The organism is Bacteroides sp. AF34-31BH (genome assembly GCF_003602795.1).
GTDB lineage: Bacteria > Bacteroidota > Bacteroidia > Bacteroidales > Bacteroidaceae > Bacteroides > Bacteroides uniformis.
In genome coordinates, this window is the sequence record NZ_QTLV01000002.1 from 576,714 (window position 1) to 622,924 (window position 46,211).

Genomic DNA, 46,211 nt, shown 5'->3' on the forward strand with positions numbered 1-46,211 from the left:
AACCTCCATCCTTCCCTGCCCCATGTCCTATCTTTGTATCAACGAAACGGAGCAGAGGCCATCGCCGCGGAGACACCGCTGTCCACTTCGGAAATGAACAATTCTAAATTTAAAATTAATCAACATGTCAACAGCATTGGTAGTGCGCACACAGCGCCACAAGAAAATCGGGGACAGCAACTCCCCTATGGTCCACACCCTGAAACGCAAGCCCCAAGATGCCAAAATCTTCGACCTTGCCCGTATAGCACAAGACATTGAAGCACTGGGCGCCATGTCGGCCGAAGACGTGGAGCACGTAGGCAAGGCCATCGTACGGCAGATGCGCCAGACGCTTACGGACGGCAACAGTGTCCGTCTGGACGGTTTCGGCATCTTCCACACCACCTTCAAATGCCGTGCCACCGAAGTGGCCAAAGACTGTACCGTAAAGAACATCGAGCGCGTCAACATCCGCTTCAAGGTGGCCAACACCCTCCGGCTGGTGAACGACAGCAACGCCACCACCAAAGGCGGAGCCAACAACCTCGTCTTTGAGCTTGTATCCGAAGACAAGAACAGCTCCGGAGGCGGTTCCGGCAACAACACCCCCGGTAGTGGAGGTTCGGACGGAGACCAGGGGGAGAATCCGTTGGGATAAAAAAGAGGGAGTAAGAATTAGGAATTAAGGATTAAACATTAAACATCATGAGTACAAAATCATCAGCCTGGGACAAAATTCTGAAAGTAATCATTGCTGTAGCTTCGGCACTTTTGGGCGCATTCAGCGCACACGCCATGAACAGTGGTGGTTCCCTTTAGCGAACAGCCCCCAAAGGCAAACAGTAGAAAAAAATGAGAAAAATCGACTTGATTGTGATACATTGCAGCGCCACGTGCGAGGACCGTCCCTTTACCGGGCAGGCTCTGGAAGCCGCGCACCGCCGACGTGGATTTGACGGCACGGGCTATCATTTCTACATCCGCCGTGACGGACAAATCCTGACCACACGCCCGGTCGAGAGGGCCGGCGCCCACGCCCGCGGCTACAATGCCCACTCTATCGGAATCGCCTACGAAGGCGGATTGGACCACTATGGAAATCCCAAAGACACGCGCACCGAATGGCAACGGCATTCACTCCGCGTACTGGTCCGCGCTTTACTGATGGACTATCCAGAAGCAAAAGTGGCGGGACATCGCGACCTCAGCCCCGACCTGAACAACAACGGAGAGGTGGAACCGATGGAATGGACGAAACAATGCCCGTGTTTTGAAGTAAAAAAAGAGAAGTGGTAACCAAGAAAAGAGAGGGTATACACCCTCTCTTTTAATAAAATATAGTATCTTTGCTATCAAATGTGTTTCATACCTAATATATGGCAAAAATAAGAATAAAGAATTTCGGCCCCATCAGGCAAGGCTGTCCGGATGATGACGGTTGGATAGACATAAAGAAAGTTTCTGTATTCATCGGGAATCAAGGAAGCGGTAAAAGTTGTGTCGCCAAATTGATTTCCACTTTCACTTGGATAGAGAAGGCATTGGTCAGAGGCGATTATGCAATAAGTGACTTTTCCGCAGTAAAGTTCAGAAAGACCTATTGCGGATACCACCGTATAGCAAATTACTTTTTTAACAATGCCCACAGCGATGCTGCCGAAATAGAATATGAAGGTGAGGCTTATTCAATGAAATATCAGAAAGGTGACTTTCAGATATCCGAAAAGCAGTCTCGGAAGTATTTCCTGCCACAGATAATGTACGTGCCTGCCGAGAGAAATTTTATCAGTATCATAAAAGAAGCCAAGTCGTTCAAGTCTTTGCCGGATTCGCTGCTGGAATATATTACAGAGTTCAATAATGCTAAGGATGAAATCAAGGATGGCCTGTCTCTGCCGATTAATGATGCAGAAATAAAATATGACAAGCAGCATGACGTGATAAATGTGACCGGAAACGATTATCAGGTGGAACTGTCGGAAGCATCGAGTGGATTCCAGTCACTGGTTCCTCTCTATCTGGTTTCCTACTATCTGGCCAATGCTGTAAGAAGACAGGTTGAGAATCCGCAAAAAATGAGCCATAATGAATCCCAACGCTTTAATGATGCCGTCAAATCCATTTGGGCTGATACGACTCTGACCGACGAGCAGAGAAGGATTGCTCTGTCGGCAGTATCTTCACAGTTCAATAAAACGGCTTTTATCAATATCGTTGAAGAGCCGGAACAAAATCTGTTTCCGGTTTCACAGCGGAATATGTTGTATAGCTTATTGGAGTTCAATAATTATTCAGCAGAAAACAAGCTGGTTATAACCACCCACAGCCCGTACATCATAAATGATTTGTCATTGGCTGTCAAGGCTAAACAAGTTGACACAACGATGGGAGTTGCCGGAACAGAAAGCGATTTGAAGGAATTGGACAGAATCGTCCCGATAAAATCTCTTTTATCTCCGGATGACCTGGTAATATACGAGATAAATAATCGGGGAACTGTATCCAAATTGGCAGATTACTGTGGACTTCCTTCTGATGAGAACTATCTGAATGAACTTCTGGCAGAAAGCGGCTATTTGTTTACGGAACTATTGCAACTTGAAGATAAATATGGAAAATAACGGAAGAAGTGTTTCCAATAAAGAGCTATTCGGGCTATGTGATGATACTCCACCGGCGAGGAATCCCGCTTATATTGACGAGACAGATAAATCCAAATGGATAGGAATTGTCGATAATCCTAATTCAAAACCAATAGGTTTCTATGGAATAGACCATTGCTTGGTCCTGAAAACCGGGAAAGAGGAAGAAACCCAACAGGTGTGTGACGGGTTGCTCCATTATGACGATGAGCTGATTTTTGTAGAATTGAAGGACAGACAATATAGAGGTTGGGTAAAGACAGGCTGTGAACAACTGGCTGCAACCGTAGAACATATAAGTAGAACCTCTTCATTCAAGAATTTTTGTTCCGTAAAGGCCTATATATGTAATAGGCAACGGCCATTTTTCAGTGCAAATTATAACTGCCATATACAGGATTTCAAAAACAGAACAGGACTGGAATTGAAGATTATGAGAAAAATCGCCCTATAAGGACAAAAGCTTTACCACCTCATTTTTTATTCATACATTTGTTTTAATTAAGCAAAATGCCCATCAAACAAAATTCAGCCGTATGAAGTACCCTATTGGGATACAGAGTTTTGAGAAAATCCGTCTTGGTGAGTACACCTATGTAGACAAAACTGCATTGATTCACCAATTGGTCAATACAAGTAACTACTACTTCTTGAGCCGCCCACGGAGATTCGGAAAGAGTCTGCTCATCAGCACACTGCAAGCCTACTTCAACGGGCAGCAGGAACTGTTCAAGGGACTGGAAATGGAACGGCTTGAAAAAGAATGGACGAAATATCCGGTACTGCATTTGGATTTGAACACAAGCAAATACGATGAAAAGAACAGCCTTATCAATGTATTGAACGATACCCTCTGCCAATGGGAAAACATCTACGGAACCGTCTCCAGCGAAGTCAACCCCGAACTGCGCTTCAAGGGAATCATCCGCCGCGCCTACGAGCAGACCGGCCAGCGCGTGGTCATCCTCGTAGAAGAATACGACAAACCCATGCTCCAGGCCATTGGTGACGAAGAACTGCAAAACGAATACCGCAACACGCTCAAAGCCTTCTACTCCGTAATGAAGACGCAGGACCGATATATCCGCTTCGGATTTCTGACGGGAGTGACAAAATTCGGAAAAGTCAGCGTGTTCAACGACCTGAACAACCTGATAGACCTCTCTATGGACCGACAGTTCCAGACCCTCTGCGGCATGACGGACAAGGAGATACATACCTATTTTGAGGAACCGCTACACCGGATAGCCGAAAATTACGACATCACCTACGACGAAGCCTGCCGGCGATTGAAAGAACGGTACGACGGCTACCGTTTCCGCCAGAACGGAACCAACCTGTATAATCCCTTCAGCCTGCTGAATACGTTCCGCTCCCTGGAGTTCGGCAGCTACTGGTTTGAGACCCCACCTACCTTGTGAAACTGCTGAAGGAAGACAACTTCTGCCTGCCCGACCTGACGAGCGAAGGGGTGACTGCAGAGACACTGACATACGTGGAGTCGTTCAAGGATAATCCCATTGCCGTTATTTACCAAAGTGGCTACCTCACGATAAAGGAATATGATGAAGAATTCAACATCTATCGGCTGGGATTCCCCAACAAAGAAGTGGCCGAAGGATTCATCAAATACTTGATTCCCTACTATATGCCCTACCGTTTGCAATAGGTAGTACCGCATGGGGATGAACCTCTCGTTGGAGAAAAAGAGTATAGTCGAGGGAAGATTGAATAAAAATGAACTCTATTTTTTTTTCAAGCACAAAAATAAACCAGAAAGAATTCCTGTACAACCAGCTTTTGCCAAATCTAATCTTTTCTTTATTAAATATAAAAAAGCTCTTTTAGGTACTACTAAAAATAATTGATACCCACAAGCCAAATATTTATCAATGCCCTGACAATTACGCCAAGCATAAATTAGCCGTGAACGGGTCAAATAGTATTCACGAAATGGGGTTTCTTTAGGAATACTCATACTTTCTTTATGGTATACAACTGAAGTAGGTTCGTAAAATAACTTATAACCGACTTCACGCATACGGCGACTCCAATCAAACTCCTCATAAAAGAGAAAATAGACCTCGGTCATCGTCCCAACCTCCTCTATCACTTCACGACGTACCATCATGGCTCCTCCATGTAATACCTCAGTTTCATGCGGAAACATAAAATCCCCACGACGGGAAGGATCAAAGCTCTCCGTTGTATGCTTTAATGTTATGGGCGTCATTTCACAATATCCATAATATTGGATTATATCTGGCTTATATAAGAATACAATACAAGGTGACACCCCTGCAAATGATTTATTTTTCAAGCGATTAACCATATTCTCCAATATTGGTGTTTTTATCACCATATCATTATTTAAGAAGAAAATATAGTCACCTTTTGCGTACTGATATCCTAAATTATTGCCTCCGGCAAAGCCTAAATTCTTATCACTGCTAACAACTATTGCATCTGGACATGTTGCTTTTATCAATTTCACATCATCACCTTTTGATGCATTATCCACAACAATTATTTCGTAAGGATACTCCTCAAATTGATTTAAAGATGCTATCAGCTCGCAAGTATCTTTCCATCCATTATAATTGATTGTTATAATTGATACCATAATCTTCTGTCTAAAAGTGAAACCAACGATGCAATATACTTCGCAAATCAACTCTTACTATACTTTTTACCAATCCTTTTTTCACCATCATCGGCAAAGCATAAAAAGTTAGTAATGGCAATAGTTTATATGTGTTTTTGCTCATAAAATTCCAATGTCTGGGCGATAAAAAACGAATTTCCAAGAAGCTTTGTAGAAAATATTCCTTTTCACTTTCTGCTATTTTAGATGATGCACACACTCTATAAAGATGATAAAGACTCATTTTCAATAAATCCACCAGAGCTCCTGGATAAAAAGGCTGTTCTGCCAATGAATATATATAATCAGCTTTTAACCTCTGAGTTCCCAAATACTGTTCTCCAAGAAATGTCGTATATCCATCTTGTTCTTTGACACTTGTTACAGATAAAGGATTGTATGTAAAAAATAGAGTACAATCAGATATTAGACGACAAGAACGTGCTCTTATAATAACCTGATATGTAAACCAAGGGTCATCAATCAAGTAATGGGGTACACAACATATTTTATTTTTACGTAAAAAATCAGTCCGATAGAGCTTATTCCAAGTTGCGACAAATATATTTTTTCCTTGCCCATAACGATATTGAGCAACAGCATAATCTCCTTCTTCAACTAAAACATCGTCATATTGACATCCACCCGGATATATATTCCCTTGTACATCTTTACGGACAAATGATGCTGCTACAAAATCAACTGGGTGTTCCACCATTTTCCGATAAAGTATCTCAATGCAATCAGGTATAATCACATCATCACAGTCCATTGTAAAAAGATATTTCCCCGTAGCATACGTAACAATGGCATTACGCGCAGCACCAGTCCCTTGATTATGTTTTTGATCTATAATACGTACAGCATTTCTTCTGGGATGCTCTGCTATTATCCGACGAACAATATCCATACTATTACCTTTATCATCTACAAAAATAAATTCAATATTCGGATACGTCTGATTAAGAGCAGACAGCAATGTCCGTTCCACAAGATTTGCAGCATTATATATGGGAATCCCCAATGTTACTTTATCCATACAAAATATCTACTCTTTTTATATTGTGAGTTCTTCAAATAATTGTACCCATCTCGGAACAATCCTTTCAATATCGTATCTATGAACATTTACAGAGGCTTGGTATCCCATAGTTTTACGAATTTCCTCATTTTCAATTACATAAGATATTTTACAGGCTAGTTCCTTGATATTTTGAGGCTCTACTAAAAAACCATCCACTCCATCAACTATAATTTCTTTTGGTCCACACGGACAAGCAAATGACACAACTGGCAATCCATATGCCATAGCTTCTACAATGACAAGCCCCCACCCTTCGAAACGAGAACTTAAAACAAACAATGAACTTGTTTTAAAACATTCGCCTATCTGCAAAGTATGATGTTCTAAAAAGCATGAGTCTTCTAATCCTAAAGAAATCAGCTGTTTCTGCAAATTTTCTCTCAATATCCCCTCTCCATATATATGCATTGTCCAGTCCTTATGCGTATTAGCCACCTCCTTCCAAGCTTTCAACAGCAAATCGAACCCTTTTTGATGCTCATACCTTCCCACCGCAATCACCCGTTTATTCTCGCATCGTGATACCCCATCAGGAATGATAGTTAGTGGATTAGGAATAACCGCCAAATTATGCAGTTCCGTCCAAGCTTTTTCATCTTCATGAGTCAACAGAATAAACTTATCAAGCTTACTTAATGAAGCGATAATATTTTCCCGGTATCTACGTTTTAACCACATCGGCAGGAATTTCGACAAATGTGGATTCATCGAATCCATATAACGGCTCTTATCAACATGATTTTCTGCAATCTTCACACTTCCATCAGTCATACTTGCAATGAATCCGACTTCCCTACGAGTCATAATCACCGTAATATCCGGTTTAATCTGATTCAGACATCTATTCAAACGTTTCTTATGTAGGTAACGTTTATGGAAGAACTCCCAAACACGTCTACAAGGAGAAAAATAATCATCATAGTTAATATTCAACTGATGTACTTTGACAGAAGGATGTAAAGTGAAAAAAGGAGGATATTTCCCTCCATCAGTTGTGACAATATGTATCTCATAGCCCAATTTTTCAGCAAAATAATTTGCTTTGACTGTGAGAACACGCTCCCCACCCCCTGAAACATGAAGTGCAGGATTACAATATACTATTTTTAATATCCTATCCATTGAATCTTATTCAGAGCAAAGATAAAAAAAGTTGTTCATCTTTCTACATACAAACCATTTTATTGTTATTTTTGCTCAATAATACAAGAAAAGATATGCCACATGAATCACGCGTAAAGAAATCATTGCTTAATGCTCGGGTTAATATGATATTCTATTTTCTAAATCTTGCACTATCCTTCTTCTCCAGAAAAATTTTTTTAGATACACTTGGTGCTGATTTTATGGGATTAACCGGTACTCTACTTAATCTTTTAGGATTTCTGAATCTCGCAGAACTGGGCATCGGCATGGCTATAGGATATGTATTATACAAACCCTTATATCAACATGATGAAAATAAAATCAATGAAATAATTTCTGTCTTCGGATACATCTACCGTTGGATTGGACTAAGTATATTAGGAGCTGGATGCCTACTTGCATGTTTTTTGCCATTAATATTTTCAAATACAGAGTTTCAACTATCAGTTATCTATTTTGCCTATTTTTCATATTTAACAACTTCACTTATCGGATATTTTGCTAATTACAAACAAACTTTATTAGGCGCCGACCAAAGAAATTATGTAGTGACTGCATACTATCAAAGTGCTGTATTGCTAAAAACCCTAATACAAATGACTCTAACTTACTATACAGGAAATTACTATCTTTGGATTAGCATGGAGTTAATATTAGGCATAACTTATACTTTTATTCTAAACTGGAGAATAAAAAAAACATACCCATGGCTCCATAGCGAAGTCAAACAAGGAAAATCACTACTCAAAAAATATCCTGAAATCATCAAATACACCAAACAGTTATTCATACATAAGATAGCATGTTTTGTACAATTTCAAACAACCCCTTTCCTCATATATGCATTTGTATCACTGAAAACTGTAGCCTATTATAATAACTATACACTCATTATTGATAAGATAGCCCAACTCATCAATAATCTGCTCAGTAGTACCAGCGCCGGAGTAGGCAACCTTATTGCTGAAGGAAATACCAAACACATTCAAATCGTTTTCTGGGAGCTCTTAAGTTTTCGTTTTCTTATTGCCGGCACAATTTCTTTCTGCCTATATCAACTGACAGAAGCTTTTATTTCACTATGGTTAGGAGCTGAATATATTATGCCTAATCATATTCTATTCTTGATTATTTTCAACTCATTCGTTGGATATACAAGAGGAGCAACTGACCAATTTTTACAAGGATACGGTTTATTTCATGACATATGGGCACCTATTGCAGAGGTCGTAATTAATTTGACTGTAGCAATTATTGGGGGGTATTTATGGGGACTCCCAGGAATATTGATGGGAAATATCACAAGCCTTATCTTAATTGTAGGTATTTGGAAACCTTACTTCCTTTATAGTAAAGGATTTAAAATTTCAGTTATCCATTACTGGGTGAGATATATAAAATATATGATATTAATTATATTACCAGCAATAGTTTGTATATATTTATGGCCAGCACAAGATTTTTCACCTGAAGTTTCTTTCAACAATTGGATTCTATATGCAACTATTTCATGCATAACTTACCTTTTGTTCGCTGTTATACTGTTCTTCTTATTTACACGAAGTATACGTACATTTATTAGACGGATATTACATAAATAACTTCTACTAAAATGCACCAGGTGGACAAAACATTTTCCTTACTTTCAATTTAAACAGTGTAATAAAGAACATATCATACAGAAAAACATTATGGGTCATCAGTAAAAAACGTCCAATTTTATCTATTAAATAATCAGGAACATAATATTTTACAAGGTAGTCCATATTACTTTTAATCAAGCAGCGCAAATGTTTTCTTCGAGTGGTTCCAGAAATAGTATCCAAATAATGATAATCAGATTTCAATGTACGGCAAAACAGTAAATGAATGCACTTAAATATACCTTGTTGTTGCACTGATGTCAGTTTCACATTTGCTATATATTGATTTATAACAGTTTTACATGAAAAAAAAGTTGTATATTCAGATACAAACGGAGTCACTATTTTCGACATAGTGCCTTCATAACTTATATAATTATAATCAGCTTTATTCCCGACCGAAATATAATCACAACATGACATACATTCCAATACAAATAACACATCTTCAGAGAAACGAAGAGCAGTATTAAAACGCAAATGATATTTATTCAAAAAACAACAATCAAATAATTTTGCACAAGCACTAAACATATTGTAAATCTCACTCCCAATAAATAAAGAAGGAATGTCCGCCTGAGTATAAACATGAGAAAAGAAATTAAAAGACTTTATTGCCTTCCCATTTTCTTGACACCTTTTATATCCCTGAACTGTAAATCCTAAACCAATCTGAGAATCAGGAAGTAAGCGATAAAGGTTTATCAAGTAATCAATATCGACATAGTCATCCGAATCAATAAATACCGCATAGCGACCTATTGCATTATCTAATCCCTTATTACGCGCAGCGCTTAAACCTGCATTCTTCTGATGAAAAACACGAATCCGTCGATCTTTTTTAGCCCAATTATCACTGATTACTCCACAATCATCAGGACTACCATCGTCTATTAACAACAGTTCAAAATCTGTAAAGCTTTGTTTTAATATACTTTCTATACAATATGATAAGTACTTTTCTACTTTATATATAGGTACTATTACTGATATTAATGGTTTTTGTTCCATATTTTTCTTATTTACATTCTTATCCATTCTTCCGGTACAACATCATCCGTCTCAAAATAATACCACCAGCGTTTTGGTGCAATAACAATTTTATTGTCATGGGAATTAAGAAAAGCACTCCACCAACTAAATGTAGAATTAGCTATAATATTATGATTGCATGAACTCATTAGAAACATATCTTGCCAAGAATCATTCCCCCTATTACCATCAATATAGAAAGCGTCTTCCAACTTTATATTTTCCTTCACATAATCCATATCATCAGAAAAGACATAGAAAACCGGGGTATCCATATGCTCTTTCATATATTGAATTGCCCTTTCAAAATAATCGTTAGGACAACATTTACTCAATCCTTCAAAATCTGGTTTCAAATAATCACCGCGACGTACATGCAAACTTACACTGTTAGGAGTCTTTTCTATTTGGTTTAAAACATCTCTTGTATAAGAAGAAATCATTCTTTTGTCAAATCGAAATGTATCCAATATCTCTTGCTTGGCATGAACAAAATACAAAGGACTCTGCCAAGTTCCTTTAAAATAGCAATTTTCATGTGGATGTTGAAATACCTCATCATAATATATAAAATTTTCTTTAACACTTACCTCTTTAAAGAAAAGGCTGATTAATTTAAAATAAGGTAATTCCATAGCCCCCAAGAACTCTACTAAACGTATATATATCCTTTGGAAAATATTAAGTCCTTTATAAGGATGTACTTTAAACAATTTATCAAGCTCATATCCATTATGTTCAAAACGTAATTTTTTATGTAATAAGAAACAACAAGCTTCTCTTCCTCTAAAACGCAGTTCACATAAAAATGCGTACTGAAACATAACATTTCCTAATCCCCAACATGGCAATACTATTTTCATAATTTATTTCCTTTTTGAACCAAACATATATACAAATTGTATTTTCAACAAGCCTCTCATCCATAAATCAAAAAACAGATAACAACGATTCAACAACAAAAATCGAGCAATCCGATCTGACAAGTAGTCAGGACGAAAACAATATTTTATCCAATCGGAATATGTCAGTACCAATGATTTCAAAAAAGTTTTTCGTAACTTATAAGATTCTTTTGGTAAACTAACATATAAAGACAGCAAAATACGATGAAAAAATATTTTCAGTTCCTTCCAAACCAATTGTAAATCATCTGCTTTTAGATTATATTCTTGCTGATACAAAATCACTCTATAATAATAATTCTGGAATATCTCACATTCCTCTTTCAACGACTTATTACAAACAGATAACGCCGTATCAGAATATTCTACTCTATATATATAATTGGAAATATTACGTATCAAAATAAAATCAGCATATTGAATATAATCCAATAAAAAGAAAAAATCTTCCAGCAAAGATATTGATGACAAAAATGAAAGACTATACTTTTTTATAATATCTCTACTATATATCTTACTATGAGGATAACCTATATTCTTATCTACTAAGTCTGTCAACACGCGAAATCTGTCCTCTGAAGAAAAATCTAAATTCGGGAAAACAGATGGTTGCATAACTCCATTAGGATATAGTTTTATGACTGATTCTATTACAACCCCACTTCCTTTATGTTCAGACAATTCATTATATAGATCTTCCAGATATGCAGGTAAGATATAATCATCCGAATCTACAAAAACAATATATTTTCCATATGCCTCAGCCAATCCTTTATTTCGTGCAGTACTGACCCCCGCATTTTCTTGATGGAAGACTCTTATTCTCTCATCCTTTTGAGCATACTCTTCGCACATTTCCCCACAACGGTCAGGACTTCCGTCGTCTACCAGCAACAATTCAAAGTTTGTAAATGTCTGTACGAGAATACTGTCAATACACTGTGACAAATATTCTTCTACTTTATAGACGGGTACTATAATGGATATTTCCGGGACATTACTCATATTCGCTCATTTTACACGCAACACAGCCTTCATTTTTATAGAAATCACCAGCAAATAATAGGCTGACTTCACAAAAGCCTTAAAATACAAATAGCCGGCATATGTAGGAAGCGCATAATGGATGTTCTGCAACATCAGCTTCCATACGGGCCGTAACCCCACCATTTTAAACAAAGATGCATACTTTTTGCTCCGAAAGACCAAATAACTTTGATAATAAAAAGATTTATCTTTCGTGAAATACAGAATACGGTCAAAATATTTAGCCTTCAAGTTTTCAAAGAATATGTATATCTGCCGGTTATCCTGCAAGCACCGGGAAGACCGGATAAAATCATAGATATATCCAAGCACCAGCACACGACATTCCAAATTACGCATAGACGGCGCCCGCATGATGGAATCCGGCTGCATAGAATAATAGTAAGTGGTCTCATCAACAACATACATACTTTGAGCCATACATGCCAGCTTGAATGACCATAAATCATCTTCGTGTACGATGCCCTCCTGAAAATAGAGTTGATGCTGCAAAACGAAAGGACGACTCACCAGTTTGTTCCATGCCATGACATACCATTTTTCCTGCACATAATTGGAAAGTACAAGAGCATTCCCTTCATAAAGCCCGGTACCTAATGATAAAGGAGGAGCCCAACGTCTGGCGCCGGTCACCTCATAATTGCCTATCACAAAATTCGTTTGCTTCTGCCTCGCTGCCTCTGCCAAAAGCTCTATTGCATTCGCAGGAATATAATCATCGCTATCCAAGAAGTACAGATAATCGCCCACAGACACTGAAATACCGGTGTTTCTTGCAGCAGAAAGTCCCTTGTTCTTTTCATGCTCCAGGCACCTCACCACTGCTCCGCGCGGATGCGATGATATAAGTTTTTTTACTATCTGCATAGAGCCGTCCGGAGTGCAATCATTCACCAAAATTACTTCCAAATCCTGCCAAGTCTGGTTCAGAACAGACAACAAACATCGCTCTATATACTTGGCAACATTGTAAACGGGAATGATGACAGATACTTTCATAATGCCGAATAAATACAAATTCCCACCCTATCGATATGTTCTTTCAATGCTATATTCTTGATATGGTCATAAACCACTATATCAACAAAATAAGGCAATACCGTTTCATCGAAAGCAACAAGAAGCGCTGACAAGACATCTTTAGAAACCGTTCCCTTTACTGCAATATCAATATCCGAGCCCTGCCTATAATTGCCCTTGGCACGGGAACCAAACAATACAGCTTCTTGCACCTCTGAAAAACGGGAAAAAACGTCCATAATACGTTTCCCATTTATTTCACTCAATCCATATTGCTGCCATAAGACTCTATTCATCTGTCTTTGCTTTAAAAGAAACGTAAAAGTCCTGAAGAAGGAAGAAGTAACGTTCAAAAATATCATTCAATACCCGAATGATTATTTCATCATCATAAATATGAGTATCTTGATTACTAAAATCTTCCATTTCCATGCTTTTCTTACAAAGATAGAAAATATAATTATTGTGGGTACAATACTAAACGTATTTTTCAGAATTTCACCTCCCGTTCCTCCACAAACTCTTCCCACCACACAACAAGCGTCAACAGATTGAAGTATTGCAAAGCCTTGTTCTGCCTATACCAGAACCAACCTCCTGCCTGATCTGCAACTTGTTCATAATCTGCAAGAAACTTCTCCACCGCATCCCGGCGCAGATAATCGCCCATAATGCCGGAAGAAAGGATAAATTCCTTGAAGCGGGCACGCCGTGCCTTGTCGCGGAAGAACAACGGCATGGGTGCAAAACCGCCCTGCTTCTTTTTCGACGTAATGGCTTCGGGAAGCAAAGGTTTATAATGATATTTCAGCAAATACTTGGAAACGGAACGACCGCGTGCTATGTCGAGCACACTGTCCCCCTTGCACTTCAGGCTGACTGGTAACTCCTGCAGGAAACGGAAAAGTTCCATATCCATAAAAGGAAACACCAGATTATTGCCGAACATCCGCGCCATGCGGGAGGCTTTGAATAGAATAACCCGGTTGATGGTGGTCTCCAAATCAGCAAGCTTGGCATTGGTATCATCTGGGGTTACCTGCAAGGTGTCCCGATTATACAAAGTTCCGAAAAAGAAAAGCCTCAGATTATAACTCTCAAAAGAAGATTCCGGCTCTTCCCCCTCTACGCAGGCTGTACGCCAATCTTCTAAAGTGATTTTTCCGTATATCATTTGTTTGCTTATAGACTTATTTGTTTCACGTAAATGCACCTCTTCTATTTTTCGACCACCCCATGCTTTGTATGTATAAAGCTCTTGTTTGCCCCCCGCAGCTTAAAGATATTTCCCGCCATCAGCAGGAAAGTGTAAGGTATCTTTTGCAGGGCCATTGCCAGGCGGCTGGTACAGAATCTTTTGGGAACGGCAACGAGCAATGCCACAGCAAGCAGAACCAGAAGCAGCCACCACTTCAGTCCCCACGTCCAGCGATAAATCGTAAATAGTACGGAAAAAAAGAACGTGAAACCCATCAGCAGCAGACGGGGAATGGAAAGCTGCTGGAAAAGCTTATCGCAGAAGTCCCAGTTGCGTGCAGCAAGTGCTTTCCATAGGAATTTGGCAAAGGTCTGGCAGTAGTGCCATTGTGCCGACAGCCAGCGGCGGCGCTGACGGGAGAAATCACCGGTGTTCTGTATCTTCTCATCGAACACAAAGGTTTCGGGCAGATAATAAAAACGCTTGCCGCGATAGAGCAGGGTCAGCTCCAATTCACGGTCGAAACCGCCCACAGCCTTGATGTCAGCCATCGTATCACGAAACAAGTCATAACGAAACGCCATACCGGAACCGATAAGGGCAGCCGACAAGCCCAGCTTGGCATGCCCCAGACGGAAAATGGTATTGTTGATTTCCTCACTGATGGCATCGAGCAGGGCCATGTCATTGTTCAGGTTCTTGGCACTCCGGTGGGTCTGCACAATCTCGACTTCCGGATTGGCGAAGAGGTCGTTAATATCACTCAGATAATCGTAAGGGATGACATTGTCCGCATCGAGCACCAAAGCGATGTCATAGTCATTGCCGATGGCAGCCATGGCGGCATTCAGAGATTTGGACTTGGTGCTTTTCTCAAAATGCACTTCAACCAGGCGGACAGGAAGCACAGCGAGGGAAGCGTTGGTTTCGGGCTGCATACGGTCCGAAATGACAACCGTATCAAAACAGTCGGCGGGATAATCCTGCTCCAGACATGAATGGACGCACTCGTGTATCACGGCATCTTCGCGGTAGGCAGGAATCAGTATGGCAAAACGCTTGTGTTCCTTGGCTGGAGGGGGCAGAGGCAGGTCACGCCGGCGTGACGCCAGACTGTAAACCAATAGATACAGTATGTTTATTGCAAACCATATGTATAAAAGCCAATCGAATATATTCAATATATGTTCCAAATTCAGAGCTATTTAAGCTTTAGAGTTGCTGCTTGTTTTTAATGGGTATCCGACACAAAGATACAAAAAAGAAGTAGAGTCCGGACAAAATATACAAAAAATGCGAAGAATATAGGAATAAAAAAACGAGCAAGCTCTCACGAACCCCTCGCCCCTGTAAGAAAAGCCTTAAAGGCTTTTCTTTTAAACTGCGTCAATGTTACCTAAAAATCAATCTTTCTCTTTACCTGAAAAATAAAACTTCAATTACCTATTCTGAAAACTTCAAAATCCAATTTTTACCTTTACCTAATTTACCTATTTATTCAAAACATTTAGCTTATGAAAAAAATCTATTTTCAATCCTTTTACCTAACAACTAATATCCTTTATTGAAAACTGTTTTTATTATTTATCAAATCCAAATGCAGTTTCCCAACTGCACTGCAAAGGTAAGTGTTTTATCCGCACGCGCAAAACGCCGGCATATTTTTCGCGCGTTTTATAACATTGTTTTAGAGTTTAAGGGTACAGTTTACACTTATAAACATTTTATTGTTCATCGGGAGTATACTTTCCAGTAAAAAACAAACCACCGAAGCGCCGAAACGCTTCGATGGCTGTCCCCTTTAAACACCTTTAAACAAAATGAATTTCTTCTTTATTTTCTTGCTTCGGCAATATAACCTAACGCTTCTTTACATTTTTCCGTAACATAAGTCCAGTCTTCAGCAGCGACCTTATCCTTCGGGAAGAGTTTGGAACCCATACCTACGCAGAACACACCCGCCTTAATCCAGGAGGTCAGGTTTTCCTGAGTCGGCTCCACTCCACCGGTCACCATCAGCTTGGACCAGGGCATCGGAGCCAGCAAACCTTTCACGAGTTTGACACCAAGCACGTCGCCCGGAAATATCTTGCAGAGGTCGCAACCTGCTTCTTGCGCGAAACCTACCTCTGAAACGCTGCCGCACCCCGGAGTATAAGCTACCAGACGACGGTTACAAATCTTAGCAATCTCCGGGTTGAACAACGGGCCTACAACGAAACATGCACCCAACTGCAAATACAGCGCCGCAGTAGCAGGGTCAACGATGGAACCTACACCCATAGCCATCTCCGGGCACTCTTTTGCCGCAAACTTCACAACTTCCGCAAACACCTCGTGGGCAAAGTCACCACGGTTCGTGAACTCGAACGCACGAACACCTCCATCGTAACAAGCCTTTACAACTTTCTTTGCAACTTCTGCATCCTTATGATAAAAGACGGGCACCATTCCGGTAGAACCAATCTTATTCAATACTGAGATTTTATCAAATTTACTCATCTTTTTATTTACGATTTGACGATTTACGATTTACGATTTACGATTAATATTACTTTACTTTATATCTATTCTTTTTATTTACGATTTGACGATTCAAACTTCCTTTGCTAACCGATTTCTTGTAGTGACAATAGAACTCACTATTATTTTATACAATTCATGCGCCTCTTGTTGCAACCCAAGCAGTTTATTAGCAGGAATCATCTCACTTTCAGCAATAATTTCCAACCAGTGTATAGTTTCATCCAGTTCTTCCTCTACCATTTTCAGTTTATTCAGAAAATCCTTATCAGACTTTCCCAAACAAGCTGCCCTATAATTGGCAGCAGGTGAAGTCCCTGAACGTACTATTTGTTTAGCTATAGCCATTGACGAAATCCGATTAGGCATACAATCTACCATCTTGATTATTCTCAAAGAGAACACCTTCAATCGTATTTTCAATTCCTCCGAGTTCACTGTAGAAGTAATTTCAATCGTACATCGTAAATCGTCAAATCGTAAATGAGCTTAGCGTTGTACTCGTCCGCTTGCATCCCCTCCTGCCAGCGCTTCTACCTCTTCGGTAGAAACAAGGTTGAAGTCACCGTTGATAGTGTGCTTCAAGGCGGAAGCGGCTACTGCAAATTCGAGGGCGGCACCCTGGTTGGGTTTTGTCAGCAGGCCGTGGATGATACCACCTGAGAAAGAGTCGCCGCCACCTACGCGGTCGACGATAGGATTGATGTCGTAACGCTTTGACTCGTAGAATTCCTCGCCGTTGTAAATCATTGCTTTCCAGCCGTTGTGGGTAGCGGAGAAAGACTCGCGCAACGTAGAGATTACGTATTTGAAGCCGAATTCCTTCGCCATCGCCTTGAAGATTCCCTTGTAGCCTTCAGCGTCCGTCTTGCCGCCTTCCACGTCTGCATCGGGCTTGAAGCCCAGACAGAGTTCAGCATCCTCTTCATTGCCGATGCAGACATCCACATACTGCATCAAAGGCTTCATGATGGACTGGGCTTTTTCTTTGGTCCAGAGTTTTTTACGGAAATTGAGGTCTACCGACACCGTAACGCCGTGACGTTTGGCAGCCTCGCAAGCCAGGCGGGTCAACTCGGCGGCCTTGTCGGAGATGGCGGGAGTGATACCTGACCAGTGGAACCAGTCTGCACCTTCCATGATGGCATCGAAATCAAAGTCCGCCGCATCTGCCTCGGCAATGGCAGAGTGTGCACGGTCATAGATTACCTTACTGGGACGCATGGAAGCACCGGTCTCAAGATAGTAGATACCTACACGGTCACCACCACGCGCAATGAAATCCGTCTTTACGCCATACTTGCGCAATGCGTTGACAGCCGACTGGCCTATTTCATGTTTCGGCAACTTGGTTACAAAATAAGCATCATGTCCGTAGTTGGCACAGCTGACAGCCACGTTGGCCTCGCCGCCGCCATATACCACATCAAAAGAGTCGGACTGCACAAAACGGGTGTTTCCCGGAGTAGACAGCCTCAGCATGATTTCACCTAATGTAACTACTTTCTTTCCCATAATCTTTCTATGTTTTATTTTAATATGAAATTAATTTGTTTCCTTTCAATTTATCATTTCGAGGTATAAACAGAACTTAAACACCTGAAACTATGGAGAGTAAATCAAAATAACATTCGTTCTTCACAGTCTTCGTGTACGGGCACAAAGATACAACAATTTTTGAAATACAAAAAATTATCATATATTTGTATCGAAAATATTAAGATTATAATTGTGTGCGAGCACAAGAAGATGTACGATGGGACGATTTACGATTAGACGATTGAGATTACATTGTAGAATCGTAGCCAAAGCAACATCAATCGTACATCGTAAATCGTTAAATCGTAAATATACAGATGGAAAGAGTCAGAATAAAGGATATCGCCAAGATGGCCGATGTATCCGTGGGAACCGTCGACCGTGTGATTCACGGGCGTAGCGGTGTGTCCGAGTCCAGCCGGAAGCGGGTGGAAGAAATCCTGAAACAACTGGATTACCAGCCCAATATGTATGCCAGCGCACTGGCTTCGAACAAGAAGTACGCATTTGCCTGCCTGCTGCCACTGCACGAGAAAGGCGAATACTGGACAGACGTGGAGACGGGCATACACAACGCCGTAGAGACTTACTCTGACTTCAACGTGGCCGTGCACCTCTCCTACTATGACCCGTATGACTATCATTCATTCGCGGAAGCCTCCGGACAGATTCTGGCACTGGAGCCGGACGGAGTGATGTTTGCCCCCACCGTTCCGCAATACACCAAGCCCTTCACGGATGAGCTGACGCAACATAATATACCTTATATATATATAGACTCCAACATAAAGGAAGAGCCCGCCCTCTCCTTCTACGGGCAGAACTCGCACCAGAGCGGATATTTTGCCGCCCGCATGCTGATGCTGCTTGCCGGAGAAGACGCGCAGGAAATCGTCATCTTCCGCAAGATAAATGAAGGCATCGTGGGGTCGAACCAGCAGGAACGCCGCGAAATAGGTTTCCGCGAATACATGCAGGAGCATCATCCCGCCTGCCGCATCTGGGAACTGGACCTGCATGCCAAGCGCGACAGCGAGGACACACTGATGCTGGACGAGTTCTTCCAAGAGCATCCTACCGTAAAGAACGGAATCACCTTCAACTCCAAAGCATACATCATCGGGGAATACCTGCTGAAGAAGCAGAAAAAAGACTTCAACCTGATGGGCTATGACTTGCTGCAACGCAACGTAGACTGCCTGAAACAAGGAAGCATCTTCTTCCTCATAGCACAGCAGCCCACCCTGCAAGGATTCGACGGCATCAAGGCCTTGTGCGAATACCTGATTCTGAAAAAGGAAATCACAAGGGAGAACTTCATGCCGATTGACTTGCTGACGAAGGAGAATATAGAATTCTATTACAATAAATAATAAGGATGTACGATTGGACGATTTACGATGTACGATTGAAAATGCCATGCCCGCAAGAAAAAGCAACTATCGCAACCGTAAAACAAAGCAAACTTCAATCGTACATCGTAAATAGCTAAATCGTAAATAACATGATGGAGGCAAAGTACCTGAAAATCAACCCTGCCGACAATGTTGCAGTGGCTATCACAGCACTCCCGGCCGGTGAAAAACTCACGGTGGACGGAAAGGAAATCACCTTGAATGAGGATGTTCCTGCCGGACACAAATTTGCACTGAAAGATTTTGCGGAAGGCGAAAACGTCATTAAATACGGATATCCCATCGGCCACGCCCGGAAAGCGCAGAAGCAGGGGGATTGGATGAATGAAAACAATATCAAGACCAACTTGTCCGGGTTGCTGGAATACACTTACAACCCCGTCAACGTAGACCTCAATACTACAACTCTAAACCTCAATACCGGCGCGCCAAACCTGACCTTTAGAGGGTACAAACGTAAGAACGGCGACGTAGGTGTGCGCAACGAGATATGGATTATTCCGACAGTGGGCTGCGTGAACGGAATCATCAACCAGCTTGCCGAAGGCCTGCGCCGCGAAACGGGCGGAAAGGGCGTGGATGCCATCATGGCTTATCCCCATAACTACGGCTGCTCCCAGTTGGGCGACGACCACGAGAATACAAAGAAAATCCTCCGCGACATGGTGCTGCATCCCAATGCGGGAGCCGTACTCGTGGTAGGCTTGGGGTGCGAGAATAATCAGCCGGATGTATTCCGCGAGTTCCTGGGAGACTATGACCAGGAGCGCGTAAAGTTTATGGTGACCCAGAAAGTGGGTGATGAATACGAAGAAGGAATGGAACTGCTGCGCGAACTTTATGCCAAAGCCATCCAGGACCAGCGCGAGGATATTCCCTTAAGCGAACTGCGCGTAGGCCTGAAGTGTGGCGGTTCGGACGGTTTCTCCGGTATCACCGCCAATCCGCTACTGGGCATGTTCTCCGACTTCCTCGTAGCACAAGGCGGTACCAGCGTACTGACGGAAGTGCCGGAAATGTTCGGTGCAGAAACCATCCTGATGAACCGCTGCCGCACCAAAGAGCTGTTTGAGGACACGGTGAAGCTGATTAATGACTTCAAGGAATATTTCCTTTCACACGGTGAACCGGTAGGTGAAAACCCGTCTCCGGGAAATAAGGCGGGAGGCATCTCGACATTGGAGGACAAAGCCTTGGGATGCACACAGAAATGTGGCACGAGCTACGTGGAAGGGGTACTTCCGTATGGCGAACGCCTGAAAGTAAAGGGACTGAACCTGCTGTCTGCTCCGGGAAACGACCTTGTAGCCGCCACTGCCCTTGCCTCTTGCGGATGCCACATGGTGCTGTTCACCACAGGACGCGGAACGCCCTTCGGAACCTATGTGCCGACCATGAAGATTTCCACCAACTCCACTCTGGCAAAGAACAAGCCGGGCTGGATAGACTTCAACGCCGGAGTTATCGTCGAGAACGAACCGATGAAGAAAACCTGCGAACGCTTCATCGAGTATATCATCAAAGTAGCAAGCGGTGAATTCGTGAACAACGAAAAGAAAGGCTACAAGGAAATAGCCATCTTCAAGACCGGAGTAACTTTGTAAGGTGAAAATTGAAAGGTGAAAGGTGAAAATTAAAGGCTGATATATGGAGGGCGGGACAAAACCATTTTGTCCCGCCCTTTGTTTTTTATACCTTTGCAGCAAAATTGGCTTATATATTTACGATTTGACGATTTACGATGTACGATTGAAGTTTGTATTGTACAACAACCATTCTACGATTTCAAGAGTTATATCAATCGTACATCGTAAATCGTCAAATCGTAAATCCCCAATCGTAAATCGTAAATTATGTCAGCAACAACCGATACAATCTCCAAACCCAAAGGCGGCTGGTGGGCACTCAGCCCGTTGGCGGTGTTCCTTTGCCTCTATCTAGTGACTTCGCTCCTGGTGAACGACTTCTATAAAGTCCCCATCACGGTAGCCTTCCTCGCCTCGTCCTGCTATGCCATCGCCATCACGCGCGGCCTGAATCTGGAACAGCGCATCTATCAGTTTTCCGTAGGCGCCAGCAACAAGAACATCATGCTGATGGTATGGATATTCATCCTTGCAGGAGCATTCGCCCAAAGCGCCAAGCAGATGGGCGCCATTGATGCGACCGTAAATCTGACCCTACATATACTGCCGGACAACCTGCTGCTGGCGGGCATCTTCATTGCCGCCTGCTTCATCTCCCTCTCGATAGGAACAAGCGTAGGAACTATCGTCGCACTGACTCCCGTAGCCGTGGGACTGGCGGAAAAGACGGGCATCGACCTGCCCTACATGGTCGCCATCGTGGTGGGAGGCTCGTTCTTCGGAGACAATCTTTCCTTCATATCCGACACCACCATTGCATCGACCAAGACGCAGGACTGCGTGATGAGGGACAAGTTCCGCGTCAACTTCATGATTGTAGTCCCCGCAGCGCTTGTCGTGCTGGGCATCTACATCTTTCAAGGACTGTCCGTCTCCGCCCCGCCCCAAGTGCAGACCATCGAGTGGATAAAGGTAATCCCCTACCTCATCGTGCTGGGCACGGCCGTAGCAGGTGTCAACGTCATGCTGGTACTGCTGCTGGGCATCCTCTCTACTGGAATTATCGGTATCTATACCGGTACCGCCTTTTTCGACTGGTTCGGAGCCATGGGAACGGGCATCACCGGCATGGGCGAGCTCATCATCATCACCCTGCTGGCCGGAGGCATGCTCGAGACCATCCGCTACAACGGCGGCATCGACTTCATCATCTCCCGGCTGACCCGCCACGTCAGCGGCAAGCGGGGAGCCGAATTCAGCATCGCCGCCCTGGTCGGCATCGCCAATCTGTGTACCGCCAACAACACCATTGCCATCATCACCACCGGCCCCATAGCCAAGGACATCGCCCTCCGCTTCCACCTGGACCGCCGGAAAACAGCCAGCATACTGGACACCTTCTCATGCCTCGTGCAAGGCATCATCCCCTACGGAGCGCAAATGCTGATAGCCTCCGGACTTGCCGGCATTTCACCCATCAGCATCATCGGAAACCTGTATTACCCCTTCTGCATGGGAACATGCGCCATACTCGCCATTCTGCTGAGATACCCCAGGAAATACTCGGGAGAAGGATGAGTGACAAGTGATGAGTTATGGGTGACGTTGTGTGAACATTTAAAAAAACACCCCTCGTGCCAACAAATAACTCATAACTCATAACTCAAAACTCAAAATCTTTTCTTACCTTTGCACTCGCTATTACGAGATAGTAGCATAATTCAAATCATTAACTAAAAACATTTTAATTAAATGGCAACAAAAATCAGATTGCAAAGACATGGACGTAAGAGCTACGCTTTCTACTCTATCGTTATTGCAGACGTAAGAGCACCACGTGATGGTAAATTTATTGAGAAGATTGGTACTTACAATCCTAACACCAATCCTGCCACAGTAGATTTGAAGTTCGACCGCGCACTTGACTGGGTGTTGAAGGGTGCACAACCTACTGACACAGTTCGTAACATCCTCTCTCGCGAAGGTGTTTACATGAAGAAGCACTTGCTGGGCGGTGTAGCGAAAGGCGCATTTGGCGAAGCAGAAGCTGACGCTAAGTTCGAAGCTTGGAAGAACAACAAACAAAGCGGTTTGGCTGCTCTGAAGGCTAAGGAAGACGAAGCTAAGAAAGCTGAAGCAAAAGCACGTCTGGAAGCTGAAAAGAAGATAAACGAAGAAAAGGCAAAAGCATTGGCTGAAAAGAAAGCCGCTGAAGCTGCCGCAAAAGCCGCTGCCGAAGCACCGGCTGAAGAGGCTCCTGCTGAAGAAGCCCCTGCTGCTGAAGAAGCTGCTGCCGAATAATAGTAAGCACAGCGTTATCGCTAAAAATGGGATTAAAACTATAAAAATCCTCTCCGGTTCATATCGGAGGGGATTTTTTATTACTATATTTGCAGCTATAATCATTCATTAAAAAAACAAACAATGAAAAAGTTTACTTATCTGCTCGCTGTAGCCGCTGTATTTACAGCTTGTAACAGTGGAAACAACGGTTACACCGTAACCGGAACTGTAGAGGGTGCAGCCGACGGCGACACCGTATATCTGGAAACCGTGGAAGGACGCCAATTCGTAAAATTGGACTCTGCTGTCATCAAAGATGGAACATTTACCTTCAAGGGTACACAAGATACTGCTGTCAACCGCTACATCTCCTACAAAGCCGAAGGAAAAGACGGCGCAGCCATCGACTTCTTCCTGGAAAACGGCAAGATTAAAATCAACTTGTCGCAGGAAAACAACTCTGCCACCGGTACTGCCAACAATGATGCCTACCAGGAAATCAGAGCCCAAATCAACGGTCTGAACAAACAAATGATGAGCATCTACGAATCCATGTCGGACACCACACTGACCGACGAACAACGCGAGGCTAAAGGCAAAGAGATGGAAAATCTGGAAAACAGCATGATAACCGCCATCAAAGCCGGCATCAACAAGAACATCACCAACCCGGTGGGTGTACTCCTGCTGAAGCAGAACTACTACTACATGGATGTGGCAGACCTCGACCCGCTGATGCCCCAAATCCCTGCAGCTTACGACAACGACGAAGCCATTGTCAAGATAAAGAGCAACGTTGAGAAGATGAAAGCCACTGCCGTAGGCCAGAAGTTTACAGACTTTGAGATGCAGACGCCGGAAGGAAAAACCGTGAAACTGTCCGACTACGTAGGCAAGGGCAAAGTTGTCCTCGTTGACTTCTGGGCAAGCTGGTGCGGCCCCTGCCGTCGCGAGATGCCCAACCTGGTGGAAGCTTACGCCAAATATAAGAACAAGAACTTCGAGATTGTAGGCGTATCTCTGGACCAGAGTGCCGACGCATGGAAAGAAGCCATCAAGAAGCTGAACATCACTTGGCCGCAAATGTCCGACCTGAAATACTGGAACTGCGAAGGCGCACAGCTTTATGCCGTAAGCAGCATCCCCCACACTGTGTTGATTGACGGTGAAGGAACTATCCTTGCACGCGGACTGCACGGTGACGAGCTTCAGGAAAAGATAGCCGAAGCTGTCAAATAATAAAACCGGACACACCGGAAACTAAAAAAGGAGTGCCACACTTCGTCAATCGAAATGCCACACTTCACGAGGCCCAATCAATGGCATTTGCCTCTGTGAAATGTGGCATTTTCCTTGCTGAAGTGTGGCATTCGGAATGATGGAATGCGGCGTTTTTCAAGAGAAGATACGCGCAGCCATTTCCATCCCCAACCTTACGGTTTCCCACTGTTTCTCCTCATCGGCCTCCGAAGGCGAAAGAAGCGCATTGGCATCCGGCAGACATAAAGTGAAACGTTTCAAAGGAATATAGTTCAATACACTTTCGGTTTTCGCCTGCAATTCATCCAATTCGTCTTCCTGAGGATAATGGGACAGCACGAAACCGAACACCGCTTCCTTCTCGTGTATGAACCAGAGCAGACGGTTACGGTCGCACGCGCCACAGTCGTAATTCAGGAAATAAGCATCGGCCCCATGCAGTTGCACCAGCATGTCCGTCGGTGCATGGAATGCAACATACATCCCTGCAGGACGCTCACGCAAAACCCGGTTGTTGAGCCGGATGGTATCTTCCATTATCACCGAATGTACCCCGTCGAACTGGACGTAGCGGCAGCCTGCATCATAAAGTTTGGTAAGCAAAAATTTGTAGCAGGAAGCAATATCATCCGTCAAAAGCCGGATGTCGGAGTAAACGGTTTCTATCTGAGTCCGCTCCACACGTTGAATAATCTGGGTCATAACCTCTGCCGGCGAAGGGATATGCTGTTTTTTCATCACCCCTCCGTCCACAATGGAATCAAGAAATGCGAATTCTTCCAGAATAGGATGCCGTAGCAAACTGAGCCGTCCTGTAATCTCCAAAGGAGAGCCTTCGGAGAAAGGCCGGCCGTCTTTGGAACAAATACCCTCCCAGCTTTCCAAAAAATCGCGACTTCGGAAACCACCATCGGAAACAACCTTCATGCCTCCCAGCTCCAGCCGTTCCACCAGACTGCGCACTTCCGCATCTTCAACAGCCTGCAATATCTGCCGGCTCACCTGCCCGTTCTGATATTGCTCGCGGACATCCTTCAATGCACGAGGTACACAAAAAGCCCCAGCTATATCAATTTTAAACGGAGGAAATACATTTGCCATGTTCATCCTTTCTTTGATTATTATAATAATGATACTTTTGCCCCAATACCATGAGCAGCAAAGCAATACAATCGAATGGCAACAAGAAGTATTATCAAGGACTAAAAACCTTAAATAAACCAATTCGTTGCAAATATAACTAAAAAAATCGAAGATTCACAATCTGCCCAAAAGATTTATCTTCATTTGACACTTCGAAATCAGATGATGCTTATGCATGCAATAATAATCAGTAATGAATAACTTTAAAAGTTATTTTTCATTAGAAGTTTTCCACTTTAAACAATTACATCATTAATAATCAATAGATTAACACTTTTTAAACCACAAAAAGTTTTCCAAAAAGCAAAACCTATCAATAACTATAATATCTTTGTTTCCGCAATTAAACTAAAAAAGACAGTCACATTTAAGCATAAAAGGTTATGATACAGACAGTACTCAAGCGCGACGGGCGCGTCGTCGGATTCAACGAAGAAAAAATAGCAACGGCCATCCGCAAAGCCATGTTGCATACAGACAAGGGGGAAGACCTGCAACTGATACACCAGATTACGGACCGCATCTCTTTCAAGGGAGATTCGCAGATGACGGTGGAAGCCATCCAGGATTTGGTGGAAGTGGAGCTGATGAAGAGCAGCCGCAAGGACGTTGCCCAGAAATACATCGCTTACCGCAACCAGCGAAGCATTGCCCGCAAAGCAAAGACGCGCGACATGTTCCTGGAAATCATTAACATCAAGTCCAACGACATCACACGCGAAAATGCCAACATGAATGCCGATACCCCGGCAGGCATGATGATGAAGTTTGCCAGCGAAACCACCAAGCCTTTTGTGGACGACTATCTGCTGAGTGAAGAAGTGCTGGATGCCGTCACCCAGAACTATCTGCACATCCATGACAAGGATTATTATCCCACCAAGAGCCTGACATGCGTGCAGCATCCGCTGGACCATATTCTGAAATACGGCTTCTCTGCCGGACACGGCGAATCGCGCCCGGCCAAACGCATCGAGACTGCCAGTATCCTGGGATGCATCTCGCTGGAAACAGCCCAGAACGAGATGCACGGCGGACAAGCCATCCCTGCATTCGATTTCTACCTTGCCCCCTACGTGCGCAACAGCTTCATCGAGGAAGTCAAGAACCTGGAAGAACTGAATGGAAAAGACTATTCCCATCTCTATCAGAAGGAACTGGCCGATTATCTGCAGCAGCCGTTGGACGGACTGACAGGCGAGGACCGTATCGTGCAGCATGCGGTCAACAAGACCGTATCGCGCGTACACCAAGCTATGGAGGCATTCATCCATAACATGAACACCATCCACTCACGCGGCGGCAACCAAGTGGTGTTCAGTTCCATCAACTACGGCACAGACACCTCTGCCGAGGGGCGCTGCATCATCCGCGAACTGCTGAAAAGTACCTATCAAGGGGTAGGAAACGGAGAAACCGCCATCTTCCCCATCCAGATATGGAAAAAGAAACGGGGTGTGAGCTACCTGCCTGAAGACCGCAACTACGACCTCTACCAACTGGCCTGCAAGGTGACGGCACGGCGTTTCTTCCCGAACTTCCTGAACCTGGACGCCACCTTCAACCAAAGCGAGGACTGGAAAGCCGATGACCCGAAACGCTACCAGCATGAAGTTGCTACCATGGGATGCCGTACCCGTGTATTCGAAAACCGTTTCGGACCGAAGACCTCCATCGGACGCGGCAACATCTCTTTCTCTACCATCAACATCGTCCGTCTGGGCATTGAGTGCATGAACATCGAAGACAAGGAACAGCGCATCGCCCGGTTCTTTGCCAAGTTGGATAGTATGCTCGAAGTGACCGCACGCCAGCTGCACGAGCGCATGGAGTTTCAAAAGACCGCCTTCGCCAAGCAGTTCCCGCTACTGATGTCTGCCTTGTGGATAGGCAGCGAGAAGCTGAAACCGAACGATACGATTGCTTCCGTCATCAACCAGGGAACACTGGGAATCGGTTTCATCGGGTTGGCAGAATGTCTCGTGGCATTGCTCGGAAAACATCACGGCGAATCTGGCGAAGCCCAGGAGCTGGGACTGAAAATCGTGACCTACATGCGCGACCGTGCCAACCAGTTCTCGGAGCAATACCAGCACAACTACAGCGTGCTTGCCACTCCTGCCGAAGGGCTGTCGGGCAAGTTCACCCGCATAGACCGTAAGAAGTTCGGCACGCTGCCGGGCATTACGGACCGTGACTACTACACCAACTCCAACCACGTGCCCGTATACTACAAATGCAGCGCCCGCCACAAAGCGGAAGTGGAGGCTCCTTATCATGAACTGACCCGCGGCGGACACATCTTCTATGTGGAGATAGACGGTGACGCCACCCACAATCCGGAAGTCATTATGCGTGTAGTGGACATGATGGACCGATACAACATCGGCTACGGTTCGGTAAACCACAACCGTAACCGCTGTCTGGAGTGCGGTCACGAAAACTCCACCCAAAACCTGGAAGAATGCCCGAAGTGCGGCAGCAAGCATATCGACAAGCTGCAACGCATCACCGGCTACCTGGTGGGGACAACCGACCGCTGGAACAATGCCAAGCTGGCAGAGTTGAACGACAGGGTCGTTCATAATTGAAAATTAAAAATTAAAGGGCTGCGCAGTGCAAAGCGGAGCTTCATTTTTAATGGTTGACGTTTAATTTTTAATGATTAATGTTCAGCTTCCTACCTGCGATGTTTAATTTTTAATTTTTAATTATTAATTCCCTACTCATGCTTTCTATTCTCGACATTTTAGAAGATACCACAGTAGACGGTCCGGGCTTCCGGACCGCCATTTATGCTGCCGGATGCCCCAACGGTTGTCCCGGTTGCCACAATCCGGAGTCGTGGGACATCAACCGCGGGCACTGGATGAGTACGGAAGAGATTCTGGAAAAAGTCCTTGCCGACAACTTTGCAGACGTCACCTTCAGTGGTGGAGACCCGATGTTCCAGCCGGAAGGATTCACCCAACTGGCACATGCCATCAAGGAGCGGAGCCGGAAAAACATCTGGTGCTATACGGGCTATACTTTCGAAAAACTACTGCGCAACCCGCGCCAAGCCCAACTGCTGAAGTACATCGACGTACTGGTGGACGGCAAATTCAAGAAAGAACTGAGGGATGAGGAACTCTATTTCCGGGGAAGCCGCAACCAGCGTCTGATTGACGTACAAACATCCCTGCAAAAAGGCGAAACCGTCATTTACCACTATAATCCGAAAAAGGGCATTTAAAAAAGAAGAAAAGTTTTCAAAAATATATGAGCACTTTTATAATGTTATAATATCAGGCGCGAATTACACGGAATAACACGGATTCAATAAACAAAATCCGTGAAATCCGCGTAATCCGCGCCTAAAAGAAAGTGTTAAGAGTTTTTTGACACCCTCCACCTATATCACCATTCTATAAATTTTCCTCTTTCCCTGCGCTTCTGCAGCTCCTCCTGAAGAAAGCGCTGCCTATCCTTGGCAATATACCGGCGGGCAAAGATATTGGGCACCGCCACTCCCAGCGCTATGCAGAGAATAATCAGTGAAGCCGTGATGCCGTTGGAAACAACCGCCGTCACCTCGCCTACCACACCGTGCATATTGATAAGCCCGAAAAGTGCACGATACATCAGCACTCCCGGAATCATCGGGATGACAGAAGGAATCGTCAGTACGTGATTGGGAACATGGAACCAATGCACTGCCTTCACGGCTATCAGGCTGACAACCATGCTGCCCATGAACGAACCTATCACCGGTCCGTAACCCAATTCGAAATTGACAAAGTTACGTGTACAAACGGCAATGATGCCGCCCACCGCAACAACCCACAACAAACGCCGCTGTATGTTGAATATCATGGAAAATCCCATGGCAGCTATCGCCGCCGCAATGGCATACACCAGATAACTGTCATGAGGCACCATACTCAATTCGCTGAACTTCTTGTCAATCACGACATCCTCCACCGTCAGCAGGCGCATGGCTATTACAATGCCGAAGGCCATTGCACAGACCATCAGCACCGTATTCACAGCCCGCACAATGCCCACCTGGATATAATTGTCAATCATATCATCCACAAAGTTTATCAGCGGCACCCCCGGAACGATGAACAGTGCACACGCCAACAACGGATGATAGGGAGTTTCCGAGAGCCCGGCAAACGAAGACACATAGGCCAGACAGGTAGAAATCAATGCGGCAATGGCAATACTCATATAGTGATTGATGCCGAACTCCATGCAACGGGCACGGACGCGGAAGCCGGCAAAAGCGCAGATAGAGGTAAACAGAAACGCCATCCAGTCACCACCGAACAGTTTGCAGAAACCTCCGCAGGCAAAGCCGGCACCGATGGCAACAACGTATGGCACATAGTTCCGCTTCTTGTTTTTGATTCTTTCCAGTTCCTCCTCATACTGGTCGAGGGAATAGTCATTCTCAATAGCCCGCCAGGACAGTTTGCTGATTTCGGAAATGGCAGTCATGTTGATGCCATGCTTTTCGCATTTCTGGAATTTGGAGAACGAATGCAGGCCGTCGCTCACATTCACCACCAGCATGGTATAACTTACGTCGATGTGGAGCTTTTCTTCCGGCAGCCCCAGATAGGCGGCAACACGGTTCAGGTTACGAACAACACGGTTTGTATCAGCCGCACTCTCCACCAGCAGCTGTCCGGTACGAAGCAATAAATCGAGTTTCCTGCGCAGCAGGGCAATCTCTTGTTCAGTCAAAGTCTTATCCATGAATCTTTTTACCTATTTTTTTGGAGGCACAAAGATAGGCAAAATGTAGAAAACGATTTCATTCTTTCGGCAGAAAACTCTACCTTTGCAGCCGTTTTTTTAATGGACACAAATGGAAATATTCTGGAATACTATCGCACAATACAACGAGGCCACCTGGTGGACACAGCTCCTCATCACCGCAGCAGGTATCCTGCTCACCACGCAACTCTACCGGAAACCGACCTTATGGGCAAAACGCTCCATGAAAATCTACATGGTATTTCTGAACGGGTGGATATCCATCGTGTACTACATGATGTATTGCGGAGCGCGCGGACACCACCATATACTCGCCATCTTCTGGGGAGTGATTGCAGTGTTGTGGCTATGGGATTTGTTTACCGGCTACACTCCGTTCGAGCGCAACCCGAAATACAAGGTACTGGTGGGGGTACTCTATGCAATGCCTTTCCTCTACCCGCTCCTTTCGTGGGCACGCGGAATGGAATTTCCCATGATGACCACCACCGTGATGCCCTGCTCGGTAGCAGTTTTCACCATCGGGCTGCTGCTGGCTTTCTCGCGCAGGGTCAACCTGCTCGTCATTCTGTTCCTTTGCCACTGGGCGCTCATCGCCTTTTCCAAAGTCTACATCTACAAGATTCCCGAAGACCTGCTACTGGCAAGCGCCACTGTGCCTGCCATCTATCTGTTCTTCAAGAACTACTTTGAACAGAACTTGCACAAGGAAACCAAGCTGGGCGCACGGCTCATGAACTGGTTCCTTATCCTCATCTGTATAGTGGTCGGGGTACTGCTCAGCATGACGCTGCTCCATGGGATGAGAGGATAAAGAAATAGCGCGCTTCCGCGCGCCAAAATCATTTCTTCTTTCCCTGATTGGCCACAGCCTCCATCAATTTCTTTATCTCCTCGGGGTCACCCAAGAAATAGTCTTTCGTCAAGTTCAGCTCATCGTCAAACTCAAAGACGTAGGGCACCGCCGTAGGCAGGTTCAGATGCACAATTTCATCGTCCGAAATATGCTTCAGATGCTTGATAATACCCCGCAGGCTATTGCCATGAGCCACTACCAGCAATTCGTCGGCCGTCTTCAGATTCGGGAAGATGACACATTTCCAGTAAGGCATGATACGCTCAATCGTATCTTTCAACGACTCCGTACGGGGCAGTTCGGCATCGGGCACTTCTTGATAACGGTCCTCAAAACGCGGATTACGCGGGTCATCCTCGGCCAATGCATGCGGAGCCACATCAAAGCTCCGGCGCCATACCAACACCTGCTCGTCACCGTACTTGGCAGCCGTCTCTGCCTTGTTCAGCCCTTGCAACTGGCCGTAGTGTTTCTCATTCAACCTCCACGATTTCTCCACCGGAATCCAGTCCTGGTCGAGGCGGTCCAGCACACAATCCAGTGTCTTCACGGCACGCTTCAGATAGGAAGTATACGCCTTCTTGAAGCGGAATCCCTTTTCTGCCAGCAGCTCACCCGCCCTTACAGCTTCAGCAACGCCTTTCTCTGTCAAATCAACATCCGTCCACCCCGTGAAGCGGTTTTCCTTATTCCATGCACTCTCGCCGTGGCGAAGCAAAACAATCTTTTTCATATAGTCTCCTTTCAGTTTTACCTATAGAACACCCGGCTACCTCCTCTTGTTCATGCAATAGCGGACCACATATACCAAAAGTATCAGAAACGCCACCCACACCATGCTGATGACCGGCAGGTAGCGGTTATACAAATATTCCCCTTCCTTCGGGACACGGTTGAAAGTACAGATTATGCAATTACAGCACGCATCGAGTGCATCATGCGAGAATACCGAAAAAACAATGATAGCCACCCCCGCAAGAAGCATCATCAAAGTCCCCCACACCAGCCACTTACCAGCCACGGAAGGATGGAATTGCGAATGAGTGGAATGTACGAATCTAACCATAAACACTTGTCTATTATTACCGGTACAAATGTCCTTCATTTTTAACAATCCGGCAATACCTACTTTTCATCAAAAAGAGAGTCTGCCATCCCAATTAGTAGGTAGCCGCGACCTCTATAAACCACGCCACAAGCTAACCCGAAATGGGGAGCGGCACAACACTAAAAGCCCTACATGTAGGTATTTCACGTTCTCCGGCAAAGCCTTTACTTTGCAGCAAACAATTTAATCACTTTATTTACAATGAAAAAGACTGGTGTTTTTTATGGTTCCAGTACCGGAACCTGCGAAGAGTTGGCTAACCAGATAGCCGAAAAGTTGGGAGTTTCCTCCACCGACGTACATAGTGTTGACAAGATGACCGCCGATAAAATCAAGGAATATGAAGTGCTGGTTCTAGGTACCTCCACTTGGGGAGACGGCGAACTGCAGGACGACTGGTATGACGGCGTAAAGGTACTGAAGAGCGCCGACCTTTCCATGAAGTTCGTAGCCTTATTCGGTTGCGGCGACTCCGACTCCTACTGCGACACATTCTGCGACGGCATCGGAGTACTCTACGAGGACCTGAAGGATAGCGGGTGTACCTTCTTGGGCAACAAAGTCAGCACGGACGGGTATTCCTTCTCCTCTTCCATCGCCGTGGTAGACGGTGCATTCGTAGGACTTCCCCTCGACGAAGTGAACGAAAGTAACAAAACCGCCGAACGCATTGACGCCTGGACAGCCGAAATAAAAAGCAAGCTCTAGAAAAGAAACAGACCATCCGTTTACTTTAAACGGATGGTCTGCCTGCATCATGCAGATGATATCTTTTATCTGAACAGATAATGTGTTCCGCCATATCCGCAGGCACATTATCTTTTTTATGCTCTTATACGAACCAGCGAACGTAGCAGAAGTCCTGACGGTGAGGCAGGTCTGCATTCTTCGGGAACATACGGTAAGAAACCTTGAAGCTACCCGCATTTTCCATCTTGTGCTTAGCTTGGAAAGTATAAAGGTTACCTTCTTTCTTCACTACATTGAACGGTTCTACGGAGTAAACATGCTGTTTGCCATCCTGAGCCGTATAAGTAGTCACCAGTTCCAGACCGATAGCATCGTTCAAGCCCTTCTCGTCGATAACGTAAGTAATGGTGTATTCCTTACCGCTCTCGATGGAGCCTTTCACCAGGTCTTCGGTCTTTTCGCAAGACACCACTTCAATGCTGTCCCACTTCTCGGCAACTTCTTCCTTCCAAGCAGCTATTTCCTTAGCCTTGGCACAACCGTCGGCAGCCAGCATCTTGAAACGTTTGGCCTCCTTGATGTAGAACTTGTCGTAATAGTCGTCCAGCTGACGCTTCATTGTATAGTGGGGAGCAATCTGTGCGATGGAGTTCTTGATAGTCTTCACCCAACCTTCAGAATATCCCTTCTTGTTGCGTGCATAGAACAACGGCAGAATTTCTTGCTCAAGAATGCTGTAGATAGTAGCGGCATCGAGCTGGTCCTGATGTTCCTGGTTCTGGTAAGTACGCTTTTCGGTCAATGCCCAACCGGCACCTTCACGATAGCCTTCCAACCACCAGCCGTCGAGTACGGAGAAGTTTACAACACCGTTCATCAACGCCTTTTCGCCGGAAGTACCGGATGCTTCGAGCGGACGTGTCGGAGTGTTCAGCCAGATATCCACACCTGAAACGAGGCGACGTGCCAACTGCATGTCATAATTTTCCAGGAAGATAATCTTGCCCAGGAACTCCGGACGACGGGAAATCTCGATGATTCTCTTAATCAAGCCCTGGCCGGCACCATCGTGCGGGTGAGCCTTACCGGTAAAGAGGAACTGTACCGGATAGTCGGGGTTGTTCACAATCTTGGCCAGACGGTCGAGGTCGGTGAACAGCAAGTGTGCACGCTTGTAGGTAGCGAAACGGCGTCCGAAACCTATCAGCAGAGCGTTCGGATTGATTTTGTCCAGCAGGGAAACGATGCGTGAAGGGTCACCCTGGTTCTTCAACCAAGTTTCACGGTATTGCTTGCGAACATAGTCAATCAGTTTGTTCTTCATCACCATGCGCGTCTTCCAGATTTCTTCGTCGGACACGTTATAGATAGCCTCCCAAATCTTGGGGTTGGACTGGTCGTAGAGGAAGTTCTCATCAAAATGCGCAGCATAGAGATGTTTCCACTCCGTAGCGCTCCAAGTGGGGAAGTGTACACCGTTGGTAACGTAGCCCACATGGCTTTCTTCGGGGAAGTAACCCTTCCAGATGGAAGCGAACATCTCCTGGGAAACCTTTCCGTGCAGCCAGCTCACACCGTTCACCTCCTGAGAAGTGTTGCAAGCGAATACAGACATACAGAAACGTTCACCCTTGTCGCCCGGATTGTTACGTCCGAGGTCCATCAGGTCGTCCCAGCTGATACCCATTCTTGAAGGATAGCCGCCCATGTACTTGCCGAAAAGGCCTTCGTCGAAGTAGTCGTGACCGGCAGGAACCGGAGTATGTACAGTATAGAGAGAAGAAGCACGTACCAGCTCGATAGCCTGGTCGTAAGTCAGACCTTCGGCCACGTAGTCACAGATGCGCTGTACGTTGATTAAAGCAGCATGTCCTTCGTTGCAGTGATAGATATCTTTCTTGATGCCCAGCTTCTTCAGCGTCAGAATACCACCGATACCGAGCAGGATTTCCTGCTTCAAGCGGTTTTCCCAGTCACCGCCATACAGCTGGTGAGTGATGGAACGGTCGAACTCGCTGTTCATTTCATTATCAGTATCAAGCAGATAGAGAGAGATACGTCCAACGTTCACTCTCCACACATAAGCATGCACGTAGTAGTCCAGATAAGGAACATCCACTACCATCTGCTCGCCCTTCTCATCCAATACACGGTCGATGGGCAACTGGCCAAAGTTCTGTGCCTCGTAATTGGCAATCTGCTGGCCGTCCATAGACAATGTTTGTGTAAAGTAACCGTAGCGGTACAGGAAACCGATTGCACACAAGTCGGCGTTGCTATCGGAAGCTTCTTTCAGGTAGTCACCGGCAAGTACACCCAGACCGCCGGAATATATCTTAAGTACATGGCTCAAACCATACTCCATACTGAAATAAGCCACGGACGGGCGCTTGCTGTCAGGCTTCACATCCATGTATGTGCGGAACTTGGAGTATACGTCATCCATTCTGCGCAGAATAACTTTGTCATTTGCGAGTGCCTCGAGTTTAGCATAACTCATACGTTCCAGCAGAAGTACGGGGTTCTGTCCCACTTCTTTCCAGAGAGCAGGGTCAAGGTCTCTGAACAGTTCGGTGGCTTCATAATTCCATGCCCACCAGATGTTATGTGCCAGTTCAGACAGTTTCTCCAGTTCGGCGGGAATGTGCGATTTCACATTCACATCTTTCCAGTTAGGAGTGTTTACATTACTAACTTTAATCTTCATTGTATGATAACTAATTGATTAATAATTCTTTTATTTTAGTTGACGCTTCATGGCATTGCGCAGTGCAATGTCGTAAGCCTCGTAATAATATTGTATAAAGTGCTTCCACAAAGCCTGCTCTGCCACCTGGCCTGCACGCTTGCGTATTTCCTTGATTTCGGCTTCCGTCTTGGTAGAGAACAAGGCTACGGTGTCCTTGATGCCGTCTGCCACTTCGGAATAGTTATAGTCCGAACGGTGCAGCACTTCCACTCCGTCGTTTATGCCATGCTGGTTTTTCAGGCTGTTCACCCAAAGTCCGAAACCGGCAAGGTCGGTGGTGATGGTAGGCACCCGGAAAGCCACGCTCTCCAGCGGGGTATATCCCCACGGTTCATAATAGGACGGATAGACACTGAGGTCCTCGCCTAAAATCAAGTCATAATAATGCTTGTTGAGGATGCCATCGTGACCATCCTGATAGCAAGGTACAAAAATTACTTTCACCTTATCTTCGGGACGATTGCCCATACCGAGGTATTTCAGCATATCCAGCACCTGGTCGTGCGTCATATTGTGCAGCCAGTGGGTGATGAAAGGACACTGCAACGGTTCGGTGAACTTATCTTTGCTCTTCAAGCGCTTCTGCAAGTCCTCGCGGGGGTCTCCCACCCAGCTGGGCACGTTGACAAACGCCAATACTTTCTTCTTTAAATCTTTATCGCGGTTCAGCCGGTTCAATGATTCCAGGAACACATCGATACCCTTATTTTTGAACTCATAGCGTCCGCTGGTACCGATAATCAGCGTATCGTCGCCCAAGTCCTCACCCAGCAGGCAGTTTGCCACACGCAGCATGGTGGAACGGGCACGTTTGCGCTTGCCGGTAAAGGTGGCGCCTTTCGGTACAAAATCATCTTCAAAACCGTTCATCAGCACAACATCCGCAGGCTTGTCAAGCAATTCCCTGCATTCGTTGTTTGTGATTTCGCTCACAGTGGTGAAACAGTCCACATAGTGGGCCGTCTGCTTTTCAATGGAATGTTTGGACTGCATGTTCAGCTCCTCCGCCATCTGGTCGCCGTTGTAGGCGAAAAGATAATCGTAAAGCGGCTTGTTGTTGCCAGCTATGGAGCGGCCGATGGACGTGGCATGGGTGGTGAAGATAGTCCCTATCTCGGGAACGGCAGACTGAAGATAGAGGGCGGCCATGCCGGTCATCCACTCGTGTGCCTGGAACACCACTTTGTCCGTTTCCGTCAAATTATAGCGATAGAAGCTCTCTATCACCTTGCCGGTAGCGAAAGCAAACATGGATGCTTCGTCATAATCACCATATCCATGCAGTGAATCCACCTGATAGCGGTTCCACATTTCTGTATAAATCTCATTTTTTTCTGCAAAGAACGGTTGGAAATCAACCAATATAACAATAGGTTCTCCCGGAATGTTCCAGCGACCTACGCGGACGGAAAGATTGTCTTTCAACGCTGCATGTTTTTTCCACGCTGCACAAAGGTTATCAGACTCAATGAACAAAGGGTTCTCTTTTCCCTGCCAGAAATCCGGCCCTATAAAGAATAATCTATCGCGAAATTTAGTCTGTAAAGTATTTGCCCTTGTAGACAAAACTGTATAGATACCGCCTACTTTATTACACACTTCCCAACTCGCTTCGAAGATGTAATCGGGGGTAAGTAGTTCTTTAGTCATATTATGTTATAATCTCTTTATCTTAATTACGGCTGCAAAAGTACGTATTATTCTTTGAAAAATAGCCTTTTAATCGAAAAAACTGATTAAATATGCATAAACAATCGTTTGCGGAATGTCATAGTTTAGCCACAAAAGCCCCATTGGCTCGCCCATCCATGCATTTTTCGTCTAAAATTCCCGAAGTTTCAAAAAAGAATTCCTGGAGTTTTCAGTTGAAGCCCCAGGAATTTAAACAAAAAACCCCAGGGATTTCAATTGTAAATCCCTGGGGTTTATTTTCTTATAATCCGGATTATACCATCAATGCAGCTACCAGCGCCAAAATAGCGTAGAATTCAGGAAGCGCGGCGTAAATCATTGTATTGGTCTGTACGTCGTGTCCCTGGGAAATACCCACAATACCGCTAGCACAAATCTGTCCCTGACGGATAGCGGAGAACAGGCATACCAGCCCCACACCCAGTCCGATGCCCAGCATCAAAGGGCCGTCCGTAGCAAAATCCCTGCCCATGGACATCAGGAAAGCCACGAAGCCGTAAAGTCCCTGCGTAGCCGGAAGGGCCGACAAAATCATATAACTTGCTGACTTGGAAGGGTCTTTCTTCAACGCACCTTCTGCCGCACTACCGGCGATAGTTGTACCGAAGCAACTGCCAATTCCTGCAAGGGCCAACATCAGGCCCAGACCGAGATAACCTAAAATTTCATTCATAATGTTTCTATTTTTATTTGTTTTTTAATTTGTTTATTTCTTTACTACTGTAAAAGGTTTATAGGCTTCGCCCTTACCTTCGTAACCGGAATTCTTGAAGTATTCCACAAATGTCAGACGGAGCGGGTGTACAAAGGCACTCAGACAAGACATGGCAATGTTCAGCGTATGCCCGAATATCAGTATCAGACCGCAGAACAGCCATCCCAGGGCCGGACCTGCAGCATCGTTCACCATGAAGGCAAGCTGGTTGAACACGCCTCCAAGCATACCGCCTGCCAAGCCGAGGGCATAGAGACGGATGTAGGAAAGTATATCGCCCATCAATCCGGTTGCCATGTTATAGGTATCCCATACTCCGGCACCGATGTTGACAAATACATTCCGGTGGATATTGTTCAGCAGGTAGATACCGATGGCAGAAACACCGCCAATCACGATAAATGCCCACGTAGACACGTCTTCCGAAATTATTTTGAAGAAGGAAAGTCCGCCGGTGCAGATAAATCCCACCACCAGCAACAGCCATCCCCAAGCACTGAGCGACTCCTTGAAGCCGAAACGAACGGTCTGTCCCACGGCCTTCACCGTCATGGCAATGCAGATGTGCACCGCACCGATAATCAACGCCAGCAGCATTTGCTTGTCATAGGTAGTCTCACCTATCTTACCCACAATCATGAATTCCTTCAGTTTGGCGGGTATCTCCAGGTCAAAGAGGCTTACACCGAAGAAGGTTCCCAATATGGCACCGATGACGGACGTAAATATACCCAACGTAATCACCAGGTTCATCATGCCTTTCATGGACTTGGACATCTTCCTTTTCAAAATGAACCCGAGTGCAATCAGTACCAGACCGTAGCCCGCATCTCCCATACAGAAAGCAAAGAAGAGCGAGAAGAATGGCGCAAGTATCGGTGTCGGGTCGAACTCGGCATATTCGGGCATACCGTACATTTTGGTAAGCACTTCGTACATGCGTGTATAGGCGTTGTTTTTCAGCTTGATGGGAGCATTGTCCTCGCGCTTGGCAGCCCTTATCTCATAATAAGTGCCGCTTTCATCGAGAAGTTTCCTCACATCCGCCTCGCAGTCTTCGGGAATCCAGCCTTCCATCAACACTACGGCACCTTCTGCCATATGTTCGCTGTTCAGCTTGACTTTCAGCAGGTCTATCTCTTCCTGGAGCTGTAGGTTGTACTTCTCCAACGTGCAGTAATTCGCTTTGCAGAATTCTTTCAATCCGGCATGTGCCTGCACAAGGGCCTCTTCCGTATCGGCTTTCTTCCGGCTCAGTTCGGAGAGGCTGAGTGAAGGCAGACGGAGCGGTTCCACATCCAGTTCTACCGGTTGGGGAGTGACGGTCACGAAATAAAGATGTCCGCCGTTCTCTTTCACCACGATGGCATTGTAGTCCTCTGCCCACGCTTCGTTATAGTCTTTCTCCGGGCAGGTATAGAACTGCACGAACCAACCAGCATCTTCCAGCTTGCGGATGGCTCTCCAATCGAAATCGCCCCAGACTTCCATCTGCGCCACATCCTTGTCGATGGCGGGAATCTGCTGGTTCAAGTCTTGTATCCGCGCCTGCAAGTCCTCGTAGAATTTCACCAGAGCATCGGCCGACAACTCTTTATGCACCTTTTCTTCCGGCTGTTTGTCTGCCAGGGTGTGCATGCTCTGAAGCATATTCTTGTAGAGCGTACGCTTCTGCATGAATTGCTGCAAGGTGTCGTCCATCTCGCCGCACTGCCTTTCCACAACGTGCACCACGCCCAGTTCCCGGATTTGTGCCAGAAATGCTTCGTACTCCTTATGATACACAAGGAACGTGAGCTTCTTCATTTTCGTAATCATGCCTCTGCCTCCTTCCTTTTCTCCTGATGGGATTTCATGATTTTCTGCGATGACTTGGAAAGGTTCTCCTCGTCTTCCATAAACCGCTTGATTTTGCGCAGAGCATCCTGATAACCCGGAATCTGTACTTTCTCAAAAAGATTCACCTTCTGGGTGGTCTTTTTACGCGCATGTTCCAACAAGTTCAACTTGGCAACAGTAAATTCACGCTCGATGGCAGTATGTGCCAGTGACTTAAGCAAATGCAGCCCGTCTGCATACCATTTGGGCGCATTGAACAAGCTGTAAGGGCGTATCTCGAAATCTACATTCTCGAGCAACGGCACCCGTACACCGGCAATCTTCTTTACACCGAGATGAACATCGCTGACCTTTATCAATGAAGCGTCGAACTCATTCCAAAGGGCGAACATGGCTTCGTAAGCTTGGATTTCCTTTTCCAACCTCGCGTCCAACGCGGCAGCGTCTCCCTTGCAGCGCTTCACTTCCATACGCAGGGCACTCTCCTTATTCTTAATAATGGGGAGTGTACGCACGCGCACCTTCAGTTGCTTTTCGAGTTGCTGAAGCGAGGTTTTGTTATATTGAAACTTAATAGCCATTTTATTTACGATTTAACGATTTACGATTAGACGACTGAAGCTACTCAATTTCTCAATTTACAGATTTACAATTTCAGTAATATCAATCGTAAACCGTAAATCGTCTAATCGTACATTTATTTAGTTTGCTTTCGGCCAGAACTGGTCCACAAGCTCTTTCTTGATATTCACCTCTTCCGGACGGAAATACTTGCCGAACAGACTCCATGCCACATCGAGCATCTCTGTGGTATCGAGGTTGACATCGATGGCCAGTAGCTGGTTGGAGTAGTCCTTGGCAAAGGCAAGGGTACGTTCGTCGTAGTTCGTCAGGTCGAAACCGTTTTCAAGCTTGGTTTTGGCGTTGGCGGCATCGGCGTACAGACGTACGGCGGCATTCATCACCTGCGGATGGTCCTTACGTGTCTTTTTGCCCGTAACAAGCTGTTTCAGACGGGACAAGGAACGGAACGGGTCAACGATAACCTTACCGATGTCGCTGTCACGACGGAGGAACAACTGGCCTTCCGTGATATAACCCGTATTGTCGGGCACGGCATGCGTAATGTCGCCACCGGACAGAGTCGTCACCGCAATAATCGTGATGGAACCGCCGCTTGGGAACTGCACCGCCTTTTCGTATATCTTCGCCAAGTCCGAATAAAGGGAACCCGGCATGGAGTCCTTCGAAGGAATCTGGTCCATACGGTTGGACACGATGGCGAGCGCATCGGCGTAGGAAGTCATATCCGTCAGCAGCACCAGCACCTTTTCATTATTGTTTACAGCAAAATACTCGGCCGCCGTCAGTGCCATATCCGGAATCAGCAGACGCTCTACCGGAGGATTCTCGGTGGTATTCATAAAGCTGACGATACGGTCGAGCGCACCGGCATTGGAGAATACGTTCTTGAAGTAGAGGTAGTCATCGTTCGTCATACCCATACCGCCAAGGATAATCTTGTCGGTCTCCGCACGCAGAGCCACATTCGCCATCACCTGGTTGAAGGGCTGGTCGGGGTCGGCAAAGAACGGAATCTTCTGTCCGGACACCAGCGTATTGTTCAAGTCGATACCTGCAATACCGGTTGCAATCAGTTCCGAGGGCTGCTTACGGCGCACCGGATTCACGGATGGACCGCCAATTTCCACCTCCTCGCCTTCAATGGCCGGACCACCGTCGATGGGGTCGCCAAAGGCGTTGAAGAAGCGTCCGGCAAGCTGCTCGCTCACTTTGATTGTAGGAGCCTTGCCCAAGAATACTACCTCTGCATTGGTGGGAATACCTTCCGTACCCTCAAACACCTGCAAAGTCACTTCGTCGCCGGCAATCTTCACCACCTGGGCCAGCTTGCCGTTTACGGTCGCCAACTCGTCATACCCCACTCCGGTTGCCTTCAGCGAACACGTAGCTTTCGTAATCTGAGTAATCTTGGTATATATTTTTTGAAATGCTTTTGTTGCCATCTATTTATTTACAATTTAGCAATTTACTATTTACTATTTAAATCTCTGCCATCCTATTCTACTATTTTCCTATCTACAACCTCCGTACACCTGCATCCGCAAGGCAAATAGTAAATTGTAAATAGTCACATAGTACATCCTTAGGCTTTACGTTCCTCAACCAGTTCCTGCAACTGCTTATGGAACTTGTCGTATTCTTCCGACTTAAACTTCGAGTAGTTCATCTGCTTACAGATGTTAATCATTTTCTTGAAGTAATCCATTACTTCGTTGAAGTTGTCGAACTCAAATTCAGTATGACAGATTTCTATTACCATATTCAGAATCTCCTCCTGACGCTCCATCGGGGTCACGGCATCAATTTCATCAAAGGCATCCTGCTGCAGAATAACGAAGTCAATCAATTCCGATTTCCAGAAAGTCACGTGATATTCTACGGGCACACCGTCGTCACCCAGGATGTTGATTTGCTCGGCAATCTCCTTACCACGCTGCAGGCGGGTCTTGATTTCATTCACCTTGCCAATCCACTCACCATTGATGTGCTTGGTGATATACTCTTCAAATTCAGGGTATTCTATATATTTGGAATACGAGTCAATCGGGTTTACGGCAGGATAACGCTTCTTGTCGGCACGGTCTTGCTCAAGGGCATAGAAGCAGCGTGCCACCTTCTTCGTATTCTCGGTTACCGGCTCCTTCAAGTTACCACCGGCAGGCGATACCGTACCGATGAAAGTAATGGAACCGGACTCGCCGTTGTTCAGCTTCACATAACCCGCACGGCCGTAGAAGTTGGAGATGATGGAGGACAAGTCCATCGGGAAGGCATCGGGACCGGGCAACTCCTCCATACGGTTGGACATCTCGCGCAATGCCTGCGCCCAACGTGAAGTGGAGTCCGCCATCAGCAGTACCTTCAATCCCATGCTTCGGTAGTATTCTGCAATCGTCATAGCCGTGTAGACAGATGCCTCACGGGCAGCCACCGGCATGTTCGAAGTATTGGCAATGATAATCGTACGTTCCATCAGCTTCCGTCCCGTATGCGGGTCAACCAATTCGGGGAATTCTGTAAAGATTTCCACAACCTCGTTGGCACGCTCACCGCAGGCAGCGATGATTACGATGTCCGCTTCCGCTTGTTTTGAAATGGCATGCTGAAGCACCGTTTTTCCAGTACCGAACGGACCGGGGATAAAACCCGTACCACCTTCCACAATCGGGTTTACGGTGTCGATTACACGCACACCGGTTTCCAGCAATTTGAAAGGACGCGGTTTTTCCTTATAGTTGGTCATGGCGCGCTTCACGGGCCATTTCTGTATCATGTTCACCCGGATGTCATTACCTTCGCTATCCGTCAGCACTGCAATGGTATCCTCAATGCTGTAATCACCTTCCTTTGCAATGGATTTCACGGTGCACACACCTTTCTGTTCAAAAGGCACCATGATTTTCAGAGGTTGGAAGTTTTCGTCCACTTGTCCCAGCCAGGCAGCGGCTTCCACTTGGTCGCCCACCTTTGCCAAAGGCACAAAATGCCATTTGCTTCCTTTATCCAGCGGATAGGTATATTGCCCGCGTTTCAAGAAAACACCGTCCATCTTATCGAGGTCGTTTTGCAGACCGTCGTAGTTCTTCGAAAGCATACCGGGCCCCAGTGTCACTTCGAGCATATGTCCGGTAAACTCAGCTTCGGCCCCCACTTTCAGTCCGCGGGTACTCTCAAATACCTGCACGTAGACCTGGGTACCTACTACCTTAATCACCTCCGCCATCAACTTGTCTCCTCCGGTCGAGATATAACAAATCTCATTCTGCGCTACCGGTCCGTCGACGACGAGGGTCACCATGTTGGCTATTACGCCACTAACAGTTCCTTTTGTTGCCATATATTTTTAGTTGTTTATTTTATCTGAATTCTGCAGGTATCTGCACCTCGTCTTTCAAGGCAGCGATAATGCTGCGGAACAGTTGGTTACCCTTCTCTTTATCCAACGAAATCCACCGTTCTATCATCTCCAGCTGTAGCAGGAAGACAAACAGACGTTCCACGGTAAAGTAATCGAAGAATGTGGCCTCCTCCATCCAGTCCCAGCGAAGCTGGTCCAGTTTCTTTTCCCGGTCCACCAGTTCCTCCGTCTCACTGATTTTCACCAGCTGCTCCAGATAATCCACCTCAGTACCCAGACCGAAGTCACGGGCATTGGAAGTACGCAGAGCCTCGCACACTTCCGTATCACCCACAATCAGCGGAGCAATGTCCAGCTTGAACTTACGTGCTGTGAGCGCCACCAATATATTATTGAGAGTGAGGTTGAAGCCAAACCAGGAAGACACAAACTGATTCCTGCATTCCATAGCATAGGCGTAATAGAGCGCTGCCAGGCGGTCTTCATACAAGAAACCGTCCTCGGCAGGCAGGCTGAAGTATTCGGAAATGAACGTAGAGAGATAAGATGGGAATACACTGTCAGAGACTTCGTCGCCATCCTTCAGTTGTGAGATATATTCCACCAGTTCCTCCGACGAATAGTTTCCGCGCGGGTCGATGGCAGCATCCTTATCCTTCAATAGTTTCAAGACATTCGCATTATCGAATTTCAGATAAAACAAATCTATCAACTTTTTATCATCTTCCGACAAGGCAGGATATAGTTCCGTCTTGAAATCGGCTACTGTATAGCTCAGTTTACTGTCTTCCAGAGTAAGTTCAGGCAAACCGGCTACCAAGTAATAGTATTTACTCATAATCCTGTGGGAGTTTTTAGAACAGCATTTCCACTAATTGCGGACGCAGGAATTCCTTGAAGTAATTCATAAATTCTTCTTCGCCAAAGTTCACCTTGTACGAACCATCGGCAGGCGATACGGAGAACAAGGTTTTGATGCCATTCACTTGCTCAATCTTCACACCCTTGTCCAGCAGGTCTTTCGCCTTCGCTGCGAAATATTTTGTCAAGCCTTCCGCATCGGCAGTAGAGATAACGATTGGTTCGTTCACACTCCATTTGGACGCCAATGCAACGATGAAGGCATTAAGATAATCCTTGTTTGCAGCAAATGCCTTTACATCGGCATTCACAATGTTGTCCGTCACCAACGTAGCGATTTCGGACTTCAGAGCATTCACAGCCTGACCGGCAAACAACTTTAATTCAGATTTTGTATTCTCTGCCAGTTCATCGGCAGACTTATGAGCGTTAGCCACGATAGAATCCGCTTCCTTGTGAGCATCCTCTATAATTCTCTTGGCTTCTTCCTGAGCTTTTGCGATAAGTTTCTGTGCCTCTTCGTTTCCTTTCTCTACGCCTTCGCGGTAGATCTTATCGGTCAGCTCTTGAATCTTGTTTTCCATATTTGCAGGAGTTATTATATGATTTATATTACAATATTAATTGCGTGATTTTTTCCCTTCCTATTAGATTCACGCCAAATTTACAAAAATCCATTTGATATTGAATAGAAAGAAAGGAAGAAAAGTTCTTGCTCTTCCAAAAAAAACTCATTTTACACCAACTTTGTTCTGTAATGATAACAAAAGAATGACAAAAGAAGCAGAAAAATACGTATGCAACAACGCATGACAGGGATTAAGGGGAGCAGTTCCGGAGGTATATAAACGAACAAAGCCTCCGTATCCTTATCAGACACGGAGGCTTCTTCTGAAAAC

At 45.4% G+C, this 46,211-nt stretch carries 40 protein-coding genes and 2 pseudogenes; 16 read left to right on the forward strand and 26 right to left on the reverse strand.

From position 1 onward, the window contains the following. Positions 1 to 124 precede the first annotated feature (124 nt). From DWZ67_RS06000 to DWZ67_RS06020, 6 genes and pseudogenes are all read left to right on the forward strand, one after another. Positions 125 to 640: an HU family DNA-binding protein gene (locus DWZ67_RS06000; RefSeq protein ID WP_057089602.1), complete on the forward strand. Its 516-nt coding sequence runs from the start codon at positions 125 to 127 to the stop codon at positions 638 to 640. Positions 641 to 687: 47 nt separating this feature from the next. Further along, the gene (locus DWZ67_RS20060; RefSeq protein WP_016273911.1) at positions 688 to 801 is read left to right on the forward strand and encodes a smalltalk protein; all 114 of its coding nucleotides are present in this window, start codon (positions 688 to 690) and stop codon (positions 799 to 801) included. Positions 802 to 834: 33 nt separating this feature from the next. Beyond that, entirely contained in the window at positions 835 to 1,278 is a 444-nt protein-coding gene (locus DWZ67_RS06005) for an N-acetylmuramoyl-L-alanine amidase (protein WP_005827473.1), read from the forward strand. A gap of 80 nt (positions 1,279 to 1,358) precedes the next feature. Then, the gene (locus tag DWZ67_RS06010) at positions 1,359 to 2,603 is read left to right on the forward strand and encodes an AAA family ATPase (protein WP_057089603.1); all 1,245 of its coding nucleotides are present in this window, start codon (positions 1,359 to 1,361) and stop codon (positions 2,601 to 2,603) included. Then, on the forward strand, positions 2,593 to 3,078 hold the full coding sequence (locus DWZ67_RS06015) for a hypothetical protein (protein WP_133302937.1): 486 nt from the start codon (positions 2,593 to 2,595) through the stop codon (positions 3,076 to 3,078). The genes DWZ67_RS06010 and DWZ67_RS06015 overlap by 11 nt, the downstream gene beginning before the upstream one ends. Positions 3,079 to 3,160: 82 nt before the next feature. Next, positions 3,161 to 4,272: pseudogene (locus DWZ67_RS06020) on the forward strand (AAA family ATPase); the annotation flags it as partial. Positions 4,273 to 4,368: 96 nt separating this feature from the next. Here the strand turns inward: DWZ67_RS06020 and DWZ67_RS06025 are convergent. Genes DWZ67_RS06025 through DWZ67_RS06035 form a run of 3 tightly spaced genes read right to left on the reverse strand, consistent with a single transcriptional unit; the run spans position 4,369 to position 7,474 of the window. Further along, a complete protein-coding gene (locus tag DWZ67_RS06025; RefSeq protein ID WP_035458057.1) occupies positions 4,369 to 5,247 on the reverse strand; it encodes a glycosyltransferase family 2 protein in 879 nt (292 codons plus the stop codon). Between the two features lie 10 nt (positions 5,248 to 5,257). Continuing rightward, the gene (locus DWZ67_RS06030; protein ID WP_016273917.1) at positions 5,258 to 6,307 is read right to left on the reverse strand and encodes a glycosyltransferase family 2 protein; all 1,050 of its coding nucleotides are present in this window, start codon (positions 6,305 to 6,307) and stop codon (positions 5,258 to 5,260) included. A gap of 18 nt (positions 6,308 to 6,325) precedes the next feature. Continuing rightward, positions 6,326 to 7,474 (reverse strand): glycosyltransferase family 4 protein, encoded by a 1,149-nt coding sequence (locus DWZ67_RS06035; protein ID WP_120138365.1) that lies wholly within the window; start codon positions 7,472 to 7,474, stop codon positions 6,326 to 6,328. Positions 7,475 to 7,569: 95 nt separating this feature from the next. On the opposite strand from DWZ67_RS06035, the gene DWZ67_RS06040 reads away from it, so the two are divergent. Then, entirely contained in the window at positions 7,570 to 9,099 is a 1,530-nt protein-coding gene (locus tag DWZ67_RS06040; RefSeq protein WP_061412363.1) for a lipopolysaccharide biosynthesis protein, read from the forward strand. A 6-nt stretch (positions 9,100 to 9,105) separates the two neighbouring features. On the opposite strand, the gene DWZ67_RS06045 is transcribed toward DWZ67_RS06040, so the two are convergent. The 10 genes and pseudogenes from DWZ67_RS06045 to DWZ67_RS06095 all read right to left on the reverse strand — a co-directional run bounded on the left by DWZ67_RS06045 (position 9,106) and on the right by DWZ67_RS06095 (position 18,381). Then, positions 9,106 to 10,152 carry a glycosyltransferase family 2 protein gene (locus tag DWZ67_RS06045; RefSeq protein ID WP_016273921.1) on the reverse strand — a complete coding sequence of 349 codons (1,047 nt, stop codon included), beginning with the start codon at positions 10,150 to 10,152 and terminating at the stop codon, positions 9,106 to 9,108. Positions 10,153 to 10,163: 11 nt separating this feature from the next. Then, complete coding sequence (locus DWZ67_RS06050) at positions 10,164 to 11,036, reverse strand: alpha-1,2-fucosyltransferase (protein ID WP_061412361.1); 873 nt, start codon at positions 11,034 to 11,036, stop codon at positions 10,164 to 10,166. A gap of 3 nt (positions 11,037 to 11,039) precedes the next feature. Then, a complete protein-coding gene (locus DWZ67_RS06055) occupies positions 11,040 to 12,083 on the reverse strand; it encodes a glycosyltransferase family 2 protein (protein ID WP_016273924.1) in 1,044 nt (347 codons plus the stop codon). 6 nt (positions 12,084 to 12,089) lie between these two features. Beyond that, complete coding sequence (locus tag DWZ67_RS06060; RefSeq protein WP_016273925.1) at positions 12,090 to 13,124, reverse strand: glycosyltransferase family 2 protein; 1,035 nt, start codon at positions 13,122 to 13,124, stop codon at positions 12,090 to 12,092. Then, positions 13,121 to 13,441, reverse strand: coding sequence for a nucleotidyltransferase domain-containing protein (locus DWZ67_RS06065; RefSeq protein WP_016273926.1), 321 nt, complete (start codon positions 13,439 to 13,441; stop codon positions 13,121 to 13,123). Before DWZ67_RS06065 ends, DWZ67_RS06060 begins: the two co-directional genes overlap by 4 nt. 194 nt (positions 13,442 to 13,635) lie before the next feature. After that, positions 13,636 to 14,166: pseudogene (locus DWZ67_RS06075) on the reverse strand (asparagine synthase-related protein); the annotation flags it as partial. 197 nt (positions 14,167 to 14,363) lie between these two features. Continuing rightward, entirely contained in the window at positions 14,364 to 15,536 is a 1,173-nt protein-coding gene (locus tag DWZ67_RS06080; RefSeq protein ID WP_016273929.1) for a glycosyltransferase, read from the reverse strand. 640 nt (positions 15,537 to 16,176) lie between these two features. Beyond that, positions 16,177 to 16,845, reverse strand: a complete 669-nt coding sequence (locus DWZ67_RS06085; RefSeq protein ID WP_057089614.1) for a bifunctional 4-hydroxy-2-oxoglutarate aldolase/2-dehydro-3-deoxy-phosphogluconate aldolase — start codon at positions 16,843 to 16,845, stop codon at positions 16,177 to 16,179. Positions 16,846 to 16,938: 93 nt separating this feature from the next. Then, the gene (locus DWZ67_RS06090) at positions 16,939 to 17,304 is read right to left on the reverse strand and encodes a four helix bundle protein (RefSeq protein WP_080650799.1); all 366 of its coding nucleotides are present in this window, start codon (positions 17,302 to 17,304) and stop codon (positions 16,939 to 16,941) included. Positions 17,305 to 17,355: 51 nt separating this feature from the next. Next, on the reverse strand, positions 17,356 to 18,381 hold the full coding sequence (locus DWZ67_RS06095; RefSeq protein WP_005837352.1) for a sugar kinase: 1,026 nt from the start codon (positions 18,379 to 18,381) through the stop codon (positions 17,356 to 17,358). A 341-nt stretch (positions 18,382 to 18,722) separates the two neighbouring features. Between DWZ67_RS06095 and DWZ67_RS06100 the strand changes: the two genes are divergently transcribed. The 5 genes from DWZ67_RS06100 (at position 18,723) to DWZ67_RS06125 (ending at position 24,928) form a co-directional block, all read left to right on the forward strand. Further along, on the forward strand, positions 18,723 to 19,778 hold the full coding sequence (locus DWZ67_RS06100) for a LacI family DNA-binding transcriptional regulator (protein WP_005837354.1): 1,056 nt from the start codon (positions 18,723 to 18,725) through the stop codon (positions 19,776 to 19,778). Positions 19,779 to 19,912: 134 nt separating this feature from the next. Beyond that, positions 19,913 to 21,424 carry a UxaA family hydrolase gene (locus DWZ67_RS06105; RefSeq protein ID WP_120138392.1) on the forward strand — a complete coding sequence of 504 codons (1,512 nt, stop codon included), beginning with the start codon at positions 19,913 to 19,915 and terminating at the stop codon, positions 21,422 to 21,424. Positions 21,425 to 21,673: 249 nt separating this feature from the next. Then, the gene (locus tag DWZ67_RS06115; RefSeq protein ID WP_057097860.1) at positions 21,674 to 22,984 is read left to right on the forward strand and encodes a Na+/H+ antiporter NhaC family protein; all 1,311 of its coding nucleotides are present in this window, start codon (positions 21,674 to 21,676) and stop codon (positions 22,982 to 22,984) included. 174 nt (positions 22,985 to 23,158) lie between these two features. Then, entirely contained in the window at positions 23,159 to 23,707 is a 549-nt protein-coding gene (locus DWZ67_RS06120) for a 30S ribosomal protein S16 (RefSeq protein WP_005837359.1), read from the forward strand. A gap of 123 nt (positions 23,708 to 23,830) precedes the next feature. Next, positions 23,831 to 24,928: a TlpA disulfide reductase family protein gene (locus tag DWZ67_RS06125; protein ID WP_120138366.1), complete on the forward strand. Its 1,098-nt coding sequence runs from the start codon at positions 23,831 to 23,833 to the stop codon at positions 24,926 to 24,928. A gap of 156 nt (positions 24,929 to 25,084) precedes the next feature. On the opposite strand, the gene DWZ67_RS06130 is transcribed toward DWZ67_RS06125, so the two are convergent. Beyond that, positions 25,085 to 26,056 carry a hypothetical protein gene (locus tag DWZ67_RS06130; RefSeq protein WP_005827419.1) on the reverse strand — a complete coding sequence of 324 codons (972 nt, stop codon included), beginning with the start codon at positions 26,054 to 26,056 and terminating at the stop codon, positions 25,085 to 25,087. Between the two features lie 419 nt (positions 26,057 to 26,475). Between DWZ67_RS06130 and DWZ67_RS06135 the strand changes: the two genes are divergently transcribed. Further along, positions 26,476 to 28,683, forward strand: coding sequence for an anaerobic ribonucleoside triphosphate reductase (locus DWZ67_RS06135; RefSeq protein ID WP_120138367.1), 2,208 nt, complete (start codon positions 26,476 to 26,478; stop codon positions 28,681 to 28,683). 137 nt (positions 28,684 to 28,820) lie between these two features. Further along, the gene (gene nrdG, locus DWZ67_RS06140; protein ID WP_005827412.1) at positions 28,821 to 29,327 is read left to right on the forward strand and encodes an anaerobic ribonucleoside-triphosphate reductase activating protein; all 507 of its coding nucleotides are present in this window, start codon (positions 28,821 to 28,823) and stop codon (positions 29,325 to 29,327) included. A 164-nt stretch (positions 29,328 to 29,491) separates the two neighbouring features. Here the strand turns inward: nrdG and DWZ67_RS06145 are convergent, their stop codons facing one another. Next, positions 29,492 to 30,838, reverse strand: a complete 1,347-nt coding sequence (locus DWZ67_RS06145; RefSeq protein ID WP_005827410.1) for a threonine/serine exporter ThrE family protein — start codon at positions 30,836 to 30,838, stop codon at positions 29,492 to 29,494. A 112-nt stretch (positions 30,839 to 30,950) separates the two neighbouring features. Here DWZ67_RS06145 and DWZ67_RS06150 point away from each other — a divergent pair, with 112 nt between their 5' ends. After that, positions 30,951 to 31,673, forward strand: coding sequence for a DUF6064 family protein (locus tag DWZ67_RS06150; protein WP_005837362.1), 723 nt, complete (start codon positions 30,951 to 30,953; stop codon positions 31,671 to 31,673). A gap of 28 nt (positions 31,674 to 31,701) precedes the next feature. On the opposite strand, the gene gpmA is transcribed toward DWZ67_RS06150, so the two are convergent. Continuing rightward, complete coding sequence (gene gpmA / locus DWZ67_RS06155) at positions 31,702 to 32,448, reverse strand: 2,3-diphosphoglycerate-dependent phosphoglycerate mutase (RefSeq protein WP_005827407.1); 747 nt, start codon at positions 32,446 to 32,448, stop codon at positions 31,702 to 31,704. Positions 32,449 to 32,484: 36 nt separating this feature from the next. After that, entirely contained in the window at positions 32,485 to 32,781 is a 297-nt protein-coding gene (locus DWZ67_RS06160) for a hypothetical protein (protein ID WP_005837364.1), read from the reverse strand. A 243-nt stretch (positions 32,782 to 33,024) separates the two neighbouring features. Here DWZ67_RS06160 and fldA point away from each other — a divergent pair, with 243 nt between their 5' ends. Next, positions 33,025 to 33,531, forward strand: coding sequence for a flavodoxin FldA (fldA, locus tag DWZ67_RS06165; protein ID WP_005827403.1), 507 nt, complete (start codon positions 33,025 to 33,027; stop codon positions 33,529 to 33,531). A 124-nt stretch (positions 33,532 to 33,655) separates the two neighbouring features. Here the strand turns inward: fldA and DWZ67_RS06170 are convergent, their stop codons facing one another. From DWZ67_RS06170 to DWZ67_RS06215, 9 genes are all read right to left on the reverse strand, one after another. After that, positions 33,656 to 36,220, reverse strand: a complete 2,565-nt coding sequence (locus DWZ67_RS06170) for a glycosyltransferase family 1 protein (protein WP_005827401.1) — start codon at positions 36,218 to 36,220, stop codon at positions 33,656 to 33,658. A 30-nt stretch (positions 36,221 to 36,250) separates the two neighbouring features. Continuing rightward, a complete protein-coding gene (locus DWZ67_RS06175; RefSeq protein WP_005827398.1) occupies positions 36,251 to 37,912 on the reverse strand; it encodes a glycogen/starch synthase in 1,662 nt (553 codons plus the stop codon). Positions 37,913 to 38,207: 295 nt separating this feature from the next. Beyond that, on the reverse strand, positions 38,208 to 38,627 hold the full coding sequence (locus DWZ67_RS06185; protein WP_005827396.1) for an ATPase: 420 nt from the start codon (positions 38,625 to 38,627) through the stop codon (positions 38,208 to 38,210). Positions 38,628 to 38,660: 33 nt separating this feature from the next. Next, a complete protein-coding gene (locus DWZ67_RS06190; protein WP_008664313.1) occupies positions 38,661 to 40,487 on the reverse strand; it encodes a V-type ATP synthase subunit I in 1,827 nt (608 codons plus the stop codon). Further along, positions 40,484 to 41,089 (reverse strand): V-type ATP synthase subunit D, encoded by a 606-nt coding sequence (locus DWZ67_RS06195; RefSeq protein ID WP_005827391.1) that lies wholly within the window; start codon positions 41,087 to 41,089, stop codon positions 40,484 to 40,486. Before DWZ67_RS06195 ends, DWZ67_RS06190 begins: the two co-directional genes overlap by 4 nt. Positions 41,090 to 41,209: 120 nt before the next feature. Beyond that, positions 41,210 to 42,535, reverse strand: coding sequence for a V-type ATP synthase subunit B (locus tag DWZ67_RS06200; protein ID WP_005827389.1), 1,326 nt, complete (start codon positions 42,533 to 42,535; stop codon positions 41,210 to 41,212). 140 nt (positions 42,536 to 42,675) lie between these two features. Beyond that, positions 42,676 to 44,430, reverse strand: a complete 1,755-nt coding sequence (locus tag DWZ67_RS06205) for a V-type ATP synthase subunit A (RefSeq protein WP_005827385.1) — start codon at positions 44,428 to 44,430, stop codon at positions 42,676 to 42,678. 19 nt (positions 44,431 to 44,449) lie between these two features. Further along, positions 44,450 to 45,289, reverse strand: a complete 840-nt coding sequence (locus tag DWZ67_RS06210; RefSeq protein ID WP_044467767.1) for a DUF2764 domain-containing protein — start codon at positions 45,287 to 45,289, stop codon at positions 44,450 to 44,452. Between the two features lie 16 nt (positions 45,290 to 45,305). Further along, positions 45,306 to 45,896 carry a hypothetical protein gene (locus tag DWZ67_RS06215; protein WP_120138368.1) on the reverse strand — a complete coding sequence of 197 codons (591 nt, stop codon included), beginning with the start codon at positions 45,894 to 45,896 and terminating at the stop codon, positions 45,306 to 45,308. Positions 45,897 to 46,211: the final 315 nt, after the last annotated feature.

Coding starts and splice junctions, on each gene's coding strand:
- DWZ67_RS06035 (WP_120138365.1), bottom strand. CDS start 7,474: ATGGATAGGATATTAAAAATAGTATATTGTAATCCTGCACTTCATGTT.
- DWZ67_RS06095 (WP_005837352.1), bottom strand. CDS start 18,381: ATGGGAAAGAAAGTAGTTACATTAGGTGAAATCATGCTGAGGCTGTCT.
- DWZ67_RS06065 (WP_016273926.1), bottom strand. CDS start 13,441: ATGAATAGAGTCTTATGGCAGCAATATGGATTGAGTGAAATAAATGGG.
- DWZ67_RS06045 (WP_016273921.1), bottom strand. CDS start 10,152: ATGGAACAAAAACCATTAATATCAGTAATAGTACCTATATATAAAGTA.
- DWZ67_RS06205 (WP_005827385.1), bottom strand. CDS start 44,430: ATGGCAACAAAAGGAACTGTTAGTGGCGTAATAGCCAACATGGTGACC.
- DWZ67_RS06195 (WP_005827391.1), bottom strand. CDS start 41,089: ATGGCTATTAAGTTTCAATATAACAAAACCTCGCTTCAGCAACTCGAA.
- DWZ67_RS06185 (WP_005827396.1), bottom strand. CDS start 38,627: ATGAATGAAATTTTAGGTTATCTCGGTCTGGGCCTGATGTTGGCCCTT.
- DWZ67_RS06055 (WP_016273924.1), bottom strand. CDS start 12,083: ATGAGTAATGTCCCGGAAATATCCATTATAGTACCCGTCTATAAAGTA.
- DWZ67_RS06005 (WP_005827473.1), top strand. CDS start 835: ATGAGAAAAATCGACTTGATTGTGATACATTGCAGCGCCACGTGCGAG.
- DWZ67_RS06000 (WP_057089602.1), top strand. CDS start 125: ATGTCAACAGCATTGGTAGTGCGCACACAGCGCCACAAGAAAATCGGG.
- DWZ67_RS06145 (WP_005827410.1), bottom strand. CDS start 30,838: ATGGATAAGACTTTGACTGAACAAGAGATTGCCCTGCTGCGCAGGAAA.
- DWZ67_RS06025 (WP_035458057.1), bottom strand. CDS start 5,247: ATGGTATCAATTATAACAATCAATTATAATGGATGGAAAGATACTTGC.
- DWZ67_RS06120 (WP_005837359.1), top strand. CDS start 23,159: ATGGCAACAAAAATCAGATTGCAAAGACATGGACGTAAGAGCTACGCT.
- DWZ67_RS06215 (WP_120138368.1), bottom strand. CDS start 45,896: ATGGAAAACAAGATTCAAGAGCTGACCGATAAGATCTACCGCGAAGGC.
- fldA (WP_005827403.1), top strand. CDS start 33,025: ATGAAAAAGACTGGTGTTTTTTATGGTTCCAGTACCGGAACCTGCGAA.
- DWZ67_RS06050 (WP_061412361.1), bottom strand. CDS start 11,036: ATGAAAATAGTATTGCCATGTTGGGGATTAGGAAATGTTATGTTTCAG.
- DWZ67_RS06060 (WP_016273925.1), bottom strand. CDS start 13,124: ATGAAAGTATCTGTCATCATTCCCGTTTACAATGTTGCCAAGTATATA.
- DWZ67_RS06115 (WP_057097860.1), top strand. CDS start 21,674: ATGTCAGCAACAACCGATACAATCTCCAAACCCAAAGGCGGCTGGTGG.
- DWZ67_RS06105 (WP_120138392.1), top strand. CDS start 19,913: ATGGAGGCAAAGTACCTGAAAATCAACCCTGCCGACAATGTTGCAGTG.
- DWZ67_RS06030 (WP_016273917.1), bottom strand. CDS start 6,307: ATGGATAAAGTAACATTGGGGATTCCCATATATAATGCTGCAAATCTT.
- DWZ67_RS06175 (WP_005827398.1), bottom strand. CDS start 37,912: ATGACTAAAGAACTACTTACCCCCGATTACATCTTCGAAGCGAGTTGG.
- DWZ67_RS06160 (WP_005837364.1), bottom strand. CDS start 32,781: ATGGTTAGATTCGTACATTCCACTCATTCGCAATTCCATCCTTCCGTG.
- DWZ67_RS06125 (WP_120138366.1), top strand. CDS start 23,831: ATGAAAAAGTTTACTTATCTGCTCGCTGTAGCCGCTGTATTTACAGCT.
- DWZ67_RS06150 (WP_005837362.1), top strand. CDS start 30,951: ATGGAAATATTCTGGAATACTATCGCACAATACAACGAGGCCACCTGG.
- DWZ67_RS06170 (WP_005827401.1), bottom strand. CDS start 36,220: ATGAAGATTAAAGTTAGTAATGTAAACACTCCTAACTGGAAAGATGTG.
- DWZ67_RS06190 (WP_008664313.1), bottom strand. CDS start 40,487: ATGATTACGAAAATGAAGAAGCTCACGTTCCTTGTGTATCATAAGGAG.
- DWZ67_RS06135 (WP_120138367.1), top strand. CDS start 26,476: ATGATACAGACAGTACTCAAGCGCGACGGGCGCGTCGTCGGATTCAAC.
- gpmA (WP_005827407.1), bottom strand. CDS start 32,448: ATGAAAAAGATTGTTTTGCTTCGCCACGGCGAGAGTGCATGGAATAAG.
- nrdG (WP_005827412.1), top strand. CDS start 28,821: ATGCTTTCTATTCTCGACATTTTAGAAGATACCACAGTAGACGGTCCG.
- DWZ67_RS06085 (WP_057089614.1), bottom strand. CDS start 16,845: ATGAGTAAATTTGATAAAATCTCAGTATTGAATAAGATTGGTTCTACC.
- DWZ67_RS06210 (WP_044467767.1), bottom strand. CDS start 45,289: ATGAGTAAATACTATTACTTGGTAGCCGGTTTGCCTGAACTTACTCTG.
- DWZ67_RS06015 (WP_133302937.1), top strand. CDS start 2,593: ATGGAAAATAACGGAAGAAGTGTTTCCAATAAAGAGCTATTCGGGCTA.
- DWZ67_RS20060 (WP_016273911.1), top strand. CDS start 688: ATGAGTACAAAATCATCAGCCTGGGACAAAATTCTGAAAGTAATCATT.
- DWZ67_RS06130 (WP_005827419.1), bottom strand. CDS start 26,056: ATGAACATGGCAAATGTATTTCCTCCGTTTAAAATTGATATAGCTGGG.
- DWZ67_RS06040 (WP_061412363.1), top strand. CDS start 7,570: ATGCCACATGAATCACGCGTAAAGAAATCATTGCTTAATGCTCGGGTT.
- DWZ67_RS06100 (WP_005837354.1), top strand. CDS start 18,723: ATGGAAAGAGTCAGAATAAAGGATATCGCCAAGATGGCCGATGTATCC.
- DWZ67_RS06200 (WP_005827389.1), bottom strand. CDS start 42,535: ATGGCAACAAAAGCATTTCAAAAAATATATACCAAGATTACTCAGATT.
- DWZ67_RS06010 (WP_057089603.1), top strand. CDS start 1,359: ATGGCAAAAATAAGAATAAAGAATTTCGGCCCCATCAGGCAAGGCTGT.